The 54,872-nt window shown below is 70.0% G+C and carries 57 protein-coding genes (1 of these 57 running past the window's edge); 21 read left to right on the top strand and 36 right to left on the bottom strand.

Annotated features, from left to right (window positions below; genetic code table 11):
- Positions 1–233 carry the 5' portion of a UrcA family protein gene (locus ASD59_RS00280; RefSeq protein ID WP_055826570.1) on the bottom strand. The gene continues 67 nt to the left of window position 1, outside the view, so 233 of the gene's 300 nt are visible here — the first part of the coding sequence; the start codon lies at positions 231–233; its stop codon lies beyond the left edge, outside the window.
- A 358-nt stretch (positions 234–591) separates the two neighbouring features.
- Between ASD59_RS00280 and ffh the strand changes: the two genes are divergently transcribed.
- The 4 genes from ffh to ASD59_RS00260 all read left to right on the top strand — a co-directional run bounded on the left by ffh (position 592) and on the right by ASD59_RS00260 (position 3,901).
- Positions 592–2,118, top strand: coding sequence for a signal recognition particle protein (gene ffh / locus ASD59_RS00275; protein WP_055826563.1), 1,527 nt, complete (start codon positions 592–594; stop codon positions 2,116–2,118).
- Positions 2,119–2,142: 24 nt separating this feature from the next.
- Positions 2,143–2,751, top strand: a complete 609-nt coding sequence (gene rpsP, locus ASD59_RS00270; protein ID WP_055826560.1) for a 30S ribosomal protein S16 — start codon at positions 2,143–2,145, stop codon at positions 2,749–2,751.
- 190 nt (positions 2,752–2,941) lie between these two features.
- Positions 2,942–3,469: a ribosome maturation factor RimM gene (gene rimM / locus ASD59_RS00265; RefSeq protein WP_055826557.1), complete on the top strand. Its 528-nt coding sequence runs from the start codon at positions 2,942–2,944 to the stop codon at positions 3,467–3,469.
- A gap of 54 nt (positions 3,470–3,523) precedes the next feature.
- Positions 3,524–3,901 (top strand): DUF3597 domain-containing protein, encoded by a 378-nt coding sequence (locus ASD59_RS00260; protein WP_055826554.1) that lies wholly within the window; start codon positions 3,524–3,526, stop codon positions 3,899–3,901.
- 41 nt (positions 3,902–3,942) lie between these two features.
- Here ASD59_RS00260 and ASD59_RS13760 read toward each other — a convergent pair whose 3' ends face one another.
- On the bottom strand, positions 3,943–4,119 hold the full coding sequence (locus ASD59_RS13760; RefSeq protein ID WP_082559977.1) for a YegP family protein: 177 nt from the start codon (positions 4,117–4,119) through the stop codon (positions 3,943–3,945).
- A 128-nt stretch (positions 4,120–4,247) separates the two neighbouring features.
- On the opposite strand from ASD59_RS13760, the gene ASD59_RS00255 reads away from it, so the two are divergent.
- Positions 4,248–4,457, top strand: a complete 210-nt coding sequence (locus tag ASD59_RS00255) for a KTSC domain-containing protein (RefSeq protein WP_055826551.1) — start codon at positions 4,248–4,250, stop codon at positions 4,455–4,457.
- A gap of 127 nt (positions 4,458–4,584) precedes the next feature.
- Here ASD59_RS00255 and ASD59_RS00250 read toward each other — a convergent pair whose 3' ends face one another.
- The gene (locus ASD59_RS00250; RefSeq protein ID WP_162246621.1) at positions 4,585–5,388 is read right to left on the bottom strand and encodes an enoyl-ACP reductase FabI; all 804 of its coding nucleotides are present in this window, start codon (positions 5,386–5,388) and stop codon (positions 4,585–4,587) included.
- A gap of 193 nt (positions 5,389–5,581) precedes the next feature.
- Here ASD59_RS00250 and ASD59_RS00245 point away from each other — a divergent pair, with 193 nt between their 5' ends.
- A complete protein-coding gene (locus tag ASD59_RS00245; RefSeq protein WP_055826548.1) occupies positions 5,582–7,663 on the top strand; it encodes a DNA/RNA non-specific endonuclease in 2,082 nt (693 codons plus the stop codon).
- 4 nt (positions 7,664–7,667) lie between these two features.
- On the opposite strand, the gene ASD59_RS00240 is transcribed toward ASD59_RS00245, so the two are convergent.
- The gene (locus ASD59_RS00240) at positions 7,668–8,942 is read right to left on the bottom strand and encodes a cation:proton antiporter (RefSeq protein ID WP_055826544.1); all 1,275 of its coding nucleotides are present in this window, start codon (positions 8,940–8,942) and stop codon (positions 7,668–7,670) included.
- 49 nt (positions 8,943–8,991) lie between these two features.
- Between ASD59_RS00240 and ASD59_RS00235 the strand changes: the two genes are divergently transcribed.
- Positions 8,992–9,510, top strand: a complete 519-nt coding sequence (locus ASD59_RS00235; RefSeq protein ID WP_055826541.1) for a hypothetical protein — start codon at positions 8,992–8,994, stop codon at positions 9,508–9,510.
- A 9-nt stretch (positions 9,511–9,519) separates the two neighbouring features.
- Here ASD59_RS00235 and fabB read toward each other — a convergent pair whose 3' ends face one another.
- From fabB to ASD59_RS00220, 3 genes are all read right to left on the bottom strand, one after another.
- A complete protein-coding gene (gene fabB, locus ASD59_RS00230; RefSeq protein WP_055826539.1) occupies positions 9,520–10,749 on the bottom strand; it encodes a beta-ketoacyl-ACP synthase I in 1,230 nt (409 codons plus the stop codon).
- 60 nt (positions 10,750–10,809) lie between these two features.
- Complete coding sequence (gene fabA, locus ASD59_RS00225; protein WP_055826536.1) at positions 10,810–11,343, bottom strand: 3-hydroxyacyl-[acyl-carrier-protein] dehydratase FabA; 534 nt, start codon at positions 11,341–11,343, stop codon at positions 10,810–10,812.
- A 94-nt stretch (positions 11,344–11,437) separates the two neighbouring features.
- Positions 11,438–11,995, bottom strand: coding sequence for an SH3 domain-containing protein (locus tag ASD59_RS00220; protein WP_235561684.1), 558 nt, complete (start codon positions 11,993–11,995; stop codon positions 11,438–11,440).
- Positions 11,996–12,025: 30 nt separating this feature from the next.
- On the opposite strand from ASD59_RS00220, the gene ASD59_RS00215 reads away from it, so the two are divergent.
- Positions 12,026–13,012, top strand: a complete 987-nt coding sequence (locus ASD59_RS00215) for a 2-hydroxyacid dehydrogenase (protein WP_055826530.1) — start codon at positions 12,026–12,028, stop codon at positions 13,010–13,012.
- Between the two features lie 73 nt (positions 13,013–13,085).
- Positions 13,086–15,107, top strand: a complete 2,022-nt coding sequence (locus ASD59_RS00210) for an alpha/beta hydrolase family protein (protein ID WP_055826528.1) — start codon at positions 13,086–13,088, stop codon at positions 15,105–15,107.
- 13 nt (positions 15,108–15,120) lie between these two features.
- Here ASD59_RS00210 and ASD59_RS00205 read toward each other — a convergent pair whose 3' ends face one another.
- Entirely contained in the window at positions 15,121–15,855 is a 735-nt protein-coding gene (locus ASD59_RS00205; RefSeq protein ID WP_055826525.1) for a HesA/MoeB/ThiF family protein, read from the bottom strand.
- 60 nt (positions 15,856–15,915) lie between these two features.
- Positions 15,916–16,305 carry a BLUF domain-containing protein gene (locus tag ASD59_RS00200; protein WP_055826522.1) on the bottom strand — a complete coding sequence of 130 codons (390 nt, stop codon included), beginning with the start codon at positions 16,303–16,305 and terminating at the stop codon, positions 15,916–15,918.
- Positions 16,306–16,447: 142 nt separating this feature from the next.
- Here ASD59_RS00200 and hslV point away from each other — a divergent pair, with 142 nt between their 5' ends.
- The 5 genes from hslV to mmcB all read left to right on the top strand — a co-directional run bounded on the left by hslV (position 16,448) and on the right by mmcB (position 20,408).
- Positions 16,448–17,005: an ATP-dependent protease subunit HslV gene (gene hslV / locus ASD59_RS00195; RefSeq protein ID WP_055826519.1), complete on the top strand. Its 558-nt coding sequence runs from the start codon at positions 16,448–16,450 to the stop codon at positions 17,003–17,005.
- A gap of 65 nt (positions 17,006–17,070) precedes the next feature.
- Positions 17,071–17,985 (top strand): DUF4440 domain-containing protein, encoded by a 915-nt coding sequence (locus ASD59_RS00190; RefSeq protein ID WP_055826514.1) that lies wholly within the window; start codon positions 17,071–17,073, stop codon positions 17,983–17,985.
- A gap of 19 nt (positions 17,986–18,004) precedes the next feature.
- Positions 18,005–19,306 carry an ATP-dependent protease ATPase subunit HslU gene (gene hslU, locus ASD59_RS00185; protein ID WP_055826511.1) on the top strand — a complete coding sequence of 434 codons (1,302 nt, stop codon included), beginning with the start codon at positions 18,005–18,007 and terminating at the stop codon, positions 19,304–19,306.
- A gap of 63 nt (positions 19,307–19,369) precedes the next feature.
- Positions 19,370–19,897, top strand: coding sequence for a lipocalin family protein (locus ASD59_RS00180; protein ID WP_055826510.1), 528 nt, complete (start codon positions 19,370–19,372; stop codon positions 19,895–19,897).
- Between the two features lie 52 nt (positions 19,898–19,949).
- A complete protein-coding gene (gene mmcB / locus ASD59_RS00175) occupies positions 19,950–20,408 on the top strand; it encodes a DNA repair putative endonuclease MmcB (protein WP_055826507.1) in 459 nt (152 codons plus the stop codon).
- Here mmcB and ASD59_RS00170 read toward each other — a convergent pair.
- From ASD59_RS00170 to rph, 6 genes are all read right to left on the bottom strand, one after another.
- Positions 20,393–20,866, bottom strand: coding sequence for a COG3650 family protein (locus tag ASD59_RS00170; protein WP_055826505.1), 474 nt, complete (start codon positions 20,864–20,866; stop codon positions 20,393–20,395). The two genes, mmcB and ASD59_RS00170, sit on opposite strands and share 16 nt — an antisense overlap.
- Before the next feature lie 62 nt (positions 20,867–20,928).
- Entirely contained in the window at positions 20,929–21,885 is a 957-nt protein-coding gene (locus ASD59_RS00165; protein WP_055826502.1) for a magnesium transporter CorA family protein, read from the bottom strand.
- Positions 21,886–21,912: 27 nt separating this feature from the next.
- Positions 21,913–22,434, bottom strand: coding sequence for a CHAP domain-containing protein (locus tag ASD59_RS00160; RefSeq protein WP_235562574.1), 522 nt, complete (start codon positions 22,432–22,434; stop codon positions 21,913–21,915).
- A 38-nt stretch (positions 22,435–22,472) separates the two neighbouring features.
- Positions 22,473–23,615: an acyltransferase family protein gene (locus ASD59_RS00155; protein WP_055826498.1), complete on the bottom strand. Its 1,143-nt coding sequence runs from the start codon at positions 23,613–23,615 to the stop codon at positions 22,473–22,475.
- Between the two features lie 56 nt (positions 23,616–23,671).
- Complete coding sequence (locus tag ASD59_RS00150) at positions 23,672–24,037, bottom strand: hypothetical protein (RefSeq protein WP_055826495.1); 366 nt, start codon at positions 24,035–24,037, stop codon at positions 23,672–23,674.
- A gap of 68 nt (positions 24,038–24,105) precedes the next feature.
- A complete protein-coding gene (gene rph, locus ASD59_RS00145) occupies positions 24,106–24,822 on the bottom strand; it encodes a ribonuclease PH (RefSeq protein WP_055826493.1) in 717 nt (238 codons plus the stop codon).
- 99 nt (positions 24,823–24,921) lie between these two features.
- On the opposite strand from rph, the gene hrcA reads away from it, so the two are divergent.
- Both hrcA and grpE read left to right on the top strand, forming a co-directional pair.
- The gene (gene hrcA / locus ASD59_RS00140; RefSeq protein WP_156376939.1) at positions 24,922–25,980 is read left to right on the top strand and encodes a heat-inducible transcriptional repressor HrcA; all 1,059 of its coding nucleotides are present in this window, start codon (positions 24,922–24,924) and stop codon (positions 25,978–25,980) included.
- 47 nt (positions 25,981–26,027) lie between these two features.
- On the top strand, positions 26,028–26,609 hold the full coding sequence (gene grpE, locus ASD59_RS00135) for a nucleotide exchange factor GrpE (RefSeq protein ID WP_369816542.1): 582 nt from the start codon (positions 26,028–26,030) through the stop codon (positions 26,607–26,609).
- Here the strand turns inward: grpE and ASD59_RS00130 are convergent.
- From ASD59_RS00130 to ASD59_RS00120, 3 genes are all read right to left on the bottom strand, one after another.
- Positions 26,606–27,511 (bottom strand): dienelactone hydrolase family protein, encoded by a 906-nt coding sequence (locus tag ASD59_RS00130; protein WP_055826483.1) that lies wholly within the window; start codon positions 27,509–27,511, stop codon positions 26,606–26,608. The genes grpE and ASD59_RS00130 overlap by 4 nt on opposite strands.
- A 56-nt stretch (positions 27,512–27,567) precedes the next feature.
- Positions 27,568–28,203 carry an alpha-ketoglutarate-dependent dioxygenase AlkB gene (locus tag ASD59_RS00125; RefSeq protein ID WP_055826480.1) on the bottom strand — a complete coding sequence of 212 codons (636 nt, stop codon included), beginning with the start codon at positions 28,201–28,203 and terminating at the stop codon, positions 27,568–27,570.
- A gap of 112 nt (positions 28,204–28,315) precedes the next feature.
- Positions 28,316–28,729 (bottom strand): hypothetical protein, encoded by a 414-nt coding sequence (locus ASD59_RS00120; RefSeq protein WP_235561682.1) that lies wholly within the window; start codon positions 28,727–28,729, stop codon positions 28,316–28,318.
- Between the two features lie 305 nt (positions 28,730–29,034).
- Between ASD59_RS00120 and dnaK the strand changes: the two genes are divergently transcribed.
- From dnaK to dapB, 3 genes are all read left to right on the top strand, one after another.
- The gene (gene dnaK / locus ASD59_RS00115) at positions 29,035–30,951 is read left to right on the top strand and encodes a molecular chaperone DnaK (protein ID WP_055826478.1); all 1,917 of its coding nucleotides are present in this window, start codon (positions 29,035–29,037) and stop codon (positions 30,949–30,951) included.
- Positions 30,952–31,119: 168 nt separating this feature from the next.
- On the top strand, positions 31,120–32,298 hold the full coding sequence (dnaJ, locus tag ASD59_RS00110; RefSeq protein ID WP_055826473.1) for a molecular chaperone DnaJ: 1,179 nt from the start codon (positions 31,120–31,122) through the stop codon (positions 32,296–32,298).
- Positions 32,299–32,412: 114 nt separating this feature from the next.
- On the top strand, positions 32,413–33,162 hold the full coding sequence (dapB, locus tag ASD59_RS00105; protein ID WP_055826470.1) for a 4-hydroxy-tetrahydrodipicolinate reductase: 750 nt from the start codon (positions 32,413–32,415) through the stop codon (positions 33,160–33,162).
- Between the two features lie 194 nt (positions 33,163–33,356).
- Here the strand turns inward: dapB and ASD59_RS00100 are convergent, their stop codons facing one another.
- From ASD59_RS00100 to coaBC, 3 genes are all read right to left on the bottom strand, one after another.
- Complete coding sequence (locus ASD59_RS00100; RefSeq protein WP_055826467.1) at positions 33,357–33,722, bottom strand: hypothetical protein; 366 nt, start codon at positions 33,720–33,722, stop codon at positions 33,357–33,359.
- 72 nt (positions 33,723–33,794) lie between these two features.
- Positions 33,795–34,244, bottom strand: a complete 450-nt coding sequence (dut, locus tag ASD59_RS00095) for a dUTP diphosphatase (RefSeq protein ID WP_055826465.1) — start codon at positions 34,242–34,244, stop codon at positions 33,795–33,797.
- A 151-nt stretch (positions 34,245–34,395) separates the two neighbouring features.
- On the bottom strand, positions 34,396–35,619 hold the full coding sequence (coaBC, locus tag ASD59_RS00090) for a bifunctional phosphopantothenoylcysteine decarboxylase/phosphopantothenate--cysteine ligase CoaBC (RefSeq protein WP_055829554.1): 1,224 nt from the start codon (positions 35,617–35,619) through the stop codon (positions 34,396–34,398).
- A 124-nt stretch (positions 35,620–35,743) separates the two neighbouring features.
- Here coaBC and ASD59_RS00085 point away from each other — a divergent pair, with 124 nt between their 5' ends.
- Positions 35,744–36,262 carry a hypothetical protein gene (locus ASD59_RS00085; protein WP_055829552.1) on the top strand — a complete coding sequence of 173 codons (519 nt, stop codon included), beginning with the start codon at positions 35,744–35,746 and terminating at the stop codon, positions 36,260–36,262.
- Between the two features lie 25 nt (positions 36,263–36,287).
- Here ASD59_RS00085 and ASD59_RS00080 read toward each other — a convergent pair whose 3' ends face one another.
- The 15 genes from ASD59_RS00080 to ASD59_RS00010 form a co-directional block, all read right to left on the bottom strand.
- Positions 36,288–36,704: a helix-turn-helix domain-containing protein gene (locus ASD59_RS00080; protein WP_055826461.1), complete on the bottom strand. Its 417-nt coding sequence runs from the start codon at positions 36,702–36,704 to the stop codon at positions 36,288–36,290.
- 168 nt (positions 36,705–36,872) lie between these two features.
- Entirely contained in the window at positions 36,873–38,495 is a 1,623-nt protein-coding gene (gene lnt / locus ASD59_RS00075) for an apolipoprotein N-acyltransferase (RefSeq protein ID WP_082559976.1), read from the bottom strand.
- Positions 38,470–38,931: an rRNA maturation RNase YbeY gene (gene ybeY / locus ASD59_RS00070; RefSeq protein ID WP_055826458.1), complete on the bottom strand. Its 462-nt coding sequence runs from the start codon at positions 38,929–38,931 to the stop codon at positions 38,470–38,472. The genes lnt and ybeY overlap by 26 nt, the downstream gene beginning before the upstream one ends.
- Entirely contained in the window at positions 38,928–39,923 is a 996-nt protein-coding gene (locus ASD59_RS00065) for a PhoH family protein (protein WP_055826455.1), read from the bottom strand. The genes ybeY and ASD59_RS00065 overlap by 4 nt, the downstream gene beginning before the upstream one ends.
- Positions 39,913–41,313: a tRNA (N6-isopentenyl adenosine(37)-C2)-methylthiotransferase MiaB gene (gene miaB, locus ASD59_RS00060; RefSeq protein WP_055826449.1), complete on the bottom strand. Its 1,401-nt coding sequence runs from the start codon at positions 41,311–41,313 to the stop codon at positions 39,913–39,915. Before miaB ends, ASD59_RS00065 begins: the two co-directional genes overlap by 11 nt.
- A gap of 32 nt (positions 41,314–41,345) precedes the next feature.
- Positions 41,346–41,825 carry a Fur family transcriptional regulator gene (locus ASD59_RS00055; protein ID WP_055826445.1) on the bottom strand — a complete coding sequence of 160 codons (480 nt, stop codon included), beginning with the start codon at positions 41,823–41,825 and terminating at the stop codon, positions 41,346–41,348.
- A 28-nt stretch (positions 41,826–41,853) separates the two neighbouring features.
- Complete coding sequence (locus tag ASD59_RS00050; RefSeq protein ID WP_055826442.1) at positions 41,854–42,279, bottom strand: GNAT family N-acetyltransferase; 426 nt, start codon at positions 42,277–42,279, stop codon at positions 41,854–41,856.
- On the bottom strand, positions 42,276–42,944 hold the full coding sequence (gene tsaB / locus ASD59_RS00045) for a tRNA (adenosine(37)-N6)-threonylcarbamoyltransferase complex dimerization subunit type 1 TsaB (RefSeq protein ID WP_055826439.1): 669 nt from the start codon (positions 42,942–42,944) through the stop codon (positions 42,276–42,278). The genes ASD59_RS00050 and tsaB overlap by 4 nt, the downstream gene beginning before the upstream one ends.
- A gap of 22 nt (positions 42,945–42,966) precedes the next feature.
- Positions 42,967–43,356, bottom strand: coding sequence for a helix-turn-helix domain-containing protein (locus ASD59_RS00040; RefSeq protein WP_055826436.1), 390 nt, complete (start codon positions 43,354–43,356; stop codon positions 42,967–42,969).
- A 70-nt stretch (positions 43,357–43,426) separates the two neighbouring features.
- A complete protein-coding gene (locus tag ASD59_RS00035) occupies positions 43,427–44,026 on the bottom strand; it encodes a helix-turn-helix transcriptional regulator (protein WP_055826433.1) in 600 nt (199 codons plus the stop codon).
- 104 nt (positions 44,027–44,130) lie between these two features.
- Entirely contained in the window at positions 44,131–44,685 is a 555-nt protein-coding gene (locus ASD59_RS00030; RefSeq protein WP_055826430.1) for a NifU family protein, read from the bottom strand.
- Between the two features lie 196 nt (positions 44,686–44,881).
- Positions 44,882–45,352: a universal stress protein gene (locus tag ASD59_RS00025; protein WP_055826427.1), complete on the bottom strand. Its 471-nt coding sequence runs from the start codon at positions 45,350–45,352 to the stop codon at positions 44,882–44,884.
- A gap of 104 nt (positions 45,353–45,456) precedes the next feature.
- Positions 45,457–50,322 carry an NAD-glutamate dehydrogenase gene (locus ASD59_RS00020; protein ID WP_055826424.1) on the bottom strand — a complete coding sequence of 1,622 codons (4,866 nt, stop codon included), beginning with the start codon at positions 50,320–50,322 and terminating at the stop codon, positions 45,457–45,459.
- A 199-nt stretch (positions 50,323–50,521) separates the two neighbouring features.
- Positions 50,522–51,361: an outer membrane protein gene (locus tag ASD59_RS00015; RefSeq protein ID WP_055826417.1), complete on the bottom strand. Its 840-nt coding sequence runs from the start codon at positions 51,359–51,361 to the stop codon at positions 50,522–50,524.
- A 320-nt stretch (positions 51,362–51,681) separates the two neighbouring features.
- Positions 51,682–52,854, bottom strand: coding sequence for an AI-2E family transporter (locus ASD59_RS00010; RefSeq protein WP_327019535.1), 1,173 nt, complete (start codon positions 52,852–52,854; stop codon positions 51,682–51,684).
- Positions 52,855–52,917: 63 nt separating this feature from the next.
- Here ASD59_RS00010 and ASD59_RS00005 point away from each other — a divergent pair, with 63 nt between their 5' ends.
- Positions 52,918–54,507 (top strand): helicase HerA-like domain-containing protein, encoded by a 1,590-nt coding sequence (locus tag ASD59_RS00005; protein ID WP_055826406.1) that lies wholly within the window; start codon positions 52,918–52,920, stop codon positions 54,505–54,507.
- Positions 54,508–54,872 lie beyond the last annotated feature (365 nt).

Raw genomic sequence — 54,872 nt, 5'->3', positions numbered from 1 at the left:
GCTTCCGCCTGCACCGCAGCGCGGCAGAAGGCCCGGTCGCTGATGCGGCTGCCGGGCTTCCTCGCGCCCCGGCACAGGGTTCGGGCGGCGGCCTCGACCCGGGCGTCGAAGGTGTTGGCGCCGGCGGCGCTGGACAGGTCCAGATCACCCCAGGCGATCCGCGCCTCCTGGGCCGAGGCGGAGCCGGCGGCGGCGAGGGCGAGGACGGCGGCGAGAGAAGCGAGGGCTTTCATGACGAACTCCTGTGGAGATCAACGTCGCTCTTGGCGGCGACGGGATGTCAGATGCGCGCGGACCGTTGCAGCCGCGTGAGCGTTCCGCGGCGAAATAGCGACGCTGGATGAATTCGCGGAAACCTGAACAGCGATCAGGCGCGGCGCGCCCGCCGCCTTGTCTTCGCCCCGCTTTTCCGCCATAAGCCGCCGCTTCCGACGCAAGTGAACCTCGCGTCTCCACCATCACGACCCCCGATCCGTCGGGACGAGGATGGCGAGAACCCTCCGCCGACGTGATCGTCGCCGGAGGCCATTTCGCTATGGAGACCGTTTCGCCCGTCGGTTTGGTGGCCCGCAGGGGCCGACGAGGTTGTGAATGTTCGAGGCTCTGAACGAGCGGCTGACAGGCGTCTTCGACCGGATCACCGGGCGCGGCGCCCTGTCCGAGAAGGACGTCTCCGAGGCGATGCGCGAAGTGCGCGTGGCGCTGCTCGAGGCCGACGTCGCCCTGCCCGTCGTCAAGGACTTCATCGCCTTCGCCACCGAGCGCGCCACGGGCGAGGACGTTATCCGCTCGGTCAAGCCCGCCGATCAGGTGGTCAAGATCGTTTACGACGGCCTGGTCGAGATGCTGGGCGGGGACGAGCCCACCCCGATCAACCTGAACGCCACGCCGCCCGCCGTCATCCTGATGGCCGGCCTGCAGGGTTCGGGCAAGACCACGACCTCGGCCAAGCTGGCGCTTCGTCTGACGAAGTTCGACCGCAAGAAGGTCATGATGGCCTCGCTGGACACGCGTCGTCCGGCGGCCATGGAGCAGCTGGCCACCCTGGGCAAGCAGATCGAGGTCGCGACCCTGCCCATCGTGGCCGGCGAGTCGCCGATCCAGATCACCAAGCGCGCGCTGCAGTCGGCGAAACTTCAGGGCTACGACGTCCTGATCCTCGACACCGCCGGCCGGATCACCCTGGACGAGGCCCTGATGGCCGAGGTGGCGGAAGTCGCCGCCGTCTCCAAACCCGTCGAGACCCTGCTGGTCGCCGACAGCCTGACCGGCCAGGACGCGGTCCGCACCGCGAAAGCCTTCCACGACCGCCTGCCGCTGACCGGCCTGGTCCTGACCCGCGCCGACGGCGACGGGCGCGGCGGGGCCATGCTGTCGATGCGGGCCGTCACCGGCCTGCCGATCAAATACATCGGCGCGGGCGAGAAGGTCGACGCGCTGGAAGTGTTCGACGCCCGCCGCGTCGCCGGCCGCATCCTGGGCCAGGGGGACATCGTCGCCCTGGTCGAGAAGGCGTCGCAGGAGCTGGACCAATCCAAGGCCGAGGCCATGGCCCGCAAGCTGGCCAAGGGCCAGTTCGACCTCAACGACCTCGCCGGCCAGCTGCAGCAGATGAAGAAGATGGGCGGTCTTCAGGGCATCATGGGCATGCTGCCCGGCGTGGCCAAGATGAAGGCCCAGATGGCCGACAGCGGTGTCGACGACCGCATGATTGCGCGCCAGGAAGCCATCATCTCCTCGATGACCAAGGCCGAGCGCAAGAAGCCCGATCTGCTGAACGCCAGCCGCAAGAAGCGCGTCGCCGCCGGCGCCGGCGTCGAGGTCCAGGACATCAACCGCCTGCTCAAACAGCACCGCCAGATGGCCGACATGGTCAAGTCCATGTCGCGCGGCGGCGGCAAGGGCATGAAACAGATGGCCGCCATGATGGGCGGTCTCGGCGGCGGCGGCCTCGGCGGCGGCCCCGACATGGCGCGACTGAAGGCGATGGGGGGCGGCCGCATGCCCGAACCCTCAGCCGACGAACTGAAAGCCCTTCAGGACCGCATCGCGGGTCTGGGCGGCGGACAACTTCCGGGGGGCCTTCCGGGCCTGCCGGGCTTCCCTCCCAAGAAATAGAACGACCAAGGAAAGAGACTGAAAATGCTTAAGATTCGTCTGGCCCGCGGCGGCGCCAAGAAGCGCCCCTACTACTACATCGTCGTCGCCGACAGCCACTCGCCCCGCGACGGCAAATTCATCGAGCGCGTCGGCACCTACAACCCGATGCTGCCGCGCGACGGCGAGCAGAAGCGCGTCACCCTGAAGGCCGACCGGATCTCGGAATGGCTCGCCAAGGGCGCCCAGCCGACCGACCGCGTGGCCCGCTTCCTGAGCCAGGACGAAGCCTTGGCCGGCAAGGTCAAATGGACCCAGTCGAACAACCCGAACAAGGCGCAGCCGGGCAAGAAGGCCCAGGAACGCGCCGCCGAGCGCGCCCAGCGCGAAGCCGACCGCGCGGAAGCAGAAGCTGCAGCCAAGGTGGAAGCCGCCGAGGCCGCCGTCCGCGCCAAGGAAGAAGCCAAGGCCGCCGCTGAAGCCGCCAAGAACGCTCCGGCCCCCGAGCCCGAAGCGGCTGCTGAAGAGGCTCCGGCCGCTGAAGTGACGGAAGAAGCCCCGGCTGAAGCCGCCGCGGAAGAGGCTCCGGCCGAAGCCGCTGCTGAAGAAGCCCCGGCCGCTGAAGCGACCGAGGAAGAGAAGACCGAGGCCTGATCCGGTGATCCTTCTCCCCTCCGGGGGAGAAGGTGGCCGCCGGAGGCGGTCGGATGAGGGGCTGTTGGACGTGGAGCAGGACGATGGGGGCGAGCGCCAAACGGCCCCCTCATCCGTCCCGCTTCGCGGTCCACCCGTCGATCGGTCGGCTTCGCCGACCGGTTCTCCACCCCCGAGGGGAGAGGGACGCATGACTGACACCAGCAAACTCATCCTCGTCGGCCAGGTCGCCGGCGGCTTCGGGGTCAAGGGCGAGGTGCGGGTCACCGCATGGACGGCCGAGCCGATGGCCCTGCTGAAGTACGGCGTCCTGCTGCGCGCCGACGGCACGCCCGGCCTGACCCTGACCTCGGCCCGGCCCGAGAAGACCGCCGTGGTCGGCCGCGCCAAGGAGATCGCCACCAAGGAACAGGCCGACGCGATGCGCGGGCTGAAGCTCTACATCCACCGCGACCGTCTGCCCGAGCCGGACGAGGACGAATTCTACCTGGCCGACCTGGTCGGGCTGGAAGCGCGCGATCCCGAGGGCGTGGTGCTGGGCTCCATTCGCGCGGTGCAGAATTTCGGCGCCGACGACATGCTGGAGATCGCACCGGCGGCGGGCGGGCCGACCTGGTACCTGCCGTTCACGAAAGAAGCCGTGCCCGCGCTGCACATCGCCGACGGCTGGCTGCTGGCCGTCCGGCCGACCGAGATCGGCGAGCGCGAGCCCGACTGAACCGGCGCCGTTCCGGCGCGTTACGCCGTCTCATTCAAAGGGAAGGCGCAACGCATGAGTATCTTCAGTTCCATCTGGAACCGCATCCGGGGTCGCCGCGACGAGGTCACCCCCACCTCGGCGCCGGCTCCGCAGACAACGCCCGGCACCTTCGCCCCGACCGCGGCCGCGCCGGTCGACGTCGAGGCGGTGCTCGCCTCCATGGCCGAACTCAAGGGTGAGGGAGCCGGCAACTGGCGCACCTCGATCGTCGACCTGCTCAAGCTGCTCGGGCTGGAGTCGAATCTGGAGGCCCGCAAGGAGCTGGCCGAGGAACTGGGCGTCAACGCCGGCCCGCACGGCAGCGCCGAACAGAACATCGCCCTGTCGAAGGCCGTCTGGCGCAAGATGGCCGAGAACGGCGGCCTGGTGCCGGATTCGCTCAGGGACTGAGACGGGGCGCGCGGCCGGACGACCCGGCCGCGCCGCACCGTCTAGCTGTTGTCCTCGGTCGGAGCCCCCGGCCCGTTCTTCTGGATCGAATCGATGGCGTTCCGGGCCGAGGCCTTGGACGAATAGCCCTCGCTCGAGAAGATGGTCTCTGCGTTGTATTTGAAGCGGACGCGGAACTCGCCCGCCTTGTCCTTGTAGATCTCGAACTTGTGGGCCACGGCGAAATCTCCTGTCAGGGGAAACGCCACGCTGTCACGACCGCGATCGGCGGAAAACCGCGAAACGCCCGGTTCGTGACACAGGCGCGTGATCGGAGCCGGAAGGCCCGGCCGGGCGTTTCGCCGCCATGCCCTCCAGCGTCATCCGCCGTTTCAGCTACGACGAACCGCCCCGCCGCCTGCGCGTGACCTTCACCAGCGGCGACGTCTACGACTATTTCGACGTGCCGCCGGAGGTGGAGGCGGCGTTCCGCGCCGCCTTCTCGAAAGGCCGGTTCTTCGCCTCGGACATCCGCGACCGCTACCCGTTCGAGCGGGTGTCGATCGCGATACCCTGAGCCCTTGCAGGCGGTGTGGCGGACCGAGTCATGCTGACCGTCCGGCAAAGACCGCCGTCGTCCCCGGCTGCATGAACTGCAACGCCTGAACCGCCATCCGCGCCGAAAGCGCCGATCCGGCAAGGGTTCAGCCAGCGGCTTCCTCGTCGGCCGCCATGCCCATCATGTGGAAGCCGGCGTCGACGTGGATGACCTCGCCCGTGGTCGAGAAGCCGAGGTCCGAGCACAGCCACAGGGCGGCGCCGGCGACGCCCTCCATCGAGGTGTCCTCCTTCATCGCCGACATGGCCCGGCCCTGGCTGATCATGCCGCGGCCGCCCGAGATGCCGGCCAGCGACAGGGTGCGCATGGCCCCCGCCGAGATGGCGTTGCAGCGGATGCCCTTCGGGCCCAGGTCCCGGGCGATGTAGCGGGTCGCCGCCTCCAGCGCCGCCTTGGCCACGCCCATGGTGTTGTAGTTGGGGATGGCCCGCTCGGAGCCGAGATAGGTCATGGTCACCAGCGAACCGCCGTTGGGCATCAGCTTCGACGCCCGCTTCGCCACATCGACGAAGCTGAAGGCCGAGATGTTCATGGCCAGCAGGAAGCTGTCGCGGCTGGTGTTGTCTACGAAGCTGCCCTTGAGTTCGTCCTTGTTGGCGAAGGCCACCGAATGGATGACGAAGTCGATCGTGCCGAAGGCCTTTTCCAGCTCGGCGAAGGCGGCGTCCATCGAGGCGTCGTCGGTGACGTCGGCCTGGATCAGCAGTTTGGCGCCGACGCTTTCGGCCAGCGGCCGCACGCGGCGCTCGAGGCCCTCGCCCAGATAGGTGAAGGCCAGTTCGGCGCCCTGGGCCGCCAGCTGGGAGGCGATGCCCCAGGCGATGGAGTTGGCGTTCGCGACCCCCATGATCAGGCCCTTCTTGCCCTTCATGAGTTCGCCGGTCGGCATGTTCCAGCCTTCGGAAGCGGCCATGGGATGCATCTCCATCTTGCGTCGGCCGCTCGTGTCGGGGCCGTTCGGTGTGGCCGGAGGGGTAGCAGCGGCGGCGGCGCGGGGGAAGCCGCGATGGTGCGCGGGGCCGCCCGCGTTCCCCCGGTCGCCAATCGACGTTATGGTTGTGCCGCTTCGGCAGGAGGACGGCATGAAGGTCGATCGTCTGAAGGGGGTGGTGGCGACCACCGGCGCCCGCATCGTCGCGGAGGTCGCGCCGCCAGGCGCGGACCGGGCCGGACCGATCGAGGTCAACGCGGCCGCCGCGGTCGATCTTCTGAAGGCGCGGGTCGACGCCACCGTCCCCGGCCAGCTGGAAACCCCCGAACGGCAGGCCCTGCGCACCCTGCAGCTTCAGGAAGGCGGCCGGAAAGCCTCGCTGTCCGAGCTGGAGCGGACCATCGGCAGCGACGATCTGGTCGACCTCAACTATCTGCTGCGCGGGCTGGACGCGGCGCGGCCGGTGGGGCGGATCACCATCCTCGACGGCGGCGGGCGGGCGCTGGGCGACGCCACCGGCTTCCTGATCACCCCGAACCTGTTGCTGACCAACCAGCATGTCCTGCCCGACATGGCCGCGGCCGCTGCCTCGCGGGTCGATTTCGACTGCGAGCTGGATCGGCTGGGGTTTCCGCGCCCGACCACCACCTTCGCCTTCGATCCCGGCCGGTTTTTCGTCGTCGACCCCGCCCTGGACATGGCCCTGGTCGCGGTCCGCGCCCGGCCGCTGAAGGGCGACGCCCGGCTGTCGGACTTCGGCTGGCTGAGGCTCAGCCCCGAGGTGGGCAAGATCAACGTCGGCGAGGCCATCACCATCATCCAGCACCCCAACGGCCGGACCAAACAGGTGGCCCTGCGCGAGAACCGGCTGCTGGACATCACCGCCGACCACCTGACGTATGAATCCGACACCGCGCCGGGATCGTCGGGGGCGCCGGTGTTCAACGATTCCTGGCAGGTGGTCGCCCTGCACCATTCGGGCGTGCCGCGGAAGGACGCCCAGGGCCGCTGGCTGCTGCAGAACGGCAGGCCGGCGACCGACGACGACGACGACGCCGACATCGACTGGATCGCCAACGAGGGCGTCCGCGCCAGCCGCATCGCGACCACGGCCCTGGCGATGGCGCCCGCCGGCGCCCTGCGGGACGAGCTGGAGGCCTGCTGTCAGGGCCGCGTCGAAACTCCGGTCCCGGCCACGGAGCGGTCGACAGGCCCGATCCTTGTCGTGGGCGGCGCGCCCGTCGGCCCGTCGGCCGCCGCGCCGGCGGGGGCCGCGGTCCTGACCGTGCCCCTGACCCTCGCCATCAGCCTGGGCCAGACGTCCGGGCCAGCCCTCGCCGCCGGCGCGGGCGTCGGCGCGATCGAGAAGGTGGTCGAGCCCTGGCACGACCCGAACTATCCCGGACGCACCGGCTACGATCCCCGCTTCCTCGGCCTCTCCGTCCCCCTGCCGACGCTGCGGGACCCCTCCGTGGCGGCGCGGATGCACGACGGCGGGGTGGTCGTGCCCTACCAGAATTTCTCGCTGGTCATGCACAGGGCGCGGCGCGTGTGCCTGTTCACGGCCTCCAACGTCGATGGCTCCCCCGCCGCCAAGGAGCCGGATCCGACCCGGTCCTACAACCGCGACGCCCTGGGCGGCCTGGCCGAGAACGATTTCGAGCGCTGGTTCCTCGATCCCCGCCTGCCGGCCGACGCCCAGCTGCCGGACCGCTTCTTCGACAAGGACCGCAAGGCCTTCGACAAGGGCCATCTGGTGCGGCGCGAAGAGGTCTGCTGGGGCGCGGACTACGCCCAGGTGCGCCGCGCCAACGGCGACACCTATCACGTCACCAACTGCACGCCCCAGGTGGCGGGGTTCAACCGCTCGAACCGCCGGGGCGTCTGGGGCCTGCTGGAAAACCTGATCGAGGCCCAGGGCCGGGTCGAGCGCTATTCGCTGTTCGCCGGGCCGCTGCTGGCGGCGGACGATCCGGTCTTCGTCGGCGTGGATGACGACGGGCCGATCCAGGTGAGGATCCCGCGCGCCTACTGGAAGGTGGTGGTCGCGCGCGGGCAGGCCGGGCTGGAGGCCTTCGGCTTCCTGCTGGAACAGGACCTGACCCAGGTCGCGTTCGAATTCGCGGTCGATCCGGTGTGGCGCGCCCGCATGATCCCGCTGAATACGCTGCAGGACCGGATCGGACTGATCCGGTTCCCCCGGGCAGTGATGCGGGCCGACAGGGGCGCCTGAGGCGTCAGCCCGCCGCCCCCTCGCGCCGGCGCGTCAGCCGCCGCAGCAGCGGGGCCGCCGTCACGCCGTGGACCAGGATCGAGACCAGGATGATGAAGCCGACGACGGCCCACAGCCGCTCGCTGTCGCCGAACTCGCCGTGGTTCAGCGCATAGGCGACATAATAGACCGAGCCGACGCCGCGGATGCCGAGGAAGGACAGCAGCAGCCGCTCGCGCATCGGCTGGCGCGATCCGATCATGGCGATCATGCCGGCGACGGGCCGGACCACGAAGACCACCGCCAGCCCGACCAGGGCGTCGATCCATGTCAGGGACGCCAGCAGGCCGTTGGCCAGGGCGCCGCCGAACAGGACCAGCAGCAGCATCATCAGCAGCCGTTCGATCTGGTCCGAGAAGTCGTGCATCTCCTGATGAAAATCGTGGTCCCTTTCCCGCGCGCGCAGGGTCAGGGCGCAGATGAAGACGGCGAGAAAGCCGTAGCCGTGCGCCAGCTCGGCCGCCGCATAGGCCAGCAGGGTCGCCGCCAGGGCCACCAGACCGTCGCCGAACCGGGCGGCCTCCTTGCTGCGTCGAAAGACGAGACGGCCGAACACCAGGCCGCACAGGACGCCGACCCCGGCGCCCGCGAGCAGTTTCCAGCCGACCTTGACCGTGAACCAGTCGGTCAGCGCCCCGCTCGTGGCGAGACCTCCGGCCGCCGCCAGTATGGCCAGATGCACGAACGGGAAGGCCAAGGCGTCATTCAGCCCCGCCTCCGAGGTCAGGCCGAAGCGCACCTCGTCCTCGTCTCCCGACTGCGGCGGCCCGACCTGGACGTCGGCGGCCAGCACCGGATCGGTCGGGGCCATGGCGGCTCCCAGCAGCAGGGCCATGGCCAGGCTGAAACCCAGTCCGGCCAGGCCCAGCCAGGCCACGGCGACGATGGTCAGGGGCATGGCGATGGCCAGCAGCCGCCAGGTCGAGGCCCACCGCCGCCATCCCAGCGGCCGGTCGATTTTCAGCCCCGCGCCCATCAGGCTGATGATGACGACCAGCTCGGTCAGCCGCTCGGTGGCCGTGTCCCAGGTGCGCGGGTCGGGGTTGAACGACAGCAGGCCGGTACTGAAGATCACCACGCCCAAGACCACGCACAGGATGGCGAGGGTGAGCGGCAGGGGCTTGAGCCCGACCGGCGCCCAGGACACCAGCAGGATCGCGGCCCCGAGGCCCAGCAGGAACAGGATATAGGGGTCGAGGGTCAGGCCGGGCTCCCAAGGGTCAGGTTCTGGGGGTTTCATAACCGGAAAACCCGGTCAGAATGCAGGGAACGCCCACCGGAGTCTTCGGATGCGCCTCTTGATCCTTCTGTCCGCCCTCGTCGCGTGCGGTCTTGCGGCGCCGGAAGCCGCCATGGCCCAGGCCGGTCCGCCGCCGTTGCGGGTCAAGGTGCTGCTGGCCTCTTCCCCGCATCTCGACGCTGCGGCGCGGGCCCGGCACGACGCCATGCTGCAGAGCCTGTCGGCGGGCGGGCCGTCCGGCGGCTGGTTCGAAATTCTGCCGACGGGGCTGGACCTCGCCGAGTTCGAGCACTGCACCATCTCGGCCCAGGACACCCGCACCTGCGCCAGTCGCCAGTTGGCCGAACAAGGGGCGACGGGCGCCACGATCGTCGTCCTCGCCGGCGGCGAGGGGGAGCGCGCAAGCTGGATCTGCGTGGGGACGGGCGCACGACCGACCTCGCCCGAACGGCAGGCCATTCGCTTCGACCTGAACGCCGGCCTCGACACCGCATCTCCGAAGCGGATGGAGACCCGCGCGGCGGCGGCCGGCTGCATCACCAGCGCGGGCGCCGAGAGCGGCTGGTAGAGCCGCCGGTCAGACCTTGCTGAGGATCAGCGTCCCGTTGGTGCCGCCGAAGCCGAAGCTGTTGGACATGACGTGCTTGAGTTCGCCGTCGTGCCGCTTGCGCAGGATCGGCATGCCCTCGAACTCGGGGTCGAGGGTCTCGATGTGGGCGCTTTCGGCGGCGAAGCCGTGCTTCATCATCAGCAGGCAGTAGATCGCCTCCTGCGCCCCGGCGGCGCCGAGCGAATGGCCGGTCAGCGACTTGGTCGAGGAGATCATCGGCAGGTCGTCGCCGAAGACGTTGCGCACCGCGCCCATCTCCTTGGAATCGCCCACCGGGGTCGAGGTGCCGTGCGGGTTGAGGTAGTCGATCTTCGGATTGCCGGCCATGTCGAGCGCGATCTTCATGCAGCGCTCGGCGCCCTCGCCCGAGGGGGCGACCATGTCGTAGCCATCCGAATTGGCGCCGTAGCCGGTGACCTCGGCGTAGATGGTCGCGCCGCGCGCCTTCGCTCGCTCATACTCTTCCAGCACCACGATGCCGGCCCCGCCGGCGATGACGAAGCCGTCGCGGGCGACGTCATAGGCGCGGCTGGCGACCGACGGCGTTTCGTTGAAGTTGGACGACATGGCGCCCATGGCGTCGAACATGTTGGACATCGACCAGTCGATGTCCTCGCAGCCGCCGGCGAAGACCACGTCCTGCTTGCCCCAGGCGATCTGTTCCGCGGCCGCGCCGATGCAGTGGGCGCTGGTCGCGCAGGCCGAGGAGATCGAATAGTTGATCCCCTTGAGCTGGAACCAGGTGGCCAGAACGGCCGAGGGACCCGAGGCCATGGCCTTGGGCACGGCGAACGGCCCGATACGCTTGGGCGAGGTCTTCTCGACCGTGGTGGCGGCGGCCTGGAGGATGATCTGGGTCGAGGGGCCGCCCTCGCCGACGATGACGCCGATGCGGTCGGACTGGATCTCGTCCGCGGTCATGCCCGAGTCCTTCAGCGCCTCCTCGAAGGCGATATGGCCCCAGGCCGTGCCGTTGGCGAGGAAGCGGGCGGCGCGGCGATCAACGTGCGGGGCCCAGTCCTCGGCCGTCACGCCCAGCGCCGGCGGGGCCCAGACCTGCGAGCGGAAGCCGTATTTGATGTGGTCCGGAGCGGCGACGACGCCGGAGCGCGCGTCGCGCAGCGAGGCCGCGACCTCATCCTGACCCGTGCCGATGGAGGAGACGATACCCAGGCCGGTGACGACGACACGCCGCATGTTTGTTTCCCTTGTCAGTCTTCAGTCGCCGCGTTCGCCGCGGTCTTCAGTGGAAGCGGATCAGCCGCCGGCCGGTTCAACCGCGCCGCCGAAAAGCCCGACGCGCATGTCCTGGCAGGTGTAGATCACCTCCCCGTCCGCCTCGAGCACGCCGTCGGCGATGCCCATGACCAGCCGGCGATTGATCACCCGCTTCAGGTCGATCTTGTACACCACCTTCTTGATGTCGGGGGTGACCTGACCGGTGAATTTGACGTCGCCGACACCCAGGGCGCGGCCCTTGCCGGGTCCGCCGATCCAGCCGAGGTAGAAGCCGACCAGCTGCCACATGGCGTCGAGCCCCAGACAGCCGGGCATGACGGGATCGCCGATGAAGTGGCACTGGAAGAACCAGAGGTCCGGATGGATATCCAGCTCGGCCTCGACATAGCCCTTGCCGTGCGCGCCACCGTCGCCGTTGATCGTCGTGATCCGGTCGAACATCAGCATCGGCGGGGCCGGCAGCTTCGCATTGCCGGGACCGAACAGGTCGCCCCGGCCCGCGGCCAGCAGGGCCTCGTAATCGAACGACGACGGATGTTGTGACTGGCTCAACGGCGGCCTCCGGCAGGTGTTGCCGTCGGGTTACACGACGCGGGCGGCCGGCTCAACATACGTTGTCGCGCGCCGCTTCGGAGGAACGAGCCGTCTAGCGGCCCCGCCCGGCCGGCCGCGATGCGCTGCACAGGGCCCGCTCCTGGGCGCCGAACACCGCCATCTGGCGGACCCAGCCGCGCAGGCGGCGCACGCGAACCTCGCACCAGCCGTCCTCGCATTCGTCCATCGAGGCCAGGGCGTGGGGGCTGAGGCGGGCCCGCACGGGCGCCGTGTCCGACCGGCCGGCGCGGATCGGCACCTCGGCATCCGACGCGTTGAGCACGCTGCGACGGCTGGATACCACGCTGCGGTGGACCCAGGCGACCGCGCCCTCGGGATCGCAGATCTTGCGCCATTCCGTGGTCTCGGCGACGACCTGCACCGGCAGGCCCGAGGCGCGATATTCCCACAGGATGCGGTAGTCCAGGCCCGGTCCGGAGCGGGCCCGGACCTCGGAGGACTTCAGCGACAGCCAGCGCGGCACCGGCTGGCCGCTGGGCGTCGGCCGGCCGTCCGGCATGGTCTGGCCTGCGCCGCCGACCATGGCGGCGCCGAGAACCGCCGCGAGGACAGCCAGCCTTTGGAGGCGGGAGCGAGCTTTGCTAGACACCGTCTGCATCCGTGAAATCGAAGGCTTCGAATGTCCGCGCCCCGGCTTAAGGTCGTATTAACCAGACGCCTTCCGGACGCGGTGGAGACCCGCGCCCGCGAACTGTTCGACGCCGAACTGAACCTCACCGACCGGCCGATGGACCGCGCGGCGCTGGAGGCGGCCGTCCGGCGCGCCGACGTGCTGGTCCCCACCATCACCGACGTGATCGACGCCGACCTGATTTCGAAGGCCGGCGACCAGCTGAAGATGATCGCGAACTTCGGCGCGGGCGTGGACCATGTCGACATCGACGCCGCCGTGGCGCGCGGGATCATCGTCACCAACACCCCGGGCGTCCTGACCGAGGACACGGCCGACCTGGCCATGGCCCTGATCCTCGCGGTCAGCCGGCGCATCGTCGAGGGCGCCGAGGTGGTGGCGGCGGGCGGCTTCGAGGGCTGGACCCCGACCTGGATGTGCGGGCGCAAACTGTGGGGCAAGCGGCTCGGCATCGTCGGCATGGGCCGGATCGGTCAGGCCCTGGCCCGCCGCGCAAAGGCGTTCGGGCTGCAGGTCCACTATCACAACCGCAAACCCGTCCCCGCCCTGATCGCCGAGGAGTTGGGGGCGACATACTGGGACGATCTGGACCAGATGCTGGCGCGGATGGACCTGATCTCGCTGAATTGCCCAGCGACGAAGGACACCCATCATCTGCTGTCGGCCGACCGGCTGGCCCGGCTTCAACCCCACGCCATCCTGATCAACACCGCCCGCGGCGAGCTGATCGACGAGGCGGCCCTCGCCGACGCCGTCGCGCGCCGCGCGATCGCCGGCGTCGGGCTGGACGTCTATGAGCACGAGCCGGCCATCCATCCGGGCCTGCTGAATCACGCCAATGTCGTGCTGCTGCCCCACCTCGGATCCGCGACCCTCGAGGCGCGTCAGGACATGGGCGACCGGGTCATCGCCAACATCCTGACCTTCCGCAACGGCCACCGTCCGGCCGACCGCGTCATTCCGGCCATGCTGTGATTCCCGAAGCTTGACGGCAGGGCGAACCTTGGGTTGATAGACCGCGGGGAAGTATCGGGGGCGCATGATGATAATGGGCAGTTCCGCGGCGACGCGGCTGGCGCTTTCGCGCCGCGGACTTCTGGCCGGGGCCGGCGGCCTGGCGCTGACGACGGCGGCGGCGCCCGCGGCCGCCCGGCAGGCGCGGCCGCACGCCCTGGCCGACTTCTTCACGCCCTCGGCGACCCGCGGGGTCGCCCTGTCGCCCAACGGCGAACGCATCGCCATCATCCGCGAGCTGCGCGAGGGCGGCGAGCGGCGCACCGTGCTCGACCTGGTCGAGGCGGCCGATCCGGCCCGGCCGGCGATCCGCTCGCCGCTGGGCGACGTCGAGTGCGAAACCATGGAATGGGCCAACAACGACCGGGTGCTGGTCGGGATCAAGCTGACCACCCGGACCGGGCGCGACAACCGGTCGGCCAGTTCGTTCATCTCCGCCGCCGGCGTCGAGGTGGTGTCGCGCCGGATGCTGTCGATCGACCCCGCGACGGGCGGGGCCGTGGCCCTGTTCGGCGACGACCGTCAGCGGATGCGCCGGGCGCGCGAGCTCGGCGTGGTGGTCGACCTGCTGCCCGACGATCCGGACCATGTGCTGATGGCCTCGAGCACCAGCCTCGGCGTGATCGCCCTGTACCGGGTCGATGTCCGCACCGGCTCCGCCGAGGAGGTCGAGCGCGGCGACAACGACACCTTCCACTGGGAGACCCAGGACGGCGTGCCGGTGATCCGGTACGACATCAACCTCAGCGGCACGGTGATCACCCTGCACGGCCGGGCGCCGGGAGAGCGGGACTGGCGGATGCTGCGCCGCGTCCGCGTCGAGGAGGCGCCGGACTTCGCATGGATCACCCAGACCGACCGGCCCGGAGTGGTGCTGGTTTCGGCGCGGCAGGAGGGGGAGGACGTCGAATCGATCCGCGAACTCGATCTGCGGACCTTCGAATTCGGCGCCCCGCTGGCGTCCCGGCCGGGCGCCGACGTGTCCGGCGCGGTGCTGGACGACCGGGGCCGCTATCTCGGCGCCGCCTTCTGGAAGGATCGGCTCGAATACGACTTCGCCGTACCCGAGCTGGCCGCCCACCACCGGGCCATGAACCGGTTCTTCAACAATGAATGCAACGTCGAACTGGTCGATGCGGATGTCGCCCTCAACCGGTTCGTCACCTATGTGACGGGCCCGCGCGAACCCGGCGCCTGGTACCTCTACGACCGCGGCGCGCGCAGCTACGTCAACCTGGCGCAGCGCACGGCGCTGACCGCGGAGCGCCTCGGCCCGGCCGAGGCGGTGACCGTCGCGACCCGCGACGGGGCGAGCATCACCGCCTATCTGACGGCCCCGCCCGGCGCGGCGCCCGGACCGCTGGTGGTTCTGGCCCACGGCGGGCCGGAACTGCGCGACACCCTGGGCTGGGACCGGCAGGGGCAAGTCCTGGCCGCCCAGGGCTGGTGGGTGCTGCAGCCCAATTTCCGCGGCTCCGGGGGCTACGGCTTGGGCTTCGCCAGCCAGGGCTGGGGCCGCTGGGGCGAGCGGATGCAGGAGGACGTCGAGGACGCCATCGCCCAGGTGGTGGCGGTCAAAGGGCTGGACGCCGACCGGGTGGCCATCATGGGCTCCAGCTACGGCGGCTATGCGGCCCTGATGGGGGCCGTGCGGCGCCCTGAGCTCTACAAGGCGGCGATCGGGATCGCCGGCGTCTTCGACCTGCCGGATATGCTGGAACACGTCGCGCGGCGCGACGATTCGCCGGGCAAGGAGGCCTATGAGTTCTGGACCAAGCGGATCGGCCAGCCGCAGGCCGACGCCGCGCGCCTGGCCCAGGCCTCGCCGCGCCGCCGGGCCGGCGAGGTCGCCTGCCCCGTGCTGCTCGTCCACGGCGTCGACGACGCCACCGTGCCGGTGTTCCAGTCGCGGCGAATGAAGGACGCCCTGCAGGCCGCCGGCAAGTCCGTCGACTATCGCGAGATCCCCGACGTCGGCCATGGCGGCTGGGAGGAGGAGGTCGAGCAGGAGATGATGGAGCGCTGCATCGCCCTGTTGCGCCGGGTCTTCGCCTGAAGCGGCGGCGGCGTCAGCCGCACACCGGACAGGCGGGGTCGGCGGCGATCCGCACCGTGCGCGCGGTTCCGGCCAGGCCGTCATAGACCAGCAACCGCCCGGCCAGGGCCTCGCCCGCGCCGGCGACGATCTTGATCGCCTCCAGCGCCGCCATCGCCCCGACCACCCCGGCCACGGCCCCGACCACGCCGACGCGGGCGCAGGTCTCGGCGTCGGGCGGAGCGGCGGGGACGAGACAGCAGTAGCAGGGCCGGCCGGAGAAGACCGCGACCTGGCCGCTCCAGCGCCCGAGGGCTCCCGAAACCAGCGGGATCCGGGCCGCCATGCAGGCGGCGTTGACGGCGAAGCGCGCGTCGAAGTCGTCGGTCCCGTCGATGACCGCGTCGCAGCCGGCGACCAGCCGGGCCGCATTCCCCGGGGTCAGGCGTTCGGCGACCGGTTCGATGCCGACATGGGGGTTGAGGGCGGCCAGGGCCGCCGCCCCGGCCCCGACCTTGGTCCGCCCCAGGTCGGCCGTATCGAACTGGACCTGGCGTTGCAGGTTGGACAGGGCGACGACGTCGTCGTCGATCAGCCGCAGGGTCCCGACGCCGGCCGCGGCCAGATACAGGGCGGCCGGCCCGCCGACCCCGCCCATGCCGACGACGGCGACGCGGGCGGCCTTCAGCCGCTGCTGGCCCGGCCCGCCCACCTCGGACAGGACCAGGTGGCGGGCATAGCGTTCGATTTCATCGTCGGAAAAGCTCACCGCTCTCCGTTAGGCCGTGATCGGCCGGACGTCACGCGGGTTGGCGTCACGAGCTCGGCGTCACGCCGCCGTGCGATACTCGAGCATCGCCTGGGCCTCGCGCGCGGTGAGGCTCGACAGGCAGGGCAGGCCCAGCCTGTCGAGGAGGGCCTCAGGCTCGCCGCACAACGCCATGGGGTCGGTCAGGGCTCGCGACGTGATAGGCGTGTCGATGAGTATCCGCAGGCCCGAGTGGCGGGGGTCGACCAGCAGACGACGCATCAGCCGGTCGACATCGCTCCGCCCGCCCTCGATCGCCTGCAGGATATGGCCCTGATGGAACATCACGCAGCTGGTGATGTGGTCCCGCCGGTTGTTGCGGTCCGCATGGCCCAGAATCTGGGCGATGGACAGGGTTGATACGCCCGTCGCGCCGACCGCTTCGCTGGCATAAATGACGCGATGGAGCACGGAGCCTCCGGTTCATGGCAAATTATGGGGTATAGTTTGTCAATGTAACAGGTTACATTGGTGATATTATGGCCGGGCGCGGCCATTGTATTTTCGACGTTTCCCGCTTGTCGCGCCGCATTTCGGTCGCCATCTGAAGTGGATGGCTGACAACACATCCCCCTTCCCCGACTGGCACGGCACCACCATCCTGGCGGTGCGCAAGGACGGTCGCACCGTGATCGCGGGCGACGGCCAGGTCTCCATGGGCCCGACCATCGTCAAGGGCGCGGCGCGCAAGGTCCGCGTCCTCGCCGATGGAAAGGTGCTGGCCGGCTTTGCCGGGGCGACGGCCGACGCCTTCACCCTGATCGAGCGGCTGGAAGCCAAGCTGGAGCAATATCCCGACCAGCTGGCCCGCGCCTGCGTCGACCTGGCCAAGGACTGGCGCACCGACCGCTATCTGCGCCGGCTCGAGGCGATGCTGCTGGTGGCGGACAAGACCTCCATCTTCACCGTCACCGGCGTGGGCGACGTGCTGGAGCCCGAGCACGGGGTGGCCGCTGTCGGATCGGGCGGCAATTTCGCCCTGTCCGCGGCCCGCGCCCTGATCGATCATACCGAACTGGATGCGGAACAGATCGCGCGGCGGGCCATGGCGATCGCGGCGGACATCTGCGTCTACACCAACGGCAATCTGACCGTCGAGACGCTGGACTGAGCCTGTCGGGAAATTAACGGGACAGGGCTTCGGTTCTGGCCGCCAATGCGGGGGGAGGATGTCTCATGCGCGCTTTCGTCTTCACCGCGGCCGTGCTGGCCGTCACGCCCGCCCTCGCCCAGACGCCTGACGCGGCGCCGATCGTCGCCGCGGAGCGGGCCTTCGCGGCCGACGCGCCCTCGATGGGGATCGCCGGCAGTTTCAACAAATGGTCCGTCCCCGACGCCATTCTGATCGCCGGCGGAACCGTGCAGCGGATCGGCGAGGTCTATCCCGACGGACCCCGGCCCGCGGACGAACCCCTGCTGGAGTGGTGGCCGAATTTCGCCGGGATCGCCCGGTCGGGGGATATGGGCTTCACCACCGGCGGCGTGGCCGTGAACGGCCGGCGGACCGGGCACTATTTCACCATCTGGAAGAAGCAGCCGGACGGGTCGTGGAAGTGGGTCTACGACGGCGGATCGGGGGCCAGCGCCGCCGAGGTCCCGGGACCGGACAGCGAGCCGGTGATCCTGCCGCCCGGCCCGGAGCTGCTGCAGGTGGTCGAATCGCTGGACCGCCCGCCGCCGCCCCTGCCGCCCGACCGGGCGATGACGGCGGTCAGGGCGCGGGAGGCCGAGCTGGCCCGGGCCGCCGCGACCGACCAGAAGGCCGCCCATCTGGCGGCCATGGCTGACAATGGACGGCTTTATGTCGCGCCCCGGCCGCCCGCGATCGGCCGGGAGGCCTTCGCCGAGGCGCTGTCCGACTGGCCCGCCACGTTCCGGTTCGGCCCGACCGAAGGCGGCGGACAGTCGCAGTACGGCGACCTGGTCTGGACCTACGGCCCCGCCGCCTGGGCGCGGGACGGCCAGGACCGGACCGGCCACTATGTGCGGCTGTGGCAGCGCCAGGAGGGCGGATGGAAGATCGTCCTGGCCCAGCTGATCCCGGCCCCGCCGCCGCCGTCTTCGCCGCCGCCCCCTCCCGCCGGAGGTTGAGCCGCCCTATCTGCCTTTCATGACCGACCTCTCTCCCCGCGAAATCGTCTCCGAACTCGACCGCTTCATCGTCGGTCAGGACGCCGCCAAGCGCGCCGTCGCCGTGGCCCTGCGCAACCGCTGGCGGCGCAAGCGCGTACCCGACGAGCTGCGCGACGAGGTGACGCCCAAGAACATCCTGATGATCGGCCCCACCGGCGTCGGCAAGACCGAGATCGCCCGGCGTCTGGCCCGGCTGGCGGGCTCGCCCTCCCTCAAGGTCGAGGCGACCAAATTCACCGAGGTCGGCTATGTCGGTCGCGACGTCGACCAGATCATGCGCGACCTCGTCGAGGCCGCCCTGGTCATGGTCCGCGACAAGCGGCGTACGGGCGTCAAGGCCAAGGCCGAAGGCGCGGCGGAGGAGCGCATCCTCGACGCCCTCGTCGGTCCCGGATCGCAGCCGGCCACGCGCGAGAGCTTCCGCAAGAAACTCCGGGCCGGCGAACTGGACGACAAGGAGATCGAGGTCACCCTGGCCGACACGGCCTCGCCGCTCCAGGGGCTCGACCTGCCCGGCGGCGGCAATGTCGGCATGATCAATCTGTCGGAAATGCTGGGCAAGCTGGGCGGCGGCCGGACGAAGACGGCCAAGCTCGTCGTGCGCGACGCCGTCGCGCCCCTGGTCGCCGAGGAGAGCGACAGGCTGCTGGACCAGGAAAGCCTGATCACGGAGGCCCTGCTTCTGGCCGAGAACGAGGGCATCGTCTTCATCGACGAGATCGACAAGGTGGCCGGCCGGTCCGACCGCTCGGGCGGCGACGTGTCGCGCGAGGGCGTGCAGCGCGACCTGCTGCCGCTGATCGAGGGCACCACCGTCTCGACCAAGTACGGGCCGGTGAAGTCGGACCATGTGCTGTTCATCGCCTCGGGCGCCTTCCACGTCGCCAAGCCGTCGGACCTGCTGCCCGAGCTTCAGGGCCGGCTGCCGATCCGCGTCGAATTGAAGGCCCTGACCCGCGACGACTTCGTCCGCATCCTGACCGAGCCCGAGGCCAATCTGATCCGCCAGAACCAGGCTTTGCTGGCCACCGAGAACGTGACCCTGACCTTCACCCCCGACGCGGTCGAGGCCATGGCGGACGCGGCCGTGGCGGCCAACGGGGCGGTCGAGAACATCGGCGCGCGGCGTCTGGTGACGGTGATCGAGCGGGTGCTGGAGGAAACCAGCTTCAGGGCGTCCGACCTGGCCGGCCAGACCGTGGCCTTCGACGGGCCGAAGGTGCGCGACCTCGTCGGCGACCTGGCCCGCGACGCCGACCTGAGCCGGTTCATCCTCTAGGCGCGGCAACCCTGGGGGGCTCCGGACCGTATCTCCGCGCGACGATCACGCGAAGGACGCTCCATGACCCCGATCCGCACGGCCCTTGTCGCCGCCGCCGCCCTCTGCTCGATCCCGGCGCCCGTCGCCGCCCAGGCGCGCGTCGTGAACCTCGACCAGTTCGACGGCCGCTGGTTCGAGATCGCGCGCAGTCCCAACGACGTGCAGAAGGACTGCCGCCGCGCCCAGATCGATTTCAACCCGCAGGCCCGGGCCAGCCGCTACGGCGTCGTCGTCACCTGCACGCGTCGGGCCGACGGCGCCGTGGAGACCCTGCGCGCCAACGCCCGCGTCACCGATCCCGGGACCAACGCCCGCTTCCGCTTCACCCTGACCGGCCTGCTCGGCGTCGGCGGTCTGGCCGGGCAGAATTACTGGGTCCAGGACCACGCGCCCGACTACAGCTGGGCCATCCTGGCCCTGCCGAACAAGTCCGACTGGTGGGTCTGGCATCGCAGCCAGAGCCCGTCCGAAGCCGAACGGGCGCGTCTGGTCGCCCGCGCCCGGGCCCTTGGCCTCGACACGGCGAACGTGGTCCACACCGGCCGCTGAACCGGCGCACCTCTCGCTTGAAATCGGAACACAAGCGGAACATAAGTCGGGCATGCCCGCCGCCGCCGTGTCCATCGAACTGGTCTTCAGCCGCCCTGAAACGACCCTGTCGGTGACGCGGGGCGCCGCGCGGCTGATGATCGACCTCGGCTATGCGCCCTTGCTGGAGGTGGGCCTGCCCAACGGTCGCCGCGCCGACGTCATGGCCCTCGGACCGCGCGGCGACATCGTCATCTGCGAGGTCAAGTCCGGGCTCGACGACTATCGCGTCGACCGCAAATGGGGCGAGTACGGCCCGTTCTGCGACGCCTTCTATTTCGCCGTCGCGCCCGAGTTTCCGTCGGACATCCTGCCTGACCATCCGGGCCTGATCGTCGCCGACGGCTTCGGCGGGGCGGTGGTGCGCGACGCCCCCCTGGCACCGCTGGCGCCGGCGCGCCGCAAGGCCCTGACCATCGCCTTCGCCCGGCTGGGCGCGATGCGGACCCTGCGCGACTATGCGGGGGGCTGAGCCTTTTCGACCACCGGCCCGCTCTCGCCCGTCGACATGATGGCCGCGGAGGACGCCGCGCAACCGCTCAGCCGGGTTTCGCCGATCCGCACCATGGCGGTCAGCGGATAGGTGCGATCGCTCATGCCGTCGGAACATTCGGTGGCGACGAGGGTGATGTCGAGACCCGTTCCGGCAACGGTCTGCGTCTCCCAGGTCGCCGTGGTGCCCTGAACGACGGGCTTCGGCTGCGGGGCCCTCTGCTCCGGAGGCTCGGGGGTCGTATAGACCACTTCTGTCCCGGTCAGTTCGATGCTCCAGAAGGGCTCGGTGCCCAGCGCCCGAACGGGCTTCCCGAGGTCCACGCCCGCCAGCATCGGCGCCGGCTCGACGGCCGGCGTCGCCGGCGCCGGTTCCTCACCCTGCGAACAGGCCGACAGGACAAGGGCGGATACGGCGGCGAGGGCGATCAGACGCATGGGGGGTCTCCGGATATGGCGGACACCAAGCGCGGGCGGCGCTCGCGGGTCAAGTCCGCGGACTACAGCCAGCCCTTCCGCTTGAACCAGGCCAGCGGCAGCATGACCGACACGACCATGGCGGCGAGGGCGGCCGGATAGCCCCAGGGCTTGGACAACTCCGGCATGAAATCGAAATTCATGCCGTAGATCGAGGCGATCAGGGTCGGCGGCAGCAGGGCGACCGCAGCCACCGAGAAGATCTTGATGATCGACGACTGCTCGATGTTGATAAGGCCCAGCGCCGCCGACAACTGGAAATTGATCGAGGCCGCGACCGTGTGATTGTGCGCCGACAGGCTTTCGGCGTCGCGGGCGAGGGAGCGCAGATGGGCGCGACCTTCGTCCGTGGCCATCCGTTCGTCTATGCCGACGAAGGCGAAGATGCGGGCCAGCCCGGCCAGGCTCTGCTCGATGCGGGCGTTCGTCATCTGGGCCCGGCCCAGCTTGGTGATCAGCTTTTCGAAGCCGACGGTCCTGCCGCCCGAGAAGACGTGGCCGGCGATGCCCTCGACCCGAACCACCGTGCCGGACAGGATGTCCGAAACCCGGTCGATCACGGTCTCCATCAGATGCAGGAAGATATCGGGTCCCGTGGCGCACAGCCGCGGCTCGCGCGCCAGTTTTTCAGCCATCAGGGCGAAGGGCTTGGGGTCGACGTAGCGGATGGTCACCAGCGGCCCGTCGGTGACCACGAAGGTGACGGGCTCGACGCCCGGAATCTCCTCGTCCCCGTGGATGATGATGTCGGCGGTGGCGTAGGTGGCCCCGTTCTCGCGATAGACGCGGCTGGACGCCTCCAGCTCGGCCATCTCCTCGCGGGTGGGAATGGACAGGCCCAGCGCCTTTTCCACGGCGGCGTCTTCCTCGCGGCTGGGCTTGACCATGTCGATCCAGACGGCGTCGGGCGGCAGCACCCAGCTCGCCGGATCGACGGGCGGCTCACAGGCGGACCGCCCCGCGCACCAGACGCGGATCATGCCGGACGACGGGCGAGAAGGTTCAGGTCAGGGCTGGCCCGAAGGGGCGTCGGCCGAAGCCATGAGCACGCCCTCGACGGTCTGCGCCGGGGCTTTGTAGATGAAGCCGTAGGTCGGATAGACGGAGGTGCCCAGATCATGAATCGGGTTGTACCAGACCTTGACCGCGCTCCAATCACCCGACGGCGAAACGTCGACGACGGTGACGTTTTCCTCGACGCGGCCGCGGCTGCCGCCCCAGTTGGCGTGGGTCACGCGGATGACGCGGTCGGTCAGAATGTCGGAGACGACGGCCACATGGCCCCGGCTCATCCGGCCGCTGGGCTGGAAGGCCAGAACGGCGCCGGTCTCGGGCCGGCCGCCGGTGCGGAACTTGCCCTGGGCCTGGCGCCACCAGGTGAGGGCGTCGCCGAAGATGTTGATGCCCGAAAACATACGGGCGAAGGTCACGCACTGCCAGTATGGCTCATCGGCCTTCGCAACGGGCGCATAGCCCAGCGCAGAAAATCCGAGGGTCGCTGCAACCGCAGCGGCTGTGAGCCGTTTCATCATGCTGGCGTGTGTCCCCGACGTCCGATGACCAAGCCTTAGACGATAGTTTTCGAGGGTTGAAGAACCCTTTCAGGCGAATCCGTGTGCGGTTTTGTCGCACTTTGGCGCGTCCGGCGCTTGTCGACCAACCCCCTCAAAGCCTTGCGGGCCGGGCGTTCGACGAGGTGATAGGTCGCCATGGCCGCGACCGGGATGGCCGCGACGATCGCCAGCCACACAATGATGTGAAACCGCTTGTCGTCCGCCCCGGTCACCCGCGCGGCGACATTGGTCATGACCAGCAGCACGGGCGCGCAGACCATGTATATCGAATAGCTGATCTCGCCGAGATACACCCCGGCCTTCGAGCCCATCGGGCCCGCGCGGGCGTTGTCCAGCGAGCCGAGGCCGAGAATCAGCCCCCCCGCCAGCAGCACGGTGACCGGGTCCCACAGCCCCAGCGAGGCGCTGGCCAGGATGGCGGCCCCGCTGATCAGGGCGACCGGACCCGCATAGGGGATCGGGGCGCGGCGATGGACGAGGTAGAGGGCGCAGCCGAGGGCGAAACAGGGCACGATCCTCAGCGCCCCCCAGCGGAAGGTCGCTTCGGTCAGGGAAAAGCCCGCGAACGGCTGGAAGGCGGCGTAGATCGCCAGCGCCAGCGCGACGGCGCCCAGAACGGCCAGCACCGGCCGCTCGCGCATCCGCCAGGCCACGAAGGCGTAGGCGGGGAAGGTCAGATAGGCGAACCACTCCGCCGAGATCGACCAGGACGGATGGTTGAAGGCCGAGGTCGGGGCCAGGCCCCAGGCGTGGGTCATGGTCAGATGGGCCGGCAGGGCGCGCCAGTCGGTCAGGCTGCCGTCGATGCTCAGGCCCGCCGCCGTGCCCGCGATCCCCAGGGCGACCATGCCGAACAGGGTGACCAGATGCAGCGGATAGACCCGCGCGATCCGCGCCCACAGGAAGCCGCCGTATGAATAGTGCTTTCGCCCGGCCGCCTCGAGATAGACGTGGCTGAGGATGAAGCCCGACAGGACGAAGAAGACCTCGACGCCCAGATACCCCTTCGTCACGGCCACCGGGACCCAGCTCACGTCCAGATGCGGCCACGCCGTATAGAGCACCACCCAGAGGGCGGCGAGGAAGCGCAGGCCCGTGAGGGCACGCAGGTCAGGCGGGATCTGGACAGGCGTCATGGCCCGCCAGACTGCCAGAGCAGCGTTTGAAAACGATTAAGCCCCGGCGAGACGCCTCAGGCCGCGCATTCCGCCGGCTTCGCCTCGCCCGGCGCGTACATCTCGCAGGACCGGTCGATCTCGCCCTGGATCATGGCGCAGGGATTGGCGGCGTTGCAGGGCGGATGGGTCGCGGGGCTGACAGCGATGCAGCGCTGGACCAGCCGGGCGGAGACCTCGGCGCCGACCTCGGCCAGACAGGAGCCCGGCTCGCCGGTCGCGGCGGTCTGGACCGGGACCTCTTCCTGCGGCGGCGCGTCGGCGGGCATTTCGGGCGGGGCTGCGTCGACGGCGGCGGGTTCAGCCTCCGGCGTCGCGGCGGGTTGCTGGCAGCCGCCGATCAGAAGGGCGAGGGTCGCAAGGGCGAGAACGGTCCGGCGCATCAGGCAATCCGATCAGTCGCGAGAGGGGGCAGCATAGGCACGCTTCGCCCCCGCGTGAAAGGCCGGGCTCAGCGGCCCAGGGCGGCTCGCTGCATGGCGAACAGGTCGGCGCAACCGCCTTCGGCCAGCTGGAAAAGCCGGTCGAACTCCGCGCGCGAGAAGCCGCGCTTCTCGCCCGTGGCCTGGATCTCGACGATCGCGCCCGCGCCGGTCAGGACGAAGTTGGAATCCGCCTCGGCCGTCGAATCCTCCTCATAATCAAGGTCCAGCACCGGCAGGTCGTTGCAGACGCCGCACGAGACGGCGGCGACCTGGTCGAGGATGGGATCGGTCTTCAGCACGCCCTCGGCGCGCAGATAGTCGAAGGCCGAGGCCATGGCGACCCAGGCCCCGGTGATGGCCGCGGTGCGCGTGCCGCCGTCGGCCTGGATGACGTCGCAGTCCAGCACCACCTGCCGCTCGCCCAGCAGTTTCAGGTCGACCACGGCGCGCAGCGAGCGGCCGATCAGCCGCTGGATCTCCTGCGTCCGGCCGGTCTGCTTGCCGCTGGCGGCCTCGCGCCGGCCGCGCGTGTGGGTGGCGCGGGGCAGCATGCCGTATTCCGCCGTGACCCAGCCCGCGCCCTTGCCGCGCATCCAGCCGGGGACGTTCTCCTCGACCGAGGCCGTCACCAGAACCTTCGTATGGCCGAAGGTGACCAGGCAGGAACCCTCGGCGTAGCGGTTCACGCCGGTCTCCAGCGTGACGGCGCGGAGCTGTTCGGGCGTGCGTTCGGACGGGCGCATGACGGTATTCCTTGGAAGCGGGAGCGGGGGTGCTTATCCTGAAACCGTGACCCTGTCCCCCGCCAAGACATGAAGCCGACCCTGCTGACATCGACGGCGATGGAGACCGGCAGCCTGACCGGTCTGGACCAACGCGCCCGCGACATCTTCCGCCGCATCGTCGAGACCTATCTGGAGACCGGCGACCCGGTCGGATCGCGCACCCTGTCGATGACCGGGGTGGCCCTGTCGCCGGCCTCGATCCGCAACACCATGCAGGATCTGACCCTGGCGGGCCTGCTGGGCGCGCCCCACACCTCGGCGGGCCGCATCCCGACCCACGCCGGCCTGCGCCTGTTCGTCGACGGCCTGCTGGAGATCGGCGACATCGGCGCGGACGAGCGCCGCGAGATCGACGCCCGCCTCGCCGGTCGCGGGCGCAGTTTCGAGGAGGCGCTGAACGAGGCCTCCAGCCTGCTGTCCGGCCTCGCCGGGGGCGCCAGCATCGTCGCCAGCCCGATCCGCGAGGCCGGGGTCAAGCACGTCGAATTCGTCGCCCTGGGCCACGATCAGGCCCTGGCCGTGCTGGTCGGGGACGACGGCTCGGTCGAGAACCGGCTGATGCCGCTCAAGGCCGGCGTCACGCCCTCGACCCTGACCGAGGCCTCCAACTTCCTCAACGCCCGCCTCAAGGGCCGTCCCCTGCACGAGGCGCGCACCGAGATGCGCACCGAACTGGACGCCGCCCGCCGCGAGCTGAACGCCGCGGCCGCCCGTCTGGTCGAGGACGGCATGGCCGCCTGGTCCGGCGGGGCCGAGCGCGAACGGTCCCTGATCGTGCGCGGCCGGGCCAATCTGCTGCACGACCGCGAGACCGCCGAGGATCTGGAAAAGGTCCGCATCCTGTTCGACGATCTGGAGCAGAAGGAACAGCTGATCGGCCTGCTGGACGGAGTGTCCACGGCCCAGGGGGTGAGAATCTTCATCGGCGCGGAAACGCGGCTGTTTTCACTTTCGGGTTCCGCCGTGATCGCGGCGCCCTATATGACGGGCCGACAGCGGGTCCTGGGCGCCATCGGCGTGATCGGACCCGCGCGACTGAACTATGCCCGCATCATACCGTTGGTGGACTACACCGCCCGGGTGCTGGGGCGAATGCTGGACGGACAAGAGACTTGAGCGACACACACGACGACTTCCCCCACTCCGAGGAGCTGGCCGCCGACATCGCGGAGGCCGAGGCTGACGCCGAAGCGGGTCTGGATGACGGCCTCGGCCCCATCGACGCCCTGATCGCCGAGCGCGACCAGTGGAAGGACCGCGCCCTGCGCGCCGTCGCCGAGGCCGAGAACACCAGGAAGCGCGCCGAGACCCAGTCCAACGACGCCCGCGCCTACGCCATCCAGCGCTTCGCCCGCGACCTGCTGGGCGTGGCCGACAATCTGGAGCGCGCCCTTGCGGCCGCGCCCAGGGACGCCGACGCCGGCGAGGCCGGTCTGGTCACGGGGCTGGAGCTGACCCAGAAGTCCCTGCTGCAGGCGTTCGAGGCCAACAACCTCAAGCGCGTCGCCCCGGAGCCGGGCGAGGCCTTCGATCCCCACCTGCATCAGGCCATGATGGAACAGCCCTCCGACAGTGTTCAGGGCGGCCAGGTGATCCAGACGCTTCAGGCCGGCTATGCCCTGTTCGGCCGCACCGTGCGCCCGGCCATGGTGGTGGTCGCGGCCAAGGGCTCCGGCGCCGCGGCCGGAAACGCCGCCTATGTCGCGGCCGGCGCGACCGGCGGCAATTTCGACGGCAAGGCCTAGGTCTTCAGCCGCGCCTCGAACAGGGCCAGCAGCTTGCTCCACCCGTCCGCGGCATCCGCGGCGCGATAGCTGTCGCGATAGTCGGCGTGGAAGCCGTGCGGCGCGGCCGGATAGACGTCGATCCGGCTGTCCGTCTGGCCCGCCCGCTGCAGGGCCGATCGCATGGCCTCGACGCTGTCCAGCGGAATGCCCCGATCCGCCTCGCCGTAGAGGCCCAGCACGGGCGCCTTCAGGTCGTCGGCCAGGTCGACGGGCCAGGGCCGGCCGCCGGCCGCCTGCTCCGGCGTCGCATTGGCCGCGGGCGCCAGGCGGCCGTACCACGCCACCCCGGCGTCGATGGCGGCGAAGCGCGCCGCCGCCTGCCACACCACCTTGCCGCCCCAGCACCAGCCGGTGATGCCGACCTTGTCGGCATTGGCCCAGAGCTGCGAACTGGCCCAGTCCAGGGTGGCGGCGATGTCGCCCATGACCTGTTCATAGCTGGCGGCCGCCACGATCTGCTGGATGCGCGCCATGTCCGACAGCGGCGCCGGGTCCTCGGTCCGCACGAAGAAGGCGGGCGCGATGGCGGCGTAGCCCGCCCGGGCCAGCCGGCGGCAGACGTCGCGGATGTATTCGTGGACGCCGAAGATCTCCGACACCACCACCACCACCGGATACGGCCCGTCGCCGGTCGGCCGGGCGATATAGGCCGGCAGGGCGAAACCGTCGGGCGCCGGATAGGTGGTCTGCTCGATGGTCAGGTTGTCGTCGCTGGTGGTGATCGGCGCCGCCTGACGCGCCAGGGCGGCGGGGGCGTAGCCGGCGAAGGCCAGGCCCCCCACGACGCCGGTGGCCAGCGCCCGGCGGCTGAAGCGGAAATCGTCGGCCTCGGGGCCCTCGGGGCGGATCAGGTTCGTCATCGGAGGCCTCCGGCTTCGGGGAGCGAACCTTGGCCCGGAGCCCGCGGGGCGTCCATTCACGATTGCTGTGAAGCTGGAGCGGCGCGACGCAGGGTCAGGTTCAGGCGGCCGCCGCCCGGCGCCAGGCTGGACGAGCCGGCGATCACCCGGTCGATCCCGTGGCGCGCCAGCCGCGCCGGGCCGGTCAGGGCGCAGACGTCTCCTGACGCCAGCCGGATCGTTGTCGTCGGCCCGCCGCCCGCCGGCCCGATCCGGAACACAGCCGTGTCGCCCAGCGACACCGACAGCACCGGCGCGGTGCGGTCGGCCTCGTCGCGGTCCTGATGCAGGCCCATCTTGGCGCCGTCGCGGTACAGGTTGACCAGACAGGCGTCCGGCGGCCGGACCTCGCCCGTCAGATCGCGCCACAGGTCCAGCAGAAGCGGGGGAATCGGCGGCCAGGCCGCGCCCGTCACCGGATGCGTCGGCTGGTATCGGTATCCGGCCCGGTCCGACACCCAGCCCAGCGGCCCCAGACTGGTCATCTGCACCGAGAAGGGGCGGCCGCCCGGCGTCACCGGCCGGTAAAAGGGCGCCTGCGCCTCCCCCGCCAGCACCTCCGCCAGCAAGCCGGCCTGCTCCGACGCGGAAAGGGCTCCCGGCCAGAACCGGAAGCCCTCCATTCCCGTATCGATCTCAGGGCGCGCGGACATACGCTCTGTCTAGCCCAAAGCGCCCGCGCTCAAGTAGCGCGAAGCGCGATAGCGCCCCAAAAAACCGGGCCTCAAGCAGCCCGAAGGGCGACAGGCCCAACCAGAACGCCGGTCAGCGCGTGTAGTAATAGTCCGCGATCTCGCAGACGTTGACGTTGTTGCGGATCAGGTTCTGGCCGTTGGTGAACTCGGCCTTGAAATCGAACAGGCAGGCGCCGGTGCCGTCGTCGATGTTCATCACGATCGAAGCGTTATTGGCCAGGACGTCGTCGCCCAGGATGTCCTCTTCCCAATCGCTGCGGCTCGTGTTGGACGCGAAGAAGCGCAGCATGGTCCAGCCGGTGTTGTTGTGGATGCGAACGCGGCGGTTGCGACCGTCGCGCGACTGGATCGGCGCAGAGGCGGTGGCGGGCGTGACAGCGACGGCCCGTTCGGGCGTCGTGGACGTCGCGGCGGCGGCGGCGGCGGTGGACGCCAGGGCCGCAACGATCAGGGCGGCGCGAGCGACGGTCTTGTGCAGTTTCATTTCGGTTTCTCCCCGGTTACCAGCCCCCCTCAGGCCGATGCATCACTATTAACCACACCAACGTTCGACGAAAACCTCAATTCTGGCGGGGCGGGTGAATCTTCGCCCCGATGCGTTTGGGGCTTGCAGGCCGGGGGGTGTTTCCCATATCGGCCACAACCGTCCTAAAACCCCGCATCGCGTGGGGCTTTGTGGCCGTAACCGTACCAATCGACCCAAGACCCTGACACCGGGGGCGGTCACGCGCGGCGCTTCGCTTTAAAAGGCCGCCGCATCGCCCGCCGAAATGGAGTGAAAGACCACCAATGGCCAAGATCATCGGCATCGACCTGGGCACGACGAACTCGTGCGTCGCCGTCATGGACGGCAAGAATCCCAAGGTCATCGAAAACGCCGAGGGCAACCGCACCACGCCCTCCGTCATCGCCATCCAGGAGGGCGGCGAGACCCTGGTGGGTCAGCCCGCGCGCCGTCAGGCCGTGACCAACCCGACCAACACCTTCTTCGCCATCAAGCGCCTGATCGGCCGCTCGTTCGACGACCCCGTGGTCGCCAAGGACAAGAAGATGGTCCCCTACGAGATCGTCAAGGGACCGACCGGCGACGCCTGGGTGCGCGCCAACGGCAAGGACTATTCGCCCCAGCAGATCTCGGCCTTCACCCTCGGCAAGATGAAGGAGGCCGCTGAGGCCTACCTCGGCGAGACCGTGACCCAGGCCGTCATCACCGTTCCGGCCTATTTCAACGACGCCCAGCGTCAGGCGACCAAGGACGCCGGCAAGATCGCCGGCCTCGAGGTCCTGCGCATCATCAACGAGCCGACCGCCGCCGCCCTGGCCTATGGCCTGGACAAGAACGACGGCCAGAAGATCGCCGTCTATGACCTCGGCGGCGGCACCTTCGACGTCTCGATCCTCGAGATCGGCGACGGCGTCTTCGAGGTGAAGTCGACCAACGGCGACACCTTCCTGGGCGGCGAGGACTTCGACCTGCGCCTGGTCGACTACCTGGCCGACGAGTTCAAGAAGGAGCAGGGCGTCGACCTGCGCTCCGACAAACTGGCCCTGCAGCGCCTCAAGGAAGAGGCCGAGAAGGCCAAGAAGGAGCTCAGCTCCACGACCCAGTACGAGGTCAATCTCCCGTTCATCACCATGAACGCCTCGGGCCCGCTGCACCTCAACATCAAGCTGTCGCGCGCCAAGCTGGAAGCCCTCGTCGAGGACCTGGTCCAGCGCACCATCGAGCCCTGCGCCAAGGCGCTGAAGGACGCGGGCCTCAAGGCCTCGGACATCGACGAAGTGGTGCTGGTCGGCGGCATGACCCGCATGCCCAAGGTGCAGGAGGCCGTGAAGGCCTTCTTCGGCAAGGAGCCGCACAAGGGCGTCAACCCCGATGAAGTCGTGGCCCTGGGCGCCGCCGTCCAGGCCGGCGTTCTGCAGGGCGACGTCAAGGACGTGCTGCTGCTGGACGTGACCCCGCTGACCCTGGGCATCGAGACCCTGGGCGGCGTCTTCACTCCGCTGATCGAACGCAACACCACCATCCCGACCAAGAAGAGCCAGGTGTTCTCGACCGCCGACGACAACCAGTCGGCCGTGACCATCCGGGTCTTCCAGGGCGAGCGGCCGATGGCGTCCGACAACAAGGTGCTGGGCCAGTTCGACCTGATGGGCATTCCGCCGGCGCCGCGCGGCATGCCGCAGATCGAGGTCGCCTTCGACATCGACGCCAACGGCATCGTCCACGTCACCGCCAAGGACAAGGCGACCAACAAGGAACAGTCGATCCGCATCCAGGCCAACGGCGGCCTCTCGGACGCCGACATCGACAAGATGGTCAAGGAAGCCGAGGCCAACGCCGCCGCCGACAAGGCGAAGAAGGAAATGGTCGAGGCGGTCAACGCCGCCGACAGCCTGATCCACTCGACCGAAAAGGCCATGGCCGAACACGGCGACAAGGTCGGGGCCGAAGAGAAGGCCGCGATCGAAACCGCCCTGGCCGAGCTGAAGACGGCCAAGGAAGGCACGGATCCGGAAGACATCCGGACCAGGACCAACACCCTGGTCCAGGCCTCGATGAAACTGGGCGAGGCCATGTACGCCTCGCAACAGGGCGCCGGCGACGGCGACGCGGCCGAAGCCCCCGCCGACGACGGCGTGGTCGACGCCGAGTTCGAGGAAGTCGCGCCCGACGCCGGCGACGACGAGAAGAAGAGCGCGTAAGCCACACAGGCTCCGCAATCACCCCGGCCCCGCCTGTCTGATGACGGGCGGGGCCGTTTCATGAACTTGCATCATTTTCCCGGGCGCCCATGTCAGCCCGGTCAGCCGTTCGGTCATGCGCCCGCCAAGAGGCGCGACCGTCGGCCAGGGTAAGAGGACGAACGCCGCATGGCGACGCGTGACTATTACGAGGTTCTCGAGGTCGAACGGACCATCGACGCCGCCGGGCTGAAATCGGCCTATCGCAAGCTGGCCATGAAGCACCACCCCGACAGGAACGGCGGGTGCGAAGACTCCATGGCGCGCTTCAAGGAAATCTCCGAAGCGTATTCGGTCCTCTCGGACGACCAGAAACGCGCCGCCTACGACCGCTTCGGCCACGCCGGGGTCAACGGCGGCGGCGGATTTGGCGGCCAGGGCCAGGGCTTCACCGACGTCAACGACATCTTCTCACAGGTCTTCGGCGAGGCGTTCGGCGACGTCTTCGGCGGCCGCGCCGGCGGCGGCGCCCGCCAGCACGGCCCGCGCCGCGGCTCGGACCTGCGCTACGACCTCGAGATCACCCTGGAGCAGGCCTACAAGGGCGCCGACGTCGAGATCGCCGTTCCCACCACCGCGGCCTGCGACACCTGCGAGGGCACCGGCGCCAAGGCCGGAACAAAGCCGACCACCTGCACCACCTGTCAGGGCGCGGGCCGGGTCCGCTCCGCCAACGGCTTCTTCCAGGTCGAGCGCACCTGCCCCCGCTGCGGCGGTCACGGCCAGATGATCGCCGAGCCCTGCACCAGCTGCGCCGGCCACGGCCAGGTGCGCAGGAACCGAAAGCTCCAGCTCAAGGTCCCCGCCGGGGTCGACGACGGCTCGCGCATCCGCCTGTCGGGCGAGGGCGACGCCGGCATGCGCGGCGGCCCCCGCGGCGACCTGTATGTCTTCCTGTCGGTGACGCCGCACGAACTGTTCGAGCGCGACAATCTCGACCTGCTGGTCACCGTCCCCGTGCCCATGACCACCGCGGCCCTGGGCGGCGAGATCGACGCCCCCTGCCTGACGTCCGAAGCCTGCGACGGCCGCTGCCGCGCGCCGGTCAGCGTCCCCGCCGGCTCCCAGACCGGCAAGACCGTGCGCATCAAGGGCAAGGGCATGCCGCATCTGAACGGCAAGAACCGCGGCGACCTGGTGGTCGAGCTGTTCGTCGAGACCCCGACCGACCTGACCCCGCATCAGAAGGAACTGCTGCAGGAACTGGCCGCCTCGCTCGGCGAGAGCCAGACTCCGCGCAACTCGTCCTTCGCCGGCAAGGCCAAACGCTTCTGGGCCGACATCCTCGGCTCGGAAGCGCCGCAGTAACTCCCTTCCCCGGACCGTCACCCTCGGGCCTGGATGGGACAACCGGGCGGTGGTGTTTGGGATGACGGTCCGGGAGAAACCCTTCACAATGCGAGGAATGGTTCGAGGAACGTCATGAGCGCCATCTTCCACGCCGGCATTTCGGGGGCCCGGGGCCGCATGGGCCGGGCCGTCTCGGCCGTGCTGGACGCCCGTGACGACGTCGTGGTCGCGGCCCGCTTCGACCGTGGCGAAACGCCCGACCTGTCGCTGTGCGACGTGATCATCGACTTCTCGACTCCCGAGGCCTCGGTCGAGCTGGCCCAGGCCTGCGCCGAACGCGGCGGCCCGGCCCTGGTCATCGGCTCGACCGGCCTGACGCCCGAACAGGAAACCGACATTCACAGGGCCTCGGAACGGATCGCCATTGTCCGCAGCGGCAATTTCTCGCTGGGCGTCAACATCCTGATCGGCCTGGTCGAACATGCGGCCCAGCGGCTGGACCCGCGCGACTGGGACATCGAGGTGCTGGAGGCCCATCATCGCAAGAAGGCCGACGCCCCCTCGGGCACCGCCCTGATGCTGGGCGAGGCCGCCGCCAACGGCCGCGGCGTGGACCTGGCCGACGTCCGCACCGCCCCCTGGGACGGCATCACCGGCGCGCGGCAAGCCGGCAGGATCGGCTTCGCATCATTGCGCGGCGGGGGAATCATCGGCGAACACACCGTCCTGTTCGCCTCGGAAGACGAGACCCTGACCCTCAGCCATTCGGCCATCGACCGCTCGCTGTTCGCCCGCGGCGCCGTGGCCGCCGCCGCCTGGGTGCGAAGCCGCAAGCCCGGCCTCTACGACATGCAGGATGTGCTCGGGTTCAGGCAGGCCTGATCTGCGCAGCCCGCTCCCGGCGCAGCCGGGCGTCGTCCAGACCCATTGAGGATGGCGGGTTCATTACAAGGAACACGAAGGGCTCACAAAGGGCACGAAGCGACGGAGTTCGCACGGGCCCCTTCGTGTTCTTCGCGCCGCCTTCGTGTCCTTCGTGACGAACCGGCTCACCGATCCGCTTCGCGGAGAGGCGATCAGTGCGCGTGGCGATGGCGGCTATGGCCGCGGCCCACGAACAGCGACTTGATGAAGAAGAAGACCGCGATGACGATCGCATAGCCCAGGAAGAGGGCCAGCACGGTCATCCAGAAGGTCAGGCTGAGGAAGTTCGGCAGGACCAGGGCCCCGCCGTCCAGCATCGGCCGCACCACGCCGATCAGGATGTGGACGAAGGCCGCGCCGAGCGCCGTGGCCCACAGTCGGCTCCAGGCCGTCATCATCAGGGCCGCGATCACGGCGATCAGCAAGCCCATGATCTGGTTGACGCTGTCGAACCCGCCCTGGGCGAGGCCGAAAATGCCGGTCAGAAACGCGCCGATCGAATCGAACAGGGACTCCATACGCCGACCTCCTTCATACGGCCGAGCTTGGCCGGAAGCAGGGTTAACGCGTTTCGCGTCGAATGGCTCCGCTTAACGTCCCGTCGAGCCGAACCCGCCCGCGCCGCGCGCGGTCTCGTCGAGCGTCTCCACCTCGACCATGCTCGCCTGCTCGTGCCGCGCGATCACCATCTGGGCGATGCGCTCGCCGCGCTGGATCACGAACGGCTCCTGCCCGTGGTTGATCAGGATGACCCCGACCTCGCCGCGATAGTCGCTGTCGATGGTGCCCGGCGAGTTCAGGCAGGTGATCCCGTGCTTGAGCGCCAGACCCGAACGCGGCCTCACTTGGGCTTCAAAGCCCGGCTCCAGCGCGATCTTGAGGCCCGTGGGCACGAGGGTCCTCGCTCCTGGAGCCAGCATTACCGGCAGATTTTCGTCAATGGCTGCCCGAAGATCCATCCCCGCAGAGCCTGATGTCTCGTAGGCGGGCAACGGCAGGCCTTCGGCATGCGGCAGACGTTCGATCCGGACGGTCGTCATGAGTGATAAGTCGCATTTTATGAGGGCGAAAAGGCGGTATCTCGCCCTCCGACCCTTATCGCGTCTGCTCGCCAAGCCGATGACGGGCTCTGTGGCCCAAGCGGTCTTCCGGGGAGAAGGTCATGTCTCCAGTGGAGAACGTGTGGACAGATCAGCCGAAATGGTCGGCGATCTTCGCGGCGAGCTTCCTCGCCACCTCGGCCTTGGACTGGCGCGGCCAGTTTTCCGCCGCGCCGTCGCGGGTGAACAGGGTCACGGTGTTGCCGTCGGCGCCGAAGACGTCGTCGGACACGTCATTGCCGACGATCCAGTCGCAGCCCTTGCGCGACAGCTTGGCCCGGGCGTTGGCCTCCAGATCGGTCGTCTCCGCCGCGAAGCCGACCACCAGCTTCGGCCGTTTCTTTCCGGGGGCCGAGACGCTGGCCAGGATGTCCGGATTCTCGATCAGGGCCAGCGAGGGCGGACCGCCCGGCGCCTTCTTGATCTTGCCCGAGGCGACGCCGTCGACCCGCCAGTCGGCCACCGCGGCGCTCATCACCGCGATCTCGGCTGGCAGGGCCGCCTCCACTGCGTCCTTCATCTCCCGCGCCGTCTCGACCCACACGCGCTCCACGCCCACGGGCGCGGCAAGAGCCACGGGCCCCGACACCAGCGTCACCTGCGCGCCCAGTTGCGCCAGGGCCTCGGCGATCGCATAGCCCTGCTTGCCGCTCGACCGGTTGGTCAGGCCGCGCACGGGGTCGATCGGCTCGAAGGTCGGCCCGGCGGTCACCACCGCCCTGCGCCCCGCGAGGGGTCGTCCGTCCGGCCCCGCCAGCAGGCCCTCGATCGCTTCCATGATCGCCGCCGGCTCGGCCATCCGGCCCGGGCCGAACTCGCCGCAGGCCATCTCGCCCTCGTCCGGCCCGACCACGGCCGCGCCGTGGAAGCCGTCGAAACCCTTCAGCCGCGCCATATTTGCCTGCACCGCCGGATGCAGCCACATCCGCACATTCATCGCCGGGGCCAGCAGCACCCGCTTGTCGGTGGCCAGAAGCGTGGTCGAGGCCAGGTCGTCGGCCAGACCGTTGGCCGCCTTGGCGATCAGCCCCGCCGTGGCCGGCGCCACCACCACCAGATCGGCCCAGCGCGACAGCTCGATATGGCCCATGGCCGTTTCGTCCTCGGGCATGAACAGGGCCTGGCGCACCGGATGGCCGGTCAGGGCGGCCAGAGACATGGGCGTCACGAACTCGGCCCCCGCCGCCGTCAGCACGCTCATGACCTCGGCCCCCGCCTTCTTCAGCAGGCGCGTCAGCTCCAGCGTCTTGTAGGCGGCGATGCCGCCGCCGACGATCAGCAGGATCTTGCGTCCGGACAGGGCGGCGGTGGTCATGCCGGTCATCTAGCCATCCGGGCGCCCGGCGTCGAGGGAGGGTCGCGCAAAAACGGAACATTGCCAGAACACAGGACCTGTGGTTATGCTGAAGGTCGAGGATTTCAACCTTTGGGAGGATAGCATGATCTCCAGGCTCTGGATCGCGGGCGCAGCCGTCGCCCTGCTCGGCGCGGCGGCCTGCGGCAACGGCGGCTCGGCCGTCGAGACGCGCGACCGGCCGGCGGACGGCGGCCAGGCCGTGCTGACCGCGGCGCCGGGCGCTCCGGCCCGCCCGGCCGGTGCTGACGTCGCGGCTGAAAAGGCCAAACCCGTTCTCACCGCCAACCGCCGCGAGACGGTGGACGCCAAGGTCACCCGGCTGTTCGAGCGCAACGGGGCCGATTTCGGATCGCGCTCGCCGCAGGACTATCTGGCGAAAATCGAGGCGTTCACGGCGCGTCCGCCCGCCGGAACGGATCGGGTCGAGCGGCCTAATGGCGATGTGCTGCTGTATCAGGCCGCGACCAACACCTTCGCCGTGGTGTCGCGTGACGGCGTGCCCAAGACCATGTTCAAGCCGCGCGACGGCGCGGCCTACTGGGCCGAGCAGAAGGCGCGCGCGCCGACTTTCGGGCGGCGCCGCACGTCGGCGGAGCCATAGGGCGACGGCGGGGCCGTCGGACGGGTCAGGCCTCGTCCGGTTCCTTGCGGTCGGCCATGTCGCGGATCAGTTCCAGCGCCAGCTTCTGCTGCCGGCTGGACAGCTGGGGCGCCAGGCGGCTGATCTCGATGGTGTAGCGCGTGGCCGGGAAGTCGTGCTCGTAACCCGCTCCGCCCTCGGCCATGCCCGCGATCTGGGCGCCGGTCAGGCCTTCGAAGAAATAGCCGATGTCGACCTTGAAGAATCGCGCGATGTCCCAGAGCTTGGAAGCGGAAATGCGATTGGCGCCCTTCTCGTACTTCTGGATCTGCTGGAAGGTCAGGCCCAGGGCCCGACCGAGGTCACTCTGGTTGTAGCCGAGCGCCAGCCGCTTCTCGCACACGCGGCGACCGACATGCCGGTCCACGGGATGAGGACCATCCTCGCCCTTGCCTCTCGCCATTGTTACTCGTCCTTCGGTTGGAGCCGTCCCGCCTGAATGCGCTCGGCTTTGCCCGCTGTCATCAAAAAATGCAAAAACCCCGGCGCCGCGCCCAGCCACGGTTGCGTAACGGCTTCCAGCCCTCCCGCGACGCGAGAAAACTCGCCTGGCGGGCGAGCTGACGTGGCGTCAGCCCGGCCGGCCGCGCCGGCGCAACCCGCGCCACGGGGCCGCCAGGGCCAGGCCCGCCAGCACCGCCAGCAGGAAGGGCAGGTCGCCGAACCGCCCATAGGGCGTAATCCCCGTCGGCCGCGGCAGGCGCGCATCGATGACCCCGCTCTCGCCGGGTTCCAGCCGCTGGTCGCCGACGACCCGGCCCCAGGGGTCGATCATGGCCGAAACCCCGGTCGGGGTGGACCGGACCACCGGCAGCCCCGTCTCGATGGCGCGGTAGCTGGCCAGGTTCAGATGCTGCAGCGGCCCCGAGGTGCGCCCGAACCAGGCGTCGTTCGAGATGTTGACGATCCAGCCCGGCCGACCCGCGCCGCCCGGGGTGAAGCCGGGGTAGAGGCTCTCGTAGCAGATCAACGGCTGGGCCCGCGGCGCGCCCGGTATGTCGATCGGCGCGGGCACGGGCCCGGCGCTGAAGTCGGTCGGCATATGGGTCAGGCTGCGCACGCCCAGCGCCCCCATGAGCCCCCCCGCCGGCAGATATTCGCCGAATGGCACCAGCCGGTATTTGTCATAGGTGGCGGTGATCCGCAGGCCGTCGGCGCCCTCGTCGGTCAGCACGAACAGGCTGTTGTAATAGCGGCCGCCCTCGGGCGCCGCCGGATCGGGCACGCCCCGGCCCAGACCCATGATCAGGCTCTGCCCCGGCTGCACCGCACGCGCGATCGCCTCGGCGTCCGCCGAGCCCGGCGCGAACACCTGATTGGCCGACGCCGGCAGGGCGCCCTCGGGCCAGACGATCAGGTCGGGCGTCAGCGCGCCGGCATGGCCCGTCAGATTGACGTAGCGATCGACGATCCCCTGATAGGCCTCCGGCGTCCATTTGGATTCCTGCGGCACGTCCGCCTGGACGATGCGGATCACGGTCTCCGTCAGCTCCAGCTGCGCCTGCGACAGCCGCACGGCCCCCCCGACCATGAGGGCGGCGAGCGCCAGAAGGCCCAGGACCGCCGAACCGATGCGCGCCTTGCGCGGCCCGGCGCCCAGCAGGGGGGCGAAGGCCGCGGCGCCCGCCACGGTGACGAAGCCCAGGCCGTAGACGCCGGCGATCGCCGCGAACTGCGACGCCGCCGACCCGGCCTTCCAGCTGGCTCCGGCCGGGTTCCACGGAAAGCCGGTCAGCACATGGCCCCGCAACCATTCCAGCAGGCAGAACAGGGCGGCGAAGACCAGCACCCGCCGGACCCCGCCGGGCATGAACCGCCGGTACAGCGCCGTCGCCGTTCCCCAGAACAGGCCCAGGCCGATCGGCAGCAGACTGGCCGCGAACGGCGCCATCCACGCCTGGGCCGGATTGACCATGAAGGCCTCGGCCACCCACCAGCAGCTGATGAAGAAATAGGCGAAGCCGGCCAGCCAGCCCATCCAGAAGGCGCCGCGCGCGCCCGCCGACCGCTCGGACAGGAACATCAGCAGGGCATAGCCGAGCAGGCCCGGCAGGACGCCGAACGGCGGATGCGCCAGCGCCGCCGCCGCCCCGGCCGCCAGCGCCAGGCCGATGCGGCCGAAGCGCAGGATCAGCCGCGCGCGCGGTCCATCCTTGGGGCCGTCGTTTTCAGGCGTCGCCGCTGGGTGAGTCATCGCGCCTGTATGGGTCGGCGACGCCCAGGCTGGCAAGAATGGATCGCTCCTCGTCCTCCATCGTCTCCGCCTCGGCCTCGGCCTCGTGGTCGCGGCCCAGCAGATGCAGCACGCCGTGGACCGTGAGATGGCTGAGATGATCGGCAAGGGTCTTCCCCTGCGCCTCGGCCTCGGCCGCGCAGACGCCGAAGGCCAGCACCAGGTCGCCCAGATGTGGCGCCGCGCTTTCGGCCGCCGGAAACGACAGCACGTTCGTGGGCCGGTCCTTGTCGCGGAAGCGGGCGTTCAGATCGCGCACGGCCGCGTCGTCGGTCAGCAGCACGACGACGTCGCCCTCGACACGGCCCAGCGCCGCCGTCGCCGCCCGTTCGGCCAGGGCCCCGGCGTCCGGCAGGGCGGCGGTCCAGGCGTCGTCCTCGATCTCGACCTCGATCACGAGTCGGGGTCCTCGAGATCGGCGGCGGGGCGGCGGCTGGCGGCGTCGGCGTCGTAGGCGCGCACGATCCGCTCGACCATGGCGTGGCGCACCACGTCCTGGGCCTCGAACCGCTGCACCCCGACGCCCTTCACGTCCTCGAGGATGCGCAGGGCGTGCTTCAGGCCCGAGTCGCGCGGGTTCAGCAGGTCGACCTGCGACGGGTCGCCCGTCACCACCATGCGCGCGCCCTCGCCCAGCCGGGTCAGGACCATCTTCATCTGCAGCCGCGAGGTGTTCTGCGCCTCGTCGACGATGATGTAGGCGTGGGCCAGGGTGCGGCCTCGCATGAAGGCGATCGGGGCGGCCTCGATCTCGCCCTTGTCGCGCCGGCGGCGCACGTCGTCGGGACCGAGGATGTCGTTCAGCGCCTCCCAGATCGGAGCCAGATAGGGATCGACCTTCTCGTTCAGGTCCCCCGGCAGGAAGCCCAGCTTCTCGCCGGCCTCGACCGCCGGCCGGGTGATGACCAGCCGGTCCACCTGCCCCCGCCGCAGCAGGGAGGCGCCGTAGGCCGCCGCCAGGAAGGTCTTGCCGGTGCCCGCCGGACCGACCCCGAAGGTCAGCTCGCAGCGGCTCAGCAGGGACAGATAGTTGGCCTGGGCCGCCGTCTTGGGCGCGATCGCCCCGCGCCGTCCGACCGGCAGGGCCACGGCGTCGGGGGCCACGCTCCCCTGCCCCGCCCGCGGCTGGGTCGCCGCGGCGCCCAGCGCCGTGCGCACATCGGCCTCGGTGATCTCGGCGCCCGTCTCGGCGCGGCTGGCCAGGGTCTCGATGACCCGCTTGGCCTGCGACCGGTCGCGGGCTGAACCGTTGATCGACACCCCGCCGCCGGGCGTTTCCACCAGAACCTTGAAGCGGTCCTCGATCAGGGCCAGGTGCCGGCTGCCCGGACCGATCACGGCGTGCAGGGCCTCGTCGCCCAGCGCCAGGAACTCACTCTCACGCGCCATCCACTGCCTTTTCCATCAGCCGGCCCTTCAGGGAATTCTGCTGGCCGTATTCGATCGTGACCGGAACGATCCGGCCGATCAGATGATCCGCGTCGTCGACGTGAACCGATTGCAGCCAGGGCGAGCGGCCCACGGCCTGGGCCCCGTGCCGGCCCTTCTTCTCGAGCAGGACGTCGATCGTGCGGCCCGCCTTGTCCCTGTTGAAGGCCAGCTGCTGTTCGGCCAGCAGGGCCTGCAGGGCGTGCAGCCGCTCGCGCGCAATCCCGTCCGGAACCTGTCCCGCCATGGTCGCCGCGGGCGTCCCCGGCCGCGGCGAATACATGAAGGCGAAGGCCGAGGCGTAGCCGACGCGCCGGACCAGATCCATCGTCTCCTCGAAATCCGTCTCGGTCTCGCCCGGGAAGCCGACGATGAAATCCCCCGACATCGCCATGTCGGGCCGCGCCTCGCGGATGCGGTCGACCAGCGCGAGGTATTTCGCCCGCCCGTGCTTGCGGTTCATCAGCCGCAGGATGCGGTCCGACCCCGACTGCACCGGCAGGTGCAGCCAGGGCATCAGGGCGTCGAGCGCGCCATGGGCGGCGATCAGCTCATCGGACATGTCGTTGGGGTGGCTGGTCGTATAGCGGATACGGTCGAGGCCCGGGATGTCGGCCAGGGCGTACGCCAGCCGCGCCAGGGTCGAGGACTTTCCGTCCGGCCCCTCCCCGTCATAGGCGTTAACGTTCTGGCCCAGCAGGGTGACCTCGCGCACCCCCCGGGCCGCCAGCTCGCGCGCCTCGGCCAGCACCGCCGCGACCGGCCGCGACCATTCGGCGCCGCGGGTATAGGGCACGACGCAGAAGGTGCAGAATTTGTCGCACCCCTCCTGCACCGTCAGGAAGGCGGTCGGCCCGCTGACGCCTCGGGCCCGCGGCAGGGCGTCGAACTTGTCGACCGGGGCGAAGTCGGCCCCGATCCGCTCGCCCCGCGCCCGCGCCGTGCGGGTCAGCAGCTCGGGCAGCTGGTGATAGGCCTGAGGCCCGACCACGATGTCCACCGCCGGCTGGCGGCGCATGATCTCCTCGCCCTCGGCCTGGGCGACGCAGCCGGCCACGGCGATGGTCATGCGCGGCTGGCCCGCCGCCAGGCGGATGTCCCGCATCTCCCGCAGCTTGCCGAGCTCGGAATAGACCTTCTCGGCCGCCTTCTCGCGGATATGGCAGGTGTTGAGGATGACGAAGTCCGCGTCCCCGGCCGTGTCGGTCGTCGCATAGCCCAGCGGCCGCAGCACATCGGCCATGCGCTCGGAATCATAGACGTTCATCTGGCAGCCGTAGGTCTTGATGAACAGGCGTCTGGGCGTGGCCTGTCCGTCCGACGCCGCCGGCGGGACGAGGGTCTCGGTCATGGAACCGGTTTTAGCGCCGGCGGGGTCCGTCGTCAGCCCACGTCCGCCGGATCGACGCGCGCGGCGTGGCGCTTGAAGATCAGGCCCTCGCGCTTGCCCGCCTCGGCCCCCTCGATCGGCTTGCCGTAAAGCTCCAGCTTGTGGCCGATCAGCTCATAGCCCAGCCGTTCGGCGATCTCGCTCTTCAGCCGCTCGATCTCGGCGTCGAAGAATTCGATCACCTCGCCCGAGCGGGTGTCGATCAGATGGTCGTGGTGATCGTCGCCCGCCTCTTCATAGCGGCTGCGGCCATCGCCGAAGTCGTGCTTCTCGACCACCCCGGCCTCCTCGAACAGGCGCACGGTGCGGTAGACGGTGGCGATCGAGATATGGGGGTCGATGGCCGAGGCGCGGCGGTAAAGCTCCTCGACGTCCGGGTGGTCCTCGGCGCTCGACAGCACCCGCGCGATGACGCGGCGCTGTTCGGTCATTCGCATGCCGCGTTCGGCGCAGAGTTTTTCGATCCGGTCCATGCGCGGGAGGATAGGCGGGCGGCCCGACTTAGGGAAGCCGTGCGGCAAGGTCGAACGACAGCAGCAGGGCGTCCGCCCGCGAACCGTCGGCGCGGGCATAGTAACGCGGCCGCCGCCCGGCCTCGACGAAGCCCGCGCGGGCGTAGAGGGCGCGCGCCGCGTCATTGTCCTCGGCCACTTCGAGGAACAACCGCCTCGCCCCGCGCGCCGCCGCCTCGGCCGCGCCCCGGCCGACCAGCCCGGCGCCGACGCCGCGCCGCCGGGCGGAGGGCCGAACGGCCAGGGTCAGGATCTCGGCCTCGTCGGCGACCGTCCGCATCAGGATGAAACCGTCCGGCGTCTCGGCCAGATGCACCCCGGCCTGGCCCAGCAGGCTGTCGAAGGCCGCCGCGTCCCAGGGCGCGTCGAAGGCCCCGGCGTGCAGCGCGGCCAGGCGGGCGGCGACCTCGCTCACGACGGCCGCGCGGGGCGGGCCTGACCCGGCAGGCGGCTGGGCGGCGTCGCGTCGGGCGCGCGCAGATACAGCGGCCGGGGCGGCGACGTCGCCGGATCCGCCGCCGCCGCCAGCCGGGCGAGGGCGTCGGGCGCCGGTCCCGCCAGCGGGGTCTGGATCAGCGTGGGGAAGGCCTCCGCGAACAGGACTGCGCCCGATCCGATCAGCCGGGCGCCGGGCGCCAGACGGCCGATCCGCTCCGACGCCGCCTCCAGCGAAAGGGCCTCGGCCGGCCCGTCGGCCCCGAACCGCGTATAGACCTGGCCCCGCCGCGCGTCGATCAGGGCCGCCGCCGGTCCGGACGGAGCGGACGCCGCCAGGGCCTCCAGGCTCGACAGCCCGACCACGGACCGGCCCAGCGCCGCCCCCAGGCCTTGGGCGAAGGCGAGGCCGACGCGCAGACCCGTGAACGAGCCCGGCCCCACGGTCACCCCGATGCGGTCGAGGGCGTCGAACGCCAGCCCGGCCTGCGCCATGGCGTCGCGCGCGAACCCCGCCAGCCGTTCGGAATGCCCCTTGGCCATCGGCTCGGACCGCAGGCCGAGCGGGCGCACATCGTCGCCCTCGACCTCGAACACGCCCGCGGTGCACAGGCCCAGGGCCGTATCGACGACCAGCACCTTCATGCCGGCGCCCCCGGGGACGCGCTCAGGGCTCCCGCGCCAGCGCCTGGACGATGCGCGCCACGGCCTTGCGAACGTCGCGATCCCCGATCATCGGAAAGCCGGTCGCCACGGCTCGCCCGTCCGCCGTCGCCGTGATGAAGCGCAGCGCCGCCCAGCCGTCGTCGGCCGCGCCCTGGGCGGTCTCGACCGGCGGAAAGAAGGCGTCCACCGACGTCCCCAGCACCGTGGCGGCGCGGTGCAGGCGCGAGGCGGAGATGCGGTTCTGACCCGTCTCGTATTTCTGCACCTGCTGGAAACTGATCCCCAGTTGTTGGGCCAGGGCGCTCTGAGACAGGCCCAGGGCCGAGCGGCGCAGGCTGATGCGCGCGCCGACATAGGCGTCCACGTCGTTCCGTCCGCCGATCCTCGCCATGGCCGCTCGCCTCCCGTTCTGCACGGAAAGGTTTCATGGAAACGAAACTGGCGCAACCAAAAAGTTTCATTCACCGCTCCAGCCGCGCGACGACGGCGGAGACCGCCCGGGTGTCCGCGCGCGCGATCCGTTCCTCCGCCCCCAACCCCCCGGGGCCGCCGCGCACGATCAGGATCTCGGCGTCGGCCCGGTCATACAGCCGGACCCGCGTCTCGCCGTCCGCCATCTCGATGACGCAACCCTGGTCCCGCCGCGGCCACCGGCCCGGCTCATACTCCAGCACCACGCCCGAGGCGGCCCAGGGAGCCAGATCGTCATTGGACAGCTGCACCCTGCGGACCGGGAGCGGGGGCGAGGGCGCGGCGGTGAAGGCCCGGCCCCTGTTCGCCACGCCGGGCTCGGCCGAAGGCCGGTCCGGTTTTTCAGGCGCGGGCCTGTCCTGCACCAGGGCCAGGGCCTCGACCGTGGCCCCGAGGGCGTTCGTCAGGCGGCGCTGGACGTCGGGCCGGAACAGGCCCGGGCGTTTGCCCGCCTCGTACAGGCCCCAGCCCTGGCTGGTCATGCCGGCGCGGCGCCCCGCCTCGGCCTGGCTCAGGCCGGCCTCGCGGCGCAGCGCCGCCAGGGCGTCGCCGAGACGCCGGGCGTCGTCATCGCTTTTGAACCGGGGCATGGGGGAATGATGGCGCCGTCTTGGTGCGGAAGCGAGGACGGATTCGTTTCAGGCCGCGCTCAGGCAGCGAGCGACCGCGCCGCGAGCGTCAGCGCCCCAATAGGTCAGATCACCTGTTCGACGCGCGTCACTTCCGGGATGTAGTGTTTCATCATCTGCTCGACCCCGGTCTTCAGCGTCGCCGACGACGACGGACAGCCGGCGCAGGCGCCGCGCATGCGCAGCGTCAGGACGCCGGTCTCCTCGTCGAAGGCGTCGAACAGGATGTCGCCCCCGTCCTGGGCCACCGCCGGACGGACCCGGCTGTCGAGCAGCTGCTTGATCTCGGCCACAACCTCGGAGTCCTCCCCGGACGGGCCTTCCACGCCGCCGACGGCCCGCAGCAGCGGCGCGCCCGAGACGAAATGGTCCATGATGGCCGCCAGGATCGGGGCCTTCATCGTCGTCCACCCGGGCCCCTGGGCGTCCCGCGTCACCGAGACATAGTCGTAGCCGAAGAAGACGCCGGTCACGCCCTCGAGCCCGAACAGGGCCTCGGCCAGCGGCGATGCGGCCGCCTCTTCCGCGTTGACGAAGTCGGTCGGCGAATTCGCGACGTCCCGGCCGGGAAGGAATTTCAGGACGTTCGGATTGGGGGTCGGTTCGGTCTGGATGAACATGGCGCTCAGATGCGCCGTGGAGACGGCCGGTTCAAGACCCGCGCTTCTCTCTCCCCCTTGTGGGGCGGGTGGCTGAGCCGAAGGCGAAGCCGGGTGGGGAGCCGCCGCACGGTCTTGCGCTGACCTGACGCACCCCACCCTGTCGGCGCTGCGCGCCGACATCCTCCCCATGAAGGGGAGGGAGAGGCTGACGACGTCACGCCAGGTCCTCGATGTCCTTCTCGGTCAGTTCGCCCGGCACGATGGTCACCGGCAGCTTGCGGCCCGTGAAGGCGGCGCCCTGTTTGACCACCGCCGAAACCAGCGGCCCGGGCCCGCGCCCGCCGTGGCCGGCGGCCAGGACCAGGATCTTGATCTCGGCGTCCTCGCCGACGACCTTGCGAATGGCGTTCTGGGGCTCGCCCCGCTCGATCAGCAGCACCGGCGTGGCGCCGGAACGCTCCGCCGCCTCGTCGGCCCATTTGTTCAGCAGGGTCTCGGCCTCGAGCCGCGTCTGACGCTCGATCTCCTCGCGCACCCCGGCCCAGTGGGCGTCCGACGCCGCCGCCGGTATCACGCGCAGCAGGGCCACCCGCCCGCCGGTCGAACGCGCCCGCCGCGCGGCATAGCGCAGGGCGGACTCGAACTCCGGGCTGTCGTCGACCACGACCAGAAACTTGCGCGGCATCGGCCCTCTCCCTCAGCCCCGGACGCTACCAGAACCCGGACGCATGCGCGAAGCGCCCGTCAGAAGGCGGAGCCCTTTGACCGCGGCCCGACAAGAAGGCTTCGTCAGCTTGCCGACGACGCTATCTCACGAATGGCGCTGTTGGCGATGGTCAGTTTGGCGAAGGTCCAGCCCGAGCCCGAGGCCTCGATCTCGTCGACCGAGGCGCGCACGCCTTCCACCGTCGCCTGACGCGGCCCGATCCAGGCGTCGACGGCCGCCTCGGCCGCCGCCTCGCTGGCTCCGACCGAGACCTTCGAGGCCTTGGCCACGGCGCGGGTCAGCAGCACCTGCTCGGCCATCAGATCCTCGATCAGGCGGCGAACCGCCAGCCGGTCGAAATGATCCGCCGACGGCACGGCGCCCGCCGCGGCGCGCAGCCGGTCGAAGTCGAAGGCCGCGCCGACCTGGTGGTACAGCATGGCCATGGCCGGCTCGGGCCAGCCGGCCTCGCGCGCCAGATCGCCGATGTCGGCGGTGGCCACCAGCGGCCGCAGCATGGCGAAGTCGCGCGCCATGGCCTCGGACGCGCCCAGGCCTATGAAGGTCTGGACCCGGCTTTCCAGCCCGGCCTGTTCGAAGCGCGACAGCACCGCGCCGCCGGCGGCGCGCAGGGCGTCCGCCGCCGGGCGATAGGCCTCGATCAGCTGGTCGACGGTGCAGCCCTTGCGCATCGCCCGGCGGGCCAGCCAGAAGGTCTGGCGGCGCAGCACGGTCGCGATCTCGCGGTACAGCACCGTCTGGGCCTCGGCGGGGATTTTCAGATCCAGGGCCGACACCGCGTCCCAGGCCTCGTCGAGGCGGAAGATCTGACGCGCGGCCTCGAAGGCGACGACCATGGCGCCCGTGTCGCACCGCGCCGACTGGCGCAGCCGCTCGGGGAAGGTCGGGCCCGCCATGTTGACGATCTCGTTCGACAATATGGTCGAGACGATTTCGCGGCGCAGCCGGTGCCGCTGCATGTCGGCCTCGTATCTGGCCAGCGGCGCCGGGAAATAGCGGACCAGGGTCCGTTTGAAGAAGGCGTCGTCCGGCGCCGTCGAACCGACGATGTCGTCGAACAGCTCCAGCTTGGAATAGGCCGTCAGCACGGCCAGCTCGGGCCGGGTCAGCGCCTGGCCCGCGGCCTTCATCTCGGCCAGTTTCGCGTCGTCGGGCAGGCCCTCGACCTTGCGGTCCAGCTTACCCTTGGACCCCAGCCACTGCATGAAACGCTGCTGGGAATCGAGGGCGGCGGGCCCTTCCGCCTCCTGCAGCGAGACGGCCAGGGTCTGGTCGTAGTTGTGCACCAGCACCTTCAGCCCGACCTCGTCGGTCATCGAGGCCAGCAGGGCGTCGCGCTCGCCGGCCTTCAGCGCGCCCGAGGCGATGGCCGCCCCGGTCAGGATCTTGATGTTGACCTCGTGGTCGGAGGAATCCACGCCCGCCGAATTGTCGATGGCGTCGGTGTTGATCCGCCCGCCGCTTCTCGCAAAGGCGATGCGGCCGGCCTGGGTCAGGCCCAGATTGGCGCCTTCGCCGATCACCTTTGCGCGCACCTCCGCGCCGTCGATGCGGATGGCGTCATTGGCCTTGTCGCCGACCTGGGCGTCGCTCTCGTGCGGCGCCTTCACATAGGTGCCGATGCCGCCGAAATAGAGCAGCTCCGCCGGGGCCTTGAGGATGGCCTTCATCAGGGCGGCCGGGTCCAGCACATCGTCCTGGATATCCAGCGCCGCCTTGATCTCGGGGCTCAGTTCAATCGACTTGGCCGAGCGCGGGAAGACCCCGCCGCCCTTCGAGATCTTCTTCTTGTCGTAGTCCTGCCAGGACGAGCGCGGGACCTTGAACATCCGGTCCCGTTCGATCCAGCTCGACGCCGGATCCGGGTTCGGATCGATGAAGATGTCGCGGTGATCGAAGGCGGCGACCAGCCTGATGGCCTTCGACAGCAGCATGCCGTTGCCGAACACGTCGCCGCTCATGTCGCCGACGCCGACGACGGTGAAGGGCTCCGTCTGGATGTCCTTGCCCATCTCGCGGAAGTGGCGCTTGACCGCCTCCCACGCGCCGCGGGCCGTGATGCCCATGACCTTGTGGTCGTAGCCCACGGACCCGCCCGAGGCGAAGGCGTCGTCCAGCCAGAAGCCGTAGTCGCGGGATATGCCGTTGGCGATGTCCGAGAAGGTCGCCGTGCCCTTGTCGGCGGCCACCACCAGATAGGGGTCGTCGCCCTCGAACCGGACGACCTGCTGCGGCGCAACCACCGCGCCGGACCGGTCGATGTTGTCGGTGATGTCGAGCAGGCCCGAGAGGAAGGTCTTGTAGGCGCGGATGGCCTCGGCCTGCTGGGCGTCGCGGTCGCCCCCGGCGCGCACGATGGCCGCCAGATGTTTGGGGAAGAAGCCGCCCTTTGAGCCGACCGGCACGATGACCGCGTTCTTGACTTGCTGCGCCTTGACCAGGCCCAGCACCTCGGTGCGGAAGTCGTCGCGGCGGTCGGACCAGCGCAGGCCGCCCCGCGCCACGGGTCCGAAGCGCAGGTGCACGCCCTCGACATGCGGCGCCCAGACGAAGATTTCGCGGAAGGGTTTGGGCAGGGGCAGGTCGGCCAGTTCGCGCGAGGCGATCTTGATCGAGATATGCGGCTTCGGGCGGCCGTCCGGGCCGGTCTGATAGTAGTTGGTCCGCTTGATCGCCTCGACCAGCAGGGCCAGGCGCCGCAGGGCGCGGTCGTGGTCCAGGCTCTTCACGTCCTGCAGCAGGGCGTTGATCTGTTCGACCCCCTTTGCGACCCCGGCCTCACGGCTGGCGGCGTCGCCGCCCTTCGCCGGGTCGAACTTCGCCTCGAACAGCGCGAGAATGGCCCGCGCCACGGCCGGATAGTCGCGCAGCGCCTCTTCCTGCACCGCCTGCGAGGGGTCGAGCCCGGTCTGTTGACGATAGCGGGCGAGGGTGCGCACCAGCGCCGCCTCGCGCCAGTCGACTCCCAGCTCCAGCACCAGACGGTTGAAGCCGTCGCTCTCGGTCAGGCCGGTCCAGACGGCGGAGAAGGCGGCCTCGAACGGGCCCTTCACATCCTCGAACTTCAGATCGCCGCCGCGCGGGTCCTCCAGCAGGAATTCGTGCACATGGATATCGGCGTCGCCCGACGGATGCAGGGCGTGGCCCCACTCTTCCAGCGTCTTCAGGCCCATGTCGGCCAGGATCGGCAGCACGTCCGACAACGGCACCGCCGAGCCGCGGCGATAGAGCTTGAAGCGGAAATTCAGCGGGCCGTCCGCCGGCGTGCGGAAGGCGCGCACGGACACGGGATCGCCCGAGCCGATCTGTCCCGACCGGTTCAGTCCGTCGACCGCCTGAAGATCGCGCACGGCTTCATCGGCGTCATAGCGGTCGCGATAGCCGGCGCCGAAGGCTTCGGCCCAGCGCGCGCTCAGGGGGCCGACGGCGACGTCGTCGACATCGGCCTGGCGCAGGGCGCTCTCGAAACGGTCGACCCAGCTGCGGCCGGCCTCGGCCACCCGGGCGTCCAGTTCGGCTTGATCCGGGCACGGATGGTCGCCGGGCGTGACCCCGATTATATAGTGAATCCGGACCAGCGGCTGATCCGACAGCTGCGGATACCAGGCCGACAAGCGGCCGCCCCAGGCGTCCGCGAGGATCTTGCCGATCCGTTCACGGACCGAAGCATCGAAACGTTCGCGCGGGATGAAGGCCAGGATGGAGACGAAGCGGTCGAACGGGTCCTTGCGGGTGAAGGTCTTGATCCGCGGCCGGTCGTGCAGGTGCAATATGCCCAGCGCGATCTCCAGCAGTTCGTTTTCGGTGACCTGGAAGAGTTCGTCGCGGGGATAGTTCTCGAGGATGTTCCGGAGCCGCTTCTCGCTATGGCTGCCCGGCGTCTTGTCCGCCCGCTTCAGGGCGTTGGCGACCTTGCGGCGGACCAGCGGCACCTGGGTCGCGGTCTTGTCATAGGCTTCGGCGGTGAACAGGCCGACGAAGCGGGTCTCGCCCGACGGCCGCCCGTCCGGCCCGAACCGCTTGACCCCGATATAGTCCATATAGGCCCGCCGATGCACCCGCGACCGGACGTTGGCCTTGGCCACGGTGACCGGCTCGGACAGGTCCAGCTGCTTCTTCATCGATTTCGTCAGCACCGCCGGCTCGTTGGCGCGGCGCAGCACCGTCCGGGCGGGATCGGCCAGCACGCCCAGGCCGGCGCCCGATTGCGACAGCGGCGCCTCGGCCTCATAGCCGCCGTCCTTGTTGCGCGGATAGTCGTAGTCGCGCGCGCCGAGGAAGACGAAATGGTCGGCCTGCAGCCACTGCAGGAACAACAGGTGTTCGGCCAGGACCTCGGCGTCCACGCCGGGGGGCGAGGTTTCCAGATGGGCGATCGAGCGCGCCATCAGGGCGTTCATCGCCGCATGGTCGGCCACGGCGCTGCGCACGTCGCCCATGGTCGTGGCGAGACCTTCGCCGAGGGCGTCGCGCCGCTCCTGGGGCAGGGGATCGATGACCACGACGATCAGCGAGACCCGCCCGCCGTCGCGCTCGACGATCGGATGGTACATCGACCGCACGGTGACCCCGGCGTCCGCCAGTTCGCCCATGACGCTGTCGACGAGGAAGGGCCGGTCCTCCTGGACGATGACCAGGCTGTCATAGCCGGTCGGCCGGCCGTCGGCGCCCGTGAGCGGCCCGAGCGTTATGCGCGCGGTGTCCCCCGCCTTGCGACCGTCCGCCGAGCGCCAGACCGAGGCCAGCAGGGCCGCCAGATCGGCGCCGCCCAGTTCGGGCGCCTCGTCGGCGGCGTAGTCGTCCCACGCCTGCAGCAGATAGGATCTGGCCTCCGGGCCCGGGGCCCCGCCGAGGGCGCTCGCAAAGCCGGCCTCCAGGTCCTCCAGGGTGATCGCCTGAGGGAGCTTGGCAGCCAGTTCGCCGGACATGGGCAGGTCTCTTGCAGGCGCGGCCTCTGCATCGGCCGCCGGAGGGAACGCCAGACTAGGCCGCTTCGCCGCAGGGGCAAGCGCGCTGTCCGACGGCCGCCTGACTAGGCCAGCCGGCGCGTCTCGGGAACCCCCAAAAACAACGACGCCGGCCCCGTTTCCGGAGCCGGCGTCGCCGACCGTCGATCCCTGGAAGGACCTAGAAGCGGACGTTCATGCCGACGCGGAGCGCGTGCAGCTCAAGGCCGTCGTTGCTGCGCGTGATGTCCGTCCCGACCGTATTGGGCGCCAGGATGAAGGGATTGGTGGCCGGAGCCGTCCCCGGTCCGGCGCGGACGACATAGTCGCCGGGCTGCAGGTTGGAATAGAGGTACTCGCCCGTCAGCGACAGGTTCGGGGCCAGTTTCCACTCGACGCCGCCGCCCAGCTGATAGCCGTCGGCGTCGTTCTCGTTGACCGTCTCGGTGAAGCTGTTGGCCGTGTTGGTGGTGCGGAAGCTGTTCTCCACCTTCGCCTTGGCCGCGCCGGCGGTCGCATAGAACAGCGCCGGGCCGACCGGGAAGCCGATGCGGGCCCGCAGGGCGGCCATCTGCTCCACCTGGCGGGTGAAGACATAGGCGGCCGGGGTGCTGCTGAACGAGGTGACCGAGTCCTCCAGGTCGACAGCGCTCAGCTCGCCGACGAGGCCGACGACGATCGGGCCGAACTGCATGTCGTAGCCGGCGCGGATCGAACCTTCGACGCCGGTCGGATCGATGTCGCAGCCGTTGCCGACGGCCTGGGCCGTGGCGGCGCCGTCGCAGGAGCCGGGGGTGAAGGCGTTGGTGGTCGTGCCGTTCAGGACGACGGTGTCGTCGAACTGGCCGTCGAGGTCGCGGTCGAACACCAGGCCCTCGCCGGCGTCCTCGTTGTTCTCGGCCACGCCGCCGTAGACGCCGATGTAGGGGCCGCTCCAGTCGGGGGCGGACTGGGCCAGGGCGGGCGCCGCGACGCCGGCCAGCAGAACCGCCAGGGACGCGGCGGAGAGAGTCTTGTACATGAGGAGGTATCCTTCGAGCTGTTCGCGGACCGTCCGCGCTTCGCCCTTCCGCCGCCGCTAACGGGGCGCTCGCGGCGCCGTTCCCCCGCCTTCGCGGTTGCAGCATCGAACCGGCCGGCCTGTTGCTCAGATGTCGCGGCGGGGATCCCGGAAAAGACAAGGCCGCCGAACTTGCGTCCGGCGGCCTGCTTGGGATCGGCGCCCGGGAGGGGGAGGGTTGGCGCCGATCTGTCCACCGCGGCTTGGGGGGAGGGGAGGGGCCGCGGCGACAGGGATGAGATAGGCGCCGGTTGTGACCAATCAAGGGCGGTGAAACGCCCTCAATCGGCCGCGCCCTGCGGCGGGTTGACGCGGTTCGGCCGGTTCCGCACGGGCCGCGGTTCGTCGTCGTCGGCATACGGTTCGCCATCGCCCGACATCAGGATGGCCATCCAGCGCGAGCCCTTGAACTCGGCCAGGATGGCCATGGCCATGACCGCCAGCGGCGTCGACAGGAACATGCCGACCACGCCCCACAGCTGCCCCCACAGGGCCAGCGACAACAGCACCACCACGGGATCGATGTTCTGGTTGTCGCCCTGCATGCGCGGCTGGATCATGTTGCCGCTGATGAACAGTATGGCCTGAAGCCCGACCAGCAGAACCGCCGCGGGCCAGTAGCTCTCGAACTGCACCAGGGCGAACAGCGGCGGAGCCAGACCCGCGACCGCCCCGCCCAGCACCGGGATGAAGCCGACGATGAAGATGACGAAGGTCCAGAACTCGGCGTTCTGCAGGCCCACCGCCCGCATCAGCAGCCAGGCGGCGGCGCAGATCATGGCCCCGGTCACGGTCTGGACCCACAGATAGCCCTCGACCCCGCCGCGCACCCTCTGGAACACTTCCAGCGCCTCGGACCGGGACTCGCGCCCGGGGAACAGGCCGACCAGCTTGCGCCGGAACCCGGACTGCGACGCCAGCAGGAAGGCCAGATAGACCATGACGAAGAACGAGCCGGACAGGACGCCCTGGGCCTGTTTGGCCGCGCCGGCCAGATAGCCACGCACGTCCAGCTGGCTCAGCAGATCGGCCGCCGTCGGCGCCGCCGTGACTCCGAACAGCCGCCCGCCGTCGATCAGGATCTGGTCGATCCGGGGCCCGATCCGGCTGGTGATGCCGGTCGCCTCGTCGAAGAAGCCCGTCGCGCCGTTCACGATGATGGCGATCGAGGCGAAGAAGCCCAGCACGACGACCAGAAGGGCCGCTGCCCCGGCCCAGCGGCCGGGAACGGGGGTGCGGTCCTCGATCGTCCGCTTCACGCCGTCGATCATGATCATCAGGAAGACGGCCATGGCCAGCGGCGTCAGTATGCCCCGCAGCCAGTAGAGCGCCGCCCCGCCCGCCACCACGGCGATCAGCACCAGCGCATTGCGCGCGACGGACGAGCTCGGCATGACGATCGGGGGTTTCATGCCCGCATCGTCGGCGGCGTCGCCCGTCCGGTCAATCTTCATCGACAAGGCGCTTGAAGCCCGCGGCCCGCCGCGACAGGGTGGCGGCTCATTCTGGAGTCCCCCATGACCGACGCCCCCGGCATTTTTCTCGGCCAATCCATGGACGGGGGGACGGCGAGCGGCGCCGGCCTGCCCGAGATCCTGCTGCTGGGCCGCGCCAACCGCCACGGCGTGGTCGCGGGCGCCACCGGCACCGGCAAGACGGTCACCCTGCAGATCATGGCCCAGGGTTTCTCGGACGCCGGCGTCCCCGTCTTCTGCGCCGATGTGAAGGGCGACCTGTCGGGAATCTGCGTCCCGGGCTCGCCGAACGAAAAACTGCTGGCGCGCGCCGCGTCAATGGGGCTGACGCTCCAGCCGAAGGCCGCGCCGGTCGTCTTCTGGGACCTCTACGGCCTCAAGGGCCACCCCATCCGCACCACCGTCAGCGAGATCGGTCCCCTGCTTCTGGCCCGGATGCTGAACCTCAACGAGGTGCAGGAAGGGGTGCTGTCGGTCCTCTTCCACGTCGCGGACACGGAAGGCCTGCTGCTGCTCGACCTCGACGACCTGCGCGCCATGCTGGCCTATGTCGGCGAGAATTCGGAGCGCATCGGCCGCGAGGTCGGCAATGTCGCCCCGGCCTCCATCGCCTCCATCCAGCGCGCCATCCTTCAGCTCGAGCAACAGGGCGGCAAGGCCTTCTTCGGCGAGCCGGCCCTGAAGCTTGAGGACATGATGCGCACCGGCCTCGACGGCCGCGGCCAGGTCAATGTGCTGGACGCCACGAAACTGATGGCCAGCCCGCGCCTCTACGCCGCCTTCCTGCTGTGGCTGCTGTCGGAACTGTTCGAACAGCTGCCCGAGGTCGGCGACCCCGAGAAGCCGCGGCTCGTCTTCTTCTTCGACGAGGCCCATCTGCTGTTCAACGACACGCCCGACGCCCTGCGCGAAAAGGTCGAACAGGTCGTGCGCCTGATCCGCTCCAAGGGCGTCGGCGTCTATTTCGTCACCCAGAACCCGGCCGACATTCCCGACAGCGTCCTGGCCCAGCTCGGCAACCGCATCCAGCATGCGCTGCGCGCCTACACCCCGGCCGAACAGCGCGGCCTCAAGGCGGCGTCGGACAGCTTCCGCGTCAATCCGGCCTTCGACACGGCCGAGGCCATCCAGGGGCTGGGCGTCGGCGAGGCCCTGGTCTCGACCCTGGATGAAAAGGGCGCCCCCCACGTCGTCGCCCGTACCATGATCCGCCCGCCCGACAGCCGGCTGGGCCCCGCCACCGACGCCGAACGCGCCGCCGTCATGGCCGCCAGTCCGGTGCGCGGCCTGTATGACGCCATGGTCGACCGCGAATCCGCCGAGGAGATCCTCTCGGTCCGTCGCGGCGAACAGGATCAGGCCGTCGCCGACGCGAAACTGGCCGAGGCCCGGGCGAAGGCCGAGGCGGCCGCCGCGAAGGAGGCCGAAAAGGCCGCCGTCGCCCGCGACAAGGTCCAGGCCCGCGAACAGGCCCGCTACGACCGCGAGGCCGCCCGCCCCCGCGCCGCGCCCCGCCGCTCGACCCGCGAGACGCCGATCGAGGCGGCGACCAAGTCTGTGTTGAGGACGGCGGGCTCGACCCTGACGCGGGAACTGCTGCGCGGCCTGCTGGGCGGGCTGAAGCGGCGGTGATCCGCTACCCCTCTCCCGATGGGAGAGGGCTTGGGCGCCCGGGAGCGAAGCGATCGGTTGCGCGAAAGGGCGAGGGTCGCCTGTGGAGGGCGGCTCGCCGCTTCCGCCGGCCAACCCTCATCCGGCCCTCCGGGCCCCCGTCTCCCAACGGGAGAAGGATCAGGTGGGACGAACCTATAGTCGGGTTGGCGGGAAAATATCCCGCCCGATCAATCGCTTCCGCTTTTCTCAAACTCTATTGTCAGCACCCCATCCCGGCGGGCCCATAATATCTGCATCCCGTCGCGGGGGAGGGCGTCTGGCGCCAGGGCCATCAACGTGCGGCGGGGTGCGAACGAGCGGGAAACGTCGTCCCGGAATCGTCG

It is taken from the genome of Brevundimonas sp. Root608, assembly GCF_001427825.1.
Classification (GTDB): domain Bacteria; phylum Pseudomonadota; class Alphaproteobacteria; order Caulobacterales; family Caulobacteraceae; genus Brevundimonas.
Note: the sequence above shows the minus strand (reverse complement) of the source record. Positions and strands in the feature narration are given on the sequence as shown.

What these genes read in the sequence shown, in the direction of transcription:
- coaBC (WP_055829554.1), bottom strand. Translation starts at nt 35,619, where the DNA reads ATGACCACCGCCGCCCTGTCCGGACGCAAGATCCTGCTGATCGTCGGC.
- ASD59_RS00055 (WP_055826445.1), bottom strand. Translation starts at nt 41,825, where the DNA reads ATGGACCGGATCGAAAAACTCTGCGCCGAACGCGGCATGCGAATGACC.
- hrcA (WP_156376939.1), top strand. Translation starts at nt 24,922, where the DNA reads ATGGAGACCGGCAGCCTGACCGGTCTGGACCAACGCGCCCGCGACATC.
- tsaB (WP_055826439.1), bottom strand. Translation starts at nt 42,944, where the DNA reads ATGAAGGTGCTGGTCGTCGATACGGCCCTGGGCCTGTGCACCGCGGGC.
- ASD59_RS00005 (WP_055826406.1), top strand. Translation starts at nt 52,918, where the DNA reads ATGACCGACGCCCCCGGCATTTTTCTCGGCCAATCCATGGACGGGGGG.
- fabB (WP_055826539.1), bottom strand. Translation starts at nt 10,749, where the DNA reads ATGCGGCGTGTCGTCGTCACCGGCCTGGGTATCGTCTCCTCCATCGGC.
- rpsP (WP_055826560.1), top strand. Translation starts at nt 2,143, where the DNA reads ATGCTTAAGATTCGTCTGGCCCGCGGCGGCGCCAAGAAGCGCCCCTAC.
- ASD59_RS00085 (WP_055829552.1), top strand. Translation starts at nt 35,744, where the DNA reads ATGATCTCCAGGCTCTGGATCGCGGGCGCAGCCGTCGCCCTGCTCGGC.
- hslV (WP_055826519.1), top strand. Translation starts at nt 16,448, where the DNA reads ATGGCTGACAACACATCCCCCTTCCCCGACTGGCACGGCACCACCATC.
- ASD59_RS00245 (WP_055826548.1), top strand. Translation starts at nt 5,582, where the DNA reads ATGAAGGTCGATCGTCTGAAGGGGGTGGTGGCGACCACCGGCGCCCGC.
- ASD59_RS00150 (WP_055826495.1), bottom strand. Translation starts at nt 24,037, where the DNA reads ATGCGCCGGACCGTTCTCGCCCTTGCGACCCTCGCCCTTCTGATCGGC.
- ASD59_RS00125 (WP_055826480.1), bottom strand. Translation starts at nt 28,203, where the DNA reads ATGTCCGCGCGCCCTGAGATCGATACGGGAATGGAGGGCTTCCGGTTC.
- ASD59_RS00240 (WP_055826544.1), bottom strand. Translation starts at nt 8,942, where the DNA reads ATGAAACCCCCAGAACCTGACCCTTGGGAGCCCGGCCTGACCCTCGAC.
- dapB (WP_055826470.1), top strand. Translation starts at nt 32,413, where the DNA reads ATGAGCGCCATCTTCCACGCCGGCATTTCGGGGGCCCGGGGCCGCATG.
- ASD59_RS00020 (WP_055826424.1), bottom strand. Translation starts at nt 50,322, where the DNA reads ATGTCCGGCGAACTGGCTGCCAAGCTCCCTCAGGCGATCACCCTGGAG.
- hslU (WP_055826511.1), top strand. Translation starts at nt 18,005, where the DNA reads ATGACCGACCTCTCTCCCCGCGAAATCGTCTCCGAACTCGACCGCTTC.
- ASD59_RS00025 (WP_055826427.1), bottom strand. Translation starts at nt 45,352, where the DNA reads ATGCCGCGCAAGTTTCTGGTCGTGGTCGACGACAGCCCGGAGTTCGAG.
- ASD59_RS00130 (WP_055826483.1), bottom strand. Translation starts at nt 27,511, where the DNA reads ATGACGAACCTGATCCGCCCCGAGGGCCCCGAGGCCGACGATTTCCGC.
- ASD59_RS00210 (WP_055826528.1), top strand. Translation starts at nt 13,086, where the DNA reads ATGGGCAGTTCCGCGGCGACGCGGCTGGCGCTTTCGCGCCGCGGACTT.
- ASD59_RS00235 (WP_055826541.1), top strand. Translation starts at nt 8,992, where the DNA reads ATGCGCCTCTTGATCCTTCTGTCCGCCCTCGTCGCGTGCGGTCTTGCG.
- ASD59_RS00190 (WP_055826514.1), top strand. Translation starts at nt 17,071, where the DNA reads ATGCGCGCTTTCGTCTTCACCGCGGCCGTGCTGGCCGTCACGCCCGCC.
- ASD59_RS00165 (WP_055826502.1), bottom strand. Translation starts at nt 21,885, where the DNA reads ATGATCCGCGTCTGGTGCGCGGGGCGGTCCGCCTGTGAGCCGCCCGTC.
- ASD59_RS00035 (WP_055826433.1), bottom strand. Translation starts at nt 44,026, where the DNA reads ATGCCCCGGTTCAAAAGCGATGACGACGCCCGGCGTCTCGGCGACGCC.
- ffh (WP_055826563.1), top strand. Translation starts at nt 592, where the DNA reads ATGTTCGAGGCTCTGAACGAGCGGCTGACAGGCGTCTTCGACCGGATC.
- ASD59_RS00100 (WP_055826467.1), bottom strand. Translation starts at nt 33,722, where the DNA reads ATGGAGTCCCTGTTCGATTCGATCGGCGCGTTTCTGACCGGCATTTTC.
- ASD59_RS00170 (WP_055826505.1), bottom strand. Translation starts at nt 20,866, where the DNA reads ATGCGTCTGATCGCCCTCGCCGCCGTATCCGCCCTTGTCCTGTCGGCC.
- ASD59_RS00080 (WP_055826461.1), bottom strand. Translation starts at nt 36,704, where the DNA reads ATGGCGAGAGGCAAGGGCGAGGATGGTCCTCATCCCGTGGACCGGCAT.
- ASD59_RS00030 (WP_055826430.1), bottom strand. Translation starts at nt 44,685, where the DNA reads ATGTTCATCCAGACCGAACCGACCCCCAATCCGAACGTCCTGAAATTC.
- ASD59_RS00215 (WP_055826530.1), top strand. Translation starts at nt 12,026, where the DNA reads ATGTCCGCGCCCCGGCTTAAGGTCGTATTAACCAGACGCCTTCCGGAC.
- ASD59_RS00065 (WP_055826455.1), bottom strand. Translation starts at nt 39,923, where the DNA reads ATGGCGCGTGAGAGTGAGTTCCTGGCGCTGGGCGACGAGGCCCTGCAC.
- ASD59_RS00015 (WP_055826417.1), bottom strand. Translation starts at nt 51,361, where the DNA reads ATGTACAAGACTCTCTCCGCCGCGTCCCTGGCGGTTCTGCTGGCCGGC.
- dut (WP_055826465.1), bottom strand. Translation starts at nt 34,244, where the DNA reads ATGACGACCGTCCGGATCGAACGTCTGCCGCATGCCGAAGGCCTGCCG.
- ASD59_RS00010 (WP_327019535.1), bottom strand. Translation starts at nt 52,854, where the DNA reads ATGAAGATTGACCGGACGGGCGACGCCGCCGACGATGCGGGCATGAAA.
- mmcB (WP_055826507.1), top strand. Translation starts at nt 19,950, where the DNA reads ATGCCCGCCGCCGCCGTGTCCATCGAACTGGTCTTCAGCCGCCCTGAA.
- ASD59_RS00255 (WP_055826551.1), top strand. Translation starts at nt 4,248, where the DNA reads ATGCCCTCCAGCGTCATCCGCCGTTTCAGCTACGACGAACCGCCCCGC.
- rph (WP_055826493.1), bottom strand. Translation starts at nt 24,822, where the DNA reads ATGCGCCCGTCCGAACGCACGCCCGAACAGCTCCGCGCCGTCACGCTG.
- ASD59_RS00180 (WP_055826510.1), top strand. Translation starts at nt 19,370, where the DNA reads ATGACCCCGATCCGCACGGCCCTTGTCGCCGCCGCCGCCCTCTGCTCG.
- ASD59_RS00155 (WP_055826498.1), bottom strand. Translation starts at nt 23,615, where the DNA reads ATGACGCCTGTCCAGATCCCGCCTGACCTGCGTGCCCTCACGGGCCTG.
- lnt (WP_082559976.1), bottom strand. Translation starts at nt 38,495, where the DNA reads ATGACTCACCCAGCGGCGACGCCTGAAAACGACGGCCCCAAGGATGGA.
- ASD59_RS00260 (WP_055826554.1), top strand. Translation starts at nt 3,524, where the DNA reads ATGAGTATCTTCAGTTCCATCTGGAACCGCATCCGGGGTCGCCGCGAC.
- ASD59_RS00250 (WP_162246621.1), bottom strand. Translation starts at nt 5,388, where the DNA reads ATGCCGACCGGCGAACTCATGAAGGGCAAGAAGGGCCTGATCATGGGG.
- dnaJ (WP_055826473.1), top strand. Translation starts at nt 31,120, where the DNA reads ATGGCGACGCGTGACTATTACGAGGTTCTCGAGGTCGAACGGACCATC.
- ASD59_RS00040 (WP_055826436.1), bottom strand. Translation starts at nt 43,356, where the DNA reads ATGGCGAGGATCGGCGGACGGAACGACGTGGACGCCTATGTCGGCGCG.
- dnaK (WP_055826478.1), top strand. Translation starts at nt 29,035, where the DNA reads ATGGCCAAGATCATCGGCATCGACCTGGGCACGACGAACTCGTGCGTC.
- rimM (WP_055826557.1), top strand. Translation starts at nt 2,942, where the DNA reads ATGACTGACACCAGCAAACTCATCCTCGTCGGCCAGGTCGCCGGCGGC.
- ASD59_RS00160 (WP_235562574.1), bottom strand. Translation starts at nt 22,434, where the DNA reads ATGAAACGGCTCACAGCCGCTGCGGTTGCAGCGACCCTCGGATTTTCT.
- ASD59_RS00120 (WP_235561682.1), bottom strand. Translation starts at nt 28,729, where the DNA reads ATGAAACTGCACAAGACCGTCGCTCGCGCCGCCCTGATCGTTGCGGCC.
- miaB (WP_055826449.1), bottom strand. Translation starts at nt 41,313, where the DNA reads ATGACCGAGACCCTCGTCCCGCCGGCGGCGTCGGACGGACAGGCCACG.